Here is a 57,671-nt window from a genome sequence, read left to right on the forward strand (position 1 = left end):
GGGCCAAGGAGCCGTGTGGGGGCGGGCGGGTGGATAGAGAGGGATAGCGCTCTCTCTATCTCTCTCCTCACCTTCACGCTCGTTCATTTCCTTTCCCGACGCCGCTTTGGACGATCGGAATCGCCAGCCTCCGCCCCCCCCGGAAGACCTTCCTCGCCGAAAGGCTCGACTCCTTCCGCGTCCGGCTCAGCTCGATTCTCTCTCTCCTTCCCCTAGGGTAGCGAGAGAGAGAGAATCCTTCTTCCTGTCCCTGCCATACCCGTCCTCGTTTTCATCCTCTTCTCTTCCTTCTTGCGTCTTCCAGTCTTCCGTCTTCACCCCAGCCTCCGCCCCCCGGAAGAGCGTCCCCGCCGAAAGCCCTGACTCCTTTCGCGCCCGGTTTGTCCATTCTCTCTCTCTCCTTCCCCTAGGTAGCGAGAGAGAGAGAATCCCTCCTCTTCCTTCTCGCGTCTTCCAGTCTTCCGTCTCCTCACCACCCGACCACCGGCACGCGCTTGGCCAAGCCGCCTTGGGCGCCGCCGAGCACGAGACAGTAGGTGGCGGTGCGGCCATCGGGGGCGGTGAGGGAGAAGGGCTCGGTGGTGAGTTCCGGGTCCTCGTTTCCGGAATCGTAGGTGGCGAGCTGCCTGCCCATGACGGTGACGGTGCCGGGGTAGTCGAAGGATTCGCGTTTCACCGGGCGGGAGGTGCCGACGATATCAAGGGTGTCGGTGCCGTGCTTGTAACGGGCGATGTAGCTGCCGTCCTTCATGACGGTGTAGCGGGGTGCGCCCCAGGCGGAAGCGCGGAGAATGGGCACGCGAATGCCGGAGGTATCGGGCGCGGGCGGCTCGTTGTCGGCGCGGATGCCGGAGGTGAAACGCTGGGCGACCTCATCGGCCTCGGCGGGCACGGTGGGGGCGCAGTGGCTGAGGAAAAGCGGCAGGACGGCGAGCGGAAGCAGTCGTTTCATCGGGGAGGTTCCCCTATCTAACCGATTTCGGCGCGGAAACAACCGCGGGGCTGTGAATCGACTTGGCAGGAGCCGATGTCATGACAAAGTAAATTCCATGACCCTGAGTGCCGCGCGGAAACACGTGTTCTACATCGAACTTTCGAAGCTGCTCGCGGCGGGCTTCGACATCCGCAAGGCGGCGGCCACGATGTCGGCCAGCGGGGTGCCGGAGGACGAACGGGCGCTGCTCGAGCGGATGGAGAAAGGGCTGGCCGAGGGTCGCTCGATCACGGACGCGCTGACCGGAGACGCCGCGGGCATCAGCGGGCTGGAGCGCGGCATCATCGGGGCCGGGGAACGCTCGGGGCGGATGGCTCCGGCGTTCCAGCATCTGGCGGACTATTTCGGCATGGTCGCCTCGGTGCGGCGGACGGTGGTGCGCGGGATGATCTATCCGCTGGTGGTGCTGCACCTCGGGATCCTGGTGGGCACGGCGGCGGGGCCGCTGGTGCGCGGGGAAACTCCGGCCTCTATCCTGCTACCGCTGGTCCTGACGCTGCTGGGGTTCTATCTGGGAGCGTTCCTGCTGTTCCTGGCTGGAAAGGCGGTGCTGAAGGCGGCGGAGACGAATGCCTCGCTCGACGGGCTGGTGAACCGTCTGCCCTGGGTGGGGAAAGCGCGGCGGAACCTGGCGATGGCACGGTTCACGAAGGTCTACCACACCTGTCTGCTGGCCGGGCTGGGCATGCAGGAAACAGCGTCGACGGCAGCGGCGGCCTCACACGGCGGGCAGATCCGCGAAGCCGGGATGAAAGTGGCGGAGGCGGCCACACGGGGCGGCCCGCTGGGGCCGGAGTTCCTGCGCGGGGAGGTGTTTCCGAAGGCGTTCGCGCGGTCCTACGCCACGGCGGAAGAGGCCGGTTCGCTGGACAAGGATCTGGCGCGGTGGGCAGAAGTCTTCCAAGGTGAGGCCGAGCAAGCGACCACGGCGCTGGGCGCGGCGATCCCGAAAGTGCTCTACGCCTGCATCGTGGTGTTCGTGGGCTGGAAGATCGTCAGCTTCTACGGCGGCTATCTGAGCGGGCTGGAAAGCATCGGCACGGACTGAAATTGTTTGCAATAAATGCGAGAGCGAGGCGTATAGGAGGGATCATGCGTTTCCGATACTTGCTCGCATTGCTGCTGCCCTTTTCCGCGATGGCGGAGGAGATCGTGCTTTTCAATGGCAAAGACCTGACCGGCTGGACCAAGTCCAACGGCAAGCCGTTGGAAGAAGGCTGGAAGGTCGAGGACGGGGTGCTGCACCGCGTGAGCGGCGGCGGCGACCTGCTGACCGAAAAGGAATACGGCGACTTCGAACTGACCTGGGAGTGGAAGATCTCGGAGGCCGGAAACAGCGGCATCAAGTATCGTGTGCAGAGCTATCCCGGCAAGGGCATGCTCGGCTTCGAATACCAGATGCTGGATGACGTGAAGCATCCGGACGCGAAGAACGGCGCGATCCACCAGACCGGTGCGCTGTATGAATTTTATCCCCCGGCGGCGGACAAGAAGCTGAATCCCGCGGGGCAGTGGAACACCTCGAAGATCGTGCTGCGCGGGACCCACGTGGAGCATTGGCTCAACGGCTCCAAGGTGGTGGACGGGGAGCTGGCCGGGGACGTCTTCAAGGCGGCTCTGGCGAAGAGCAAGTTCAAGGCCCTGACCAGCTTCGGAGCCAATCCGAAGGGCAAGATCATGCTCCAGGACCACGGCAATGAAGTGTGGTTCAAGCAGATCGTGCTGAAGACGCTGTAAGCGCGAGGCTTGGCTTCGCGTGCTGAAGGAAGAGCCCACATGGCACGGGAGCATAAGACTTATAGGACCTATGGAGGAAGAGCGCCTGGCTCACGCTCTTCCTGGCGGCGCGCCGCTCCCGCTCACAAGCAGGAATGCTTGTGCTACTCTGGATCCTTTTCCTTCTTCGGCACGGCGGGGGCCTTCCAGATGAGGCGGACGGCGTCGATGCGCGGACGGGCGGAGGAGATGGCCTTGGCCAGTTCGGCCTTCCGGGACTCCAGGGCGGCGATTTCCTCGGGGCGGACGTGATCGTTCACGCCCGCGAGGTCCTTGAGGCGGGAGATTTCCGTGGAGAGCTCCAGGAACATGGTTTCCTGAGCGGCGCGGATGATCGGCTGGCTCTGCTCGATGGCGATCTCGCGGATCTTCGTGAGCATGGCGGGCAGCACCTTGCGCTTCACCGACTCGTTCTTGAGCAGGCCCTTCGACTCGCTGCGGCGGAGCTTGGCGGCGGCCACGGTGGCGTCATCGGTGAGAATGTTGCCGAGGTGGTCGACGAGGATGCGGACGGGTGTCTGCGGCAGGAAGCGTTCGACGTGGAGTTTCGCGGGAGCGATGGACTCGATGACGACCCAGGCTTCGAGCAGCATGCGCTTTTCGCCGCCGGTTTCCCAGAGGGCGAAGCAGGCATTGCCATCGCCGGTGCCGAGCATGAGGTCGAGCGCGCCGCGGACCATCGGGTGGTCCCAGGTCATGAAGGCCTCGTGTTCGTGCTCCAGCGCGCGACGGCGGTCGAAGGTGATGGTGATGCCCTCGTCCGGGAGCGCGGGGAAGGCATCGGACTTGAGGTTGCCGGGCTTCAGGAAATAGCGGCGCGGATCAAGCTCCTCGATCTCCACCCCGCTGTGTTCGAACAGGCGGATGACGAAGTCCTCGAACTCCGGGTCCTGGTCCCAACCCTGGATGCCTTCCACAAGGGCGGCGGACTTCGCGGGGCGGTGCGAGCTGCGCTCCAACAGGCGGTCCTGGCCGCGGGCGAGACGCTCGGTGACCTCGGCGCGGACCTCGGCGGTGCGGGCGAGGAGCTTCTTCACCGCGGCGGGCTTGCCGCCATCGAGCGCCTTGTCGAGTTCACCCTGGACCTCGCGCTGGATCTCGGGACCACCGGCCACGCTGTGCCGGAAGGCATCGAGGCCTTCATCGAGCCAGCGGACGAGCGCCTCCTCCATGCCCGCGATGTACGGAACGTGGATGCGGATGGTGCCCTTCTGGCCGATGCGGTCGAGGCGGCCGATGCGCTGTTCCAGCACGTCGATGTCCTCGGGCACATCGAAGAGCACGAGGTGGCGGGCGAATTGGAAATTGCGGCCTTCGCTGCCGATCTCGGAGCACACCAGGATGCGCGCGCCCTCCGGCTCGGCGAAGTAGGCGGCATTGCGGTCGCGCTGGATCAGGGTCAGCTCCTCGTGGAAGAGCGCGCCCTTCACGCCGGATTGCTCCTGGATGGCGTCTAGCACGGCGGTGGCGAGGTCGGAGGTATTCGCGATGATGAGCACCTTTTCGTCGCCGAGATCCTTGAGCAGCTTGCAGATCCAGGCGATGGCGGCGGTGAAGCCCTCCTTGCCCTTCAGCTTCGCCAGGTTCGGCTCGCGCCCGGGGAAACCGCCGAGGTGAGCGCGGGTATTGCGGAACATCACGCGGCCCATGCCGAAGCCATCGAGCAGGTCGGACACGAGCTTCTCCTTCGCGCCTGCCGCGCCGTCCTTGTAGCGGGCGAGCGATTGTTCAAGGCGCTTGCGGCCGGCGACGAGCGGATCGAGCGCGGTGCCGATGTCGTCACCGGCGTCGATGCGCTCGACCAGATCGGCGACTTCCTCGTAGTGCTGCGATTCCTGCTCGAAGCGCTCCAGGTCCGAGTAACGCTCGGGATCGAGAAGCTGGAGGCGGGCGAAGTGGCCTTCCGGTCCGAGCTGCTGCGGGGTCGCGGTGAGGAGCAGCAGACCCTCGGTTTCCGCGGCGAGCGAGCGCACCATTTCGTAGGCGGCACCGGGTTCCTCCGGCGACCATTCGAGGTGGTGGGCCTCATCGACGACGAGCACGTCCCAACCGGCATCACGGGCCTGCTCGGCACGGCGTTCGTCATTCGCGAGGAAGTCGATGGACGCGAGCGCCCACTGGCTGTCGAGGAACGGGTTGCCCTCCGGATCACCTTCCTCGATCGCCTCGCAGCGGCTTTCATCGAAGATCTCGAAGGTGAGCTGGAAGCGGCGGTGGAGCTCCACGAACCACTGGTGGACCAGCGGCTCCGGCAACAGGACCAGCACGCGCGCGGCGCGGCCGGTGAGGATCAGGCGGTGAAGGATCAGGCAGGCCTCGATGGTCTTGCCGAGGCCGACCTCGTCCGCGAGCAGGACGCGCGGCACCGGCCGGTTCGCCACCTCATCGGCGATGAAAAGCTGGTGCGGAATGAGGTCCATGCGCGCGCCAACGAGCCCGCGCACCGGCGAGCGGCGCATGGCGGCACGGCGGCGCAGGGCTTCGCCGCGGAGATCGAAGGCGGCGACGTCATCGAGCTTGCCGCCGAAGAGGCGTTCTTCCGGCTTGCTGAAGCTGATGGAGTCGCAGAGTTCGGCTTCCGGCACGTCCCCGGCCTCGGTCTCGTGGATGCGGAGGCCGTCTTCCTCGCGCACGCGCTCGACGGTCATCTCCTCGCCGGTGTGGGTCTTGATGCGGTCGCCCGGCAGGAAGCGGACACGGCGCAGCGGCGCGGAATCGAGGGCATAGCACCGCTGTTCACCCGCGGCGGGGAACACGATCTCCACCCGGCCATCGGCACCGCTGAGGATGATTCCGAGGCCCAGCTCGGGCTCACTGTCACTGACCCAGCGCTGTCCGCGCACCCATGCGTTCTCTACGGCTACCATGCGAATTTCGGGGCGCGCAACCTAGTCCCCCCACCCGCCACCGCAAGCGTGGTTTTCTGAAATCCGCGATTCCGTGGGCAAAGGGCTGCGGCTTGCTCCCGTGGCGGTTTTCTGTCGGGATATGCCAAGCAGATGAGATTGGTTCGTTTCCCCTTCCCCACCAGGCGCCTGTGGCTGGCCGGCATGGCCATCCTCGGATCGATCGGCTTATCCCGGGCCGAGGTTTCCCAAACGCCGCCACCGGAGTATGAGGAATCGCTGGCACCGCTGCTGACGCCCTTCGAAGAGATCACGAAGGCGAAGGACCCGTTCGCGGGCAAGGACGAGGGCGGGACGGTCCGGCTTTCCGAAAGCGCGACGCGGGTCCATGAGGATGGCAGCTACCTGCGGGCCCAGCACACGGTGATCCGCCCCTACACGGAGCAGGGCGCGAAGGAATCGTCCACCCGCCGGTTCCGGTTCCAGGCCCACCTCGAAACCGTGCACGTGGTGAAGGCCCGCACGGTGCTGGCGGACGGCACGGAAAAGGTCCTCGGTCCGAACGCGGCGTTCATTCAGAAAGGTGACCAGGGCAGCGACAGCATCTATGACGATGGCCAGGACCTGGTGCTGATTTTCCCCGATGTGAAGCCCGGCGTGCAGTGCGAGGCGATCGTGGTGTTCGAGCGGAAAGTGCCGACGGTGGCGGGCGGTTACAGCGAGTTCATGGATTGGACGGCCGGTTGGCCGATCGCTCTGAAACGGCGGGTGATCGATCTACCGGCCGCGTGGGAGTCCCGGGTGAAGGTCGAGACGGTGGGCAAGCGTCCGGTCGCGGCGACTGAAGCCGCGCCAATACCCGGACGATGGCGGCGGGTGTGGCAGCGGGAGAACATCGAAAGCACGCCCGACGAGCCCGAGGAAGCGCCGCCCCAACAGGTCGGACCGGGCACCTGGCTGACCACCTTCGGCTCCTGGGACGAACTGGCGGCGTGGTACGGTGGCCTGCTCGCGGAGCGGTCCGAGCTGGGTGACACGCTCAAGGCCAAGGTCGAAGAATGGACGAAGGAGGCGAAATCGCCGCGGGAAATCCTCGATGTGCTCCACGACCACGTGGCCAACGACGTGCGCTACGAAGGACTCGAGTTCGGCATTTCCGGACTCCAGCCGTATGCCTGCGAAACGGTGTGGAAGAACCAGTATGGTGATTGCAAGGACAAGGCGAACCTGCTGGTGGCGATGCTGCGCCACAAGGGCGTGGCCGCGAAGGTGGTGCTCGTGAACACCGAGCACGCGGGCCTGGTGGCACGCCACATCCCGGACTACCGGCATTTCAACCACGCCATCGCGGTGGCGGAACTGCCGGATGGCAAGGGTGGCGTCACGCGGGTGTTCTGCGATGCCACCATCACCAAGGGACGGCCCGGCCTGCTCTCACCGGGAGATGCGGACCGCGACGTGCTGGCGATCCACGGCAACAAGGCGGAGTGGCTGCGGACCCCGTCCGCGCGCTCGGGCGAAAGTCATTACACGCTGGATCTGGAAATGACCCAAGAGGGGCGGATCTCCGGCTGGATGACGGTGAAGGCCACCGGCTTCAACAGCGTGCAGATGGCGCGGGCGTTCGCGGGCGTGGACCGGGACACCGCCCGCCAGAAGCTGCACTCGTATGCCTCCAGCTTCTTCCCCGGAGCGGAGGTGATGGACTTCGTGCTGCCCGCGGAGAAACGGGAGGTGGAGGAGGCCGAGCTGAAGATCTACCTGACCACCCCGCCGCGCCAGATGGATAACGCGGGCCGCCTGAGCCTGCCGTTTCCGTGGGCCCGCTGGTTCTTCGGCGACTTCGGCGAGGGCAAGGACCGGCGCACGTCGTTCTTCCAAGCGATCGAACGCTTCCGGGTGACGGCCAAGATCCAGTTGCCGGAGGGATGGCAACCGGAGTCCCTGCCAAGCCCGCTGAAACTGGACACGCCACCGTTCCAAGCGTCCTCCCAATGGACGCACGCGGCAAACCGATGCGAGGCCACACTGGATCTCGACTACCGCGAGGCGGTGATCCCCGCCGACAAGGTGGCGGCTCCGGCCCAGGCCAACCGCGCGATGCTGGCGTGGCTGCAAACGCCGCTGGCCTTGAAGAAAGGCTCCGGCGCGGTCCAGGGCGGGGCCCCGAAGGCGCAGGTGGCGATGCCCCTGATGCCCACCGGCAAGGGCCAGATGAGCCTGGTGAACCGTTGGTTCCCGAGCACGGGCGATGCCTCGAAGCGCCAGGCCGCGCTCGAACAGGTGATCCGCTACTTCCCGAACGATCCGGAGACGGTGTTCTACGCCCGCACGGAGCTGGCCTGCCAGAAGTTCGATGCAAAGCAGTATGATGCCGCGCTCACCGCGCTGCGGGAACTGGTGGAGCGCAAGCCCGATGGCGTGAGCGCCGAATACTGGGGCTTCGCCCGCTATTTCGAAGGACTGACACTCCATGAGCTGAACAAGGATGAAGAAGCGCTGGCGGTGATGAAGGAGGTGGCCGCGAACGGCGAGATCAGCGACTACCGCCGGAACTGGTCGGCCCGGTTCGCAGGCGAGTGGCTGGCCAAACGCAACCCGGTGCCCGCGGAAGCGGTGACCCTGCTGAAACAGGCCGCCGCGGAGGAGGAGTGCCGCGCCTTCGCGCTGTCACAGCTCGTGCCCGCGATGGCCGCAGCCGGCCAAGGGGATGCGCTGGTGAGCGCCCTCGCCGATGGCAGCTTGTTCGAAGGCGAGGAGGACGGAGGCACCGCGGTGATCGAGGAGATCACCCGCGTGGCGAAAGCCGGCGACAAGGCGGCGATGGCGTCCCTGCTGCCGTGGCTGCAGAAGGCCCGCGATGCCGCCGGAACCGGGCCGACGGCCAAGCCGCTCGCGGCGGCCTGCGCCACCCTGGAAAGCTGGTCCACGCGCGGCGACACCTATGCCAAGCTGCGGAGCGAGGTGCTGGCGATCCTCGAACGGAAGCGCCCGGATGATTTCAAGAACACCTCGATCGACACCTGCGACAGCGTCGAGAAGGCGTTGGCGAAGATGGAGGAACTCGGCAAGAAGGACAGCCACGCGCTGCTCGGGATGTCCGCAGGCTATTTCCGCAAATACGAGGCTTCCGACGAGTTTCCGCACGCGCTGTGGCAATACCTCTCCCATCTGAAGGTGGTGGAACGCAGTGCCGGGACGACCGCAGACGCCGGTGCTTTCCAAGAGCTGGTCGAAGTCGGATGCAAGCTGCCCCACGACAACGACAACTACTGGGAATGCCTGTTCCTGAAGGCAGGCTGGCTGGATGACCAGGAGAAGCTCGACGAAGCCATCGCCCTTTACCGTGCGATGCCGGAGGATCCGCAGTTCATGCCGGCATTCGAAAAGTCGGTGTGGTTCCGGCTCGGCAAGGCCTACGAGGCGCGGGGCCTCTGGAAGGAAGCAATCGAGTGCTACCTGAAGTTCAAGGACCAGCGTCAGGAACACAAGGCAGTGGTGGAGCAACTGGTCCGCGCCGGCCTGCTGATGGCCCGCAGCGGGGATCGCGAGGAGGCGCTTGAGCTATGGGCGCTGCTGGCGGATGTGCCCGCCTCCGTCTACGAGTCTTCCGAGATTCTCCCGGAGATCCAGGATGTGATCGCGCTGGCCGCGAACCCGAAGGCCACGCTGCGGCAATGGGAAGAAAGCGAGGACTGGTGGAAGCACACCTACATTCCTTACCACCGCTCCCTGAAGGGGGATCTGCCGGTCCGGCAGCCCATCGTCCTGAGCGACGAGGGTGACGACACGATCCTGCGCTGCCGGAAGGCGGTGGCGGAAAAGGATCTGAAGCGGGTCCTCGAGGAAGTGGCATCCGTCGCCTTCACCAGCCGCTGGCTGCCCTGCCATGTCCTCTCGGTGCGGGGAATGCTCGATCAATACGTGAAGCCGCTCGCGCCCGATTCCTACCGGGGCGGCCAATTGTGCTTCGCCAAGCTGGCGGGCACGGTGCGCGCGGGCCAGCCCGCGACGGTGGAAATGTGCATCCGCCTCGATGCCGCGCTGCATTTCGACCTCGGTGACACGGAACACGCGCTGAAAGTGGCGGACGATCAGTGGCAGGAAGCTCCGGGACGCTCGGCGGAGCACCGCGAGCGCTGCGCCTGGTTGTTCGCCATGGCCGCGAACGCCACGGGCAAGAAGGTCAGCGAAGCGCTGGAGGCATCCACCTACTGGGTGGAACACAGCGGCGGCTTCCTGACGGTGGGCCAGTGGGCCCCGGTGCATGCCGACCTGCTGGCGAGGTCCGGCAAACGCGCGGAGGCCCTCACCTTCCTGAGGAGCAAGGTTGCCCAGGCGAAAGGAAAGCCCGCGCTGACGACGCCGATCCTGGAGAAGATCTCCCAATTGGAAGCGCAGGGAGAGGGCAAGGAAGGCTTGGCCGCGGCGGCGGAAGCCCTCCTCAAGAAATACAAGCCGGTGTGGTACGACCATGTAGGACCGAAGGCCCTCGACGACCCGCGGGTGGGAGATCCGACGAAAATCTCGGAAGCGGACCTGACCCGCTTCCACGCCGCCGAACGCTTCCGCCTGCGGATGCTGGTGGTCATGTCCCCGGACGTGGAGATCCGCGTCCGTGAGCGGGCACTGACGGACGCCACGATGGATCTGGGCAAACAACAAACCACCTGGAAGCAAGCCGTGGCCATCTGGCGGGAAGTACTCGACCAGCAGAAGGTCTCCACCCCGTGCCGTCTCCACATGCTGTGGAAGTTCGCGCTGGAACTCGCCTCCGCGGGCCAGGTGGACGCGCTCGCCGAACTCCGCAAGTCTCCCGTCTTCTCCGCCTATGCCCCGGCTTACACCGAACGTTATTTCCCGATGGTCGAGAAGATCGCCAAAGGCATGCGTGACGGCCCGGAAGACTTCAAGGAGGCCCTCGCCCTACTGAACGACCGCGAACTCGACGGCGAGGATCTCCCCCTCGCCACCCTGTGTCACACCGGCCTGCTGGGTGCCGGCGATGCGGAGGGAGCCGCCGCGGCGCGGGAAGCGCTCAAGAACTGGAAACTGAGCCCGGCCATCGCCGGCGAACGGAACACCACTCGCCTCAGTTGGATGCGAATGGCGAATCTCTCGAAGCCGGCTCTCGCGTTCCATGACGGGATGCTCGCCCTCTTCCGGGAACGCTTGGAGGCACTGGCGCAAAAGGCCCCGGCAGGCTGGCAGCAACGGGTGGACCTGGAAACCATGGGGGACCTCACGGAGGCAGACCGGCACGCAATCGACGCCGCCCGCCTGACCACCGGGAAGCGCATGGACAAGACCGGAGTGAAGGACTGGCTCATCACCCGCGATACCTGGCTCAACGCCACCGGCAAACGGGACCCCGCCATGATCGCGGAGGTCTTCAAGCTGGCGGAATCCCTCGGAGAACCCCTCACGGGCGCGACCGTGGCCACCATCCTGTATTCATTCGATCCGCCGGATGACCCGGCGCCGGCCTCGCTCTCCGGAGCTTTGAAGATTTTCAAGGACTCCCCTGCGAATGCGGTGGTTTCATTCTGGCAAGGCACCCGCGGTTACAAGCCCGGCATCCCGGTCGAGCTGGACAAGAACCTGGCGCTGGTGAGCCAGGTTCCGTCCTTCATGCGGCTCCCGATGAGGGGCAACCTGTTGGAAACGACATGGGTCAACGGCGACCAACGCCAAGTGAACCAGACACTCGATTCCATCAAACCGGACGAGGAAATGTCCGCGAACTTCTTCCAGATCTACCTGCCGGTTCTTCAGGAAATGAAGCGTCAGGAGGAACTGGAAATCGCGAACGAGGATGCTGTGAAAATCATTCGGGACGAAATGATCACGACATGGCGCGACCGCAACTCCAACTCCCTCCACCGCGCCTGCGACCTGGCTCTCCTCTGCGACCGCAAGGATTTGCTGCCCGATGCCTGGCGGGCCTCGGTACCCGGCCTGCTGGCCATGGATTACGAGAAGGCCTTCGCCCGCGCGCGACTCGCGCAGTTGAAGGGCGATTGGAAAACCATGAAGGCCGAACTCGAAGCAGCGAAGGAGATTCCCCCGCGCGAAAAAACCAACCAGACATGGTTCATGGCATGCGCCCTGGATGGACTGGGAGAAAAGGCCAGGGCGATCGAATACGCGCGCCAGTGCGTGGCATTGGGAAACGCGAACAACCGCTATTTCGTGGCTGCCATCCGCTACCTGCGCCACGCCGGAGCGGAGATTCCGAAACCGGGGAAGTGAGACCCAAGGAGCTACTTCACCACGTAGCTCCTGCCCCGCCACTCGACGCCGCCGCGGGTGGACTTCCACCACGAGCGGATGCCGATCAGGTGCATCATCGCGATGGCGAGCGGGTGCAGCAGCGCACCCGCCATGGAGGTGCGGTGACGCAGGGCGAGCAGCAGGCGGATGAGATAGATGAGCCCCACTTCCACCCAGGCGAGCGGCTGCCAGCGCCCCGGCACGCAGGCGGCGATGAAGGGCAGCAGGAACAGGGAGCCGACACTGATCGCCGACACCACCGGGGCGTAGCGAGGTTGGCCTCGGTAGAGGGAATGGGTGCTGCGGGTGAAGCCATTCCACACGGCACGGGTGGATTCATACATCCGGCAGGACACGAAGCGGTGGCCATCGGCATTGATGAGCCGCATCCCCTCGCCCATCCGTGCCGCGACAGCACGGGCGAAGCTGACGTCCTCCAGCAATTGGTCGCGGTGGGCGGCGTGGCCGCCGAGGCGATCGTAGCCGCTGCGGGAAAAAAGCATGAAGGGCCCGTTCGCGGTGCCGAGATGGGAAAGGCCGTAGGGAAACCAACGCGCGGCGAACTCGGGATGGTCCTGCGCGTGCATGAACAAGCACGGCGGCGAGAACACCACGGCGAAGAGATACATCAGCGGAACGAGCGCCTTTTCTCCCCAGGTGATGGTGACGTGGCGCGGCCAGGCGGTGAGCAGATCCGGACGGGTGGTGGCGCAGAGGGCCATCGCCGCGCTCACCGTGCCGGGGGCGTGGCGGGTATCGGCATCGATGAACAGCAGCCACCCGCCGGTGGCGGCATCGGCGAGCTGCTGGCAGGCCCAGGGTTTCCCGGCCCAGCCATCCGGCAGATCCTTTCCCGCGAGCACGCGGACGCGTTCATCGGCCATGGCGCGGGCGAGATCGCCGGTGCCATCGGTGGAATGATCGTCGAGGATCAGGATTTCCAGGTCCGGCCAATCCTGGGCCATGAGGGTGCCGAGGCAGGCCTCGATATTCGCCGCCTCGTTGCGCGCGGGCAGCAGGATGGACACCCGCGGGCCATGCGCGGGCGGCGGCACCTCCACCAGCACGGGAAAGCGGGCGAGGTGCCAGAGGGTGAGGGCGAGGGCCGCCACCAACCCGGCGAGAACGAGCAGCAGCAGGAGGGCGGGGATCATTTCATACACCGGGGAACTCGTCGAGCGGCCGGACGGCGGCGCGTTTGGCCTCGCGGCGTTCGAGATAGCGCAGCATGAGGGCGTAGCTGATCAGGCCGGTCGGCACCGCGACCAACAGCGACCCGGCGAGCAAGGGCGGGCCGATGTTGACCACCATCTTCCAGTGCAGCCAATCGGCCATCTTGAGATCGGCGACATGGCCTTCCCGGAGCGGGAAGTGATGGGGCCTGCTGATGAGCCAGAAGCCGACGCGGTATTCCCAGTAGAGCAGCCACGGGGCAATCGGGAACACGACGTCATGGAGCTGCACGGCAATGGCGGAGGCCACGACGTTTCCGCGGAACAGACGGGCGGTGCCCATGGCGAGCAGGGTTTTGAGCCCCAGAAAGGGGGTGAAGCCCCAGAACATGCCGAGCCCCACTCCCAGCGCGATGGAGTGCGGGCGGTCCTTGAGCAGGAAAAGGTGAGTCCACTTTTGGTGGATCCAGAGCCAAGCTTTGCGGAAAAGGGCCATGAATGCGTCGGGAGTACCGTGGCAACGATGCCACATGCACGCCTCCAAGGAACGAAAATCGCGCTTCCCGCAAGGCCCAAAGGCATCATTCTCGGTGGCGGACGATGTCACCGTGGACTTACCTGCTATTGTTCCTGGCTGGATTGACGGGTGGTTTCATCGACGCGATCGCGGGCGGCGGCGGCCTGATCACGGTCCCGGCGCTGTTGGCGGCGGGGTTGCCGCCACGGATCGCACTGGGCACGAACAAGTTCCAATCGACCTTCGGCACCGCGGTGGCCGTGAGCCGCTACCTGAAGGCGGGCCTACTGCGGACCGAGGGCATCCGGCTGGCGGTGGTGGCGGCCCTCGTCGCGAGCATGGTCGGAGCCTTCGCGGTGAGCGCGCTGGACAAGGATCTGCTGAAACGGGTGATCCCGTGGATGCTGGCAACGGTGGCGGTTTACACGGCGCTGAACCGGCGGTTCGGGCTGCAACGCGGGACCCGGAAGCTGGCCCCGGCGGTCTTCGCGGCAGTCTTCGGGATCGGACTGGGATTCTATGACGGCTTCTTCGGGCCGGGCACGGGCTCGTTCTGGACGGTGGCGCTGGTGACCCTGATGGGCTGCGACCTGCGCGAGGCCACGGGCTACACCAAGGCGGCGAACCTCGCCAGCAACGTGGGCGCGCTGGCGATCTTCCTCGCCGGAGGTTCGGTGCATTTCACGGTGGGTGCGGTGATGATCGCCGGGCAACTCCTCGGCGCACGGGCCGGAGCGGGACTCGCCATCCGCCGCGGCGCGGGCGTGATCCGGCCGGTATTCCTCACGGTGGTGTTCGCGATGACCGCGAAGCTGCTGTGGGACGCATGGGGCTGATCTTCGTAGCTGCACTGGTGACAGTGCAGGTGGGGTGGATTGCCCCACACCCTCGCATATCCAATTCTCCTACACGGCCGGAAGAAAGCCATCCCCTCTTCCATCTGCGGTTGAAATCACCACCTTGGGCCGCTCCCTCGCCAAACGCACCTCGTTTACGAAGTAGAATAGAGTTTATCGAATCCCCGATCTCCCCATCCTCCCGCCGATGAGACGATGGCTGGTTCTATTGCTGGGATTGACGGGATGCGCGGTGCAGGTTCCCCAAGCTGCTTCCCGCGGTGGTGCGATGACTTATCCGCGAACGGTGGTCCCGCTGGCGAGCGGCGGAGAGCTGGTTCATCACGCGGGCAAGGCCTGTTCCGCCGACGATGAATCGCGGCCGCTGGTGGGTGGCGGCGATGGTGCCAGAACGTGGTCGAAATGGTCGCTGGTTTCTTCTGCCGGCACCCCGCTCGCCGAAGCCCCGTCCTTCCTTTCCGATCCCTCCGGCGAGGGAGAGTTCGCGGAGAATTACCGCAAGAACGACCGCGGCCTGGTGTTCGAAAGTCCCACGGGCAAAACGATCGTGATCGTCGAAGACCGCTCGCCGACCTTCCCGCGACGAGCCTATTTGATGCTGCGGAACACCGGCACGCATTGGAGCTACCGGGAATTGAAGCTCAAGGCCGCGGCACCGCCCCAACCGACCGCCGATGGTCCGAATTACGAGGACTCCCCGAACATCCTGGACCTGACGGACACCGCGGTCCGCTATGGTCGTGCGAGCGATCCCCAACGCCTCGACTTGGGACGGGGCGAATGAACGTGCCTACGCGCCCTTCTCCCACACGGCGATGAACTCCTTCGCGGTGGAGGGATCGGTGAGAAGGGTGCGGCCGGGCTGCGGGCCATCGAAAGTCTTCTTGCGGAGGATGCGGAAGCGGCCATTGCCGCGGAAGGCCTTTCGCTTCTGAAGTTCCAGCGCCACACGGCCCATGGTCATGCGCACGTTCACCTCGACCACCGGCTTCAACGCGAGCGAGCCATCGGCACAACGGTGGATCATCGCATCGATGCCGACCGGCCCCGTGTAGCCGGGCAGCAACTCAGGCAGTGCGGCGGGAATACGATGCTCCACCCACTCCATCCCCTGCCCCGCGCCGAAGAAATAGGCGGCGGTTTCCGGATCGAGCATCGAGCCCCATTTCCACGCGACACGGGTGCCGGTGAAACGCCCGGCAGCATCGTTCTCCATCACGGTCATGCCGATGAGGCGGATGCCGCCACCCGGCTCGATCTCGTAGAGCGCGGAGAAATCGAGGACGCGCTGGAGCCATGGCTCGATGACAATGGCGCGGTGTTTGTCGAGCGCCTGGCGGAGCCACGCGCCGGCGGCGTCATCGAGCTTGCCGGGATCGATGCGGAAATGGCCGCGGCCCGCGCAGGAGTAGGCCGCCTTGGCGAGGGCGGATCGGCCTCCGGCATGGATGGCGCGGATGGCGCGGATGGCGGCTTCCGCGGATCCGACATCCGCCACCAGCGCGCCGCGGTCTTCCACGGGAATGGCGAGTGCGTCTTCCAATCGCACGCCGAGCTCCTTCGAAAAACAAATCGGCGGCAAGGCCTCGCGCCACGGCTGCGGCATGCCGGGAGCGATGTTGTCCGCGAGTTCCTTGAACAAGGTCGAAGCATCCGGCGACCATGCCCACGGCCGCAAGCCACCGAGTTTCCGCTCCGCGAGCGTGGCGAGATCGGCGCGGGAGACGATCTCCGGAATCTCCAGCCCCGCGGCCTGCAAGGACGCGAGGTGCGCGGCGGAGGGAGGACGGCGCAACACGGCGATGTCATCCTTCCGGCACCAGACGAGCGCGAGGATCTCCAGATCCTCATCGAGGGCGACGGCGTGCTTGTTCGGATCGTAGCGGGTGCCAGTGACCGCCGCCATCACGTGCGACTCGGCATCGGGATTGAACCACGTGACCACCGGCGTGCGGCCGCGGGATTGGCCGTAGATCTCCAGATGGCGGATGAAGTCCTCGTCGAGTCCGGCGAGGCGGCGGCCCTCGGCATTGAACGGAGCCACACCCTTCGCCCGGGCGGCGCTGAGTGGCAGTCGCTGGGCCTGGCAGAAGGCGTCCCAATCGGAAGTGCCGTGCTCCTTCCAGTGACGGAACCATTTCACGCCATGGCCGACGTGGCCGATCTCGTCCTGGTAGATTTTTTCCAGCACCGCGGCGGTGGCACTGTCCCCGGCCTCGCGGAAGAGCGCGGCGTAGTGCTTGGAGAAATCGAGGTTCGCCTGCTCGAAGGTGAGATTGAGCCGGGTCACGAACTCCAGCGGCGACTCCACCGGCGCCACCAGTTTCCAGAAAAAGTCGTTCAGCGGCAGTTCGCCGAAATGAATGCCGCATTCCTTCATCCGCCGCAGATACATGAGCGTGTGCATCTGCTCCTCGCGCATCGCCTCGTAGACGCCGGCGCGGTATTCCTTCGGGGCATCGGGAAACTTGAGCAGCACCAGCGCCATCAGCTCGGCGGCGAGCAGCTCGTGGTTCGCTAAGAAGTGCAGGAGCTTGCCGCGCTCGCGGTCGTCATCAAGGCGGTGGGTGCCGGGGAAATCCACCTTCACGCCCTTGCCGCCGAGGCGGAGTTCGGTAGGGCGGCCGGGGCCATCCGCGGGGACGAGGATCGCCTTGCCGGGCTGGTCATCACGCACGTGGGCGGGAGCGAGCTGGAGCTTCTCCTCGAGGGTCGATGCGAAAAGAATCCGCTCTGCCGCTTCACGCATCTGCATGGCGGCGCGATGATGCCCGCTCTTCAGCCGTTGGACATTCCGAAATCCAGACCGCCTGCATCACTACCAAGGGTGATGATGATGGTGGTAATAGTAATAGGGCCTCGGACCCCAGTACGGACGTCCGTAGTAGTAATACTTCGGCCGGTTGTTGTGGCCGATGGCATAGCCGGCGGCTCCGGCGATGGCGGCGGCGGCCAGCGGGTCGACGGACTGCTGGGGATAGCCGTAGGCATCGTAATAGGTGGTGCAGGAAGCGACCGTCAGACCGACGAGCGCCACGGCGACCGCTTTGATGAGGTTGCTTTTCATGGAATTGCTCCATCCCGACCATAGCCCATGCCACGGATTTTGCAGGGACGAGCCCACGAAAAAGCCGCCCGGAGGATTTCCGAACGGCTTTCGAGGATCACGCCACAGTGGGCTCAGCGCCAGTATCCGCGGTGGCGGAAGGCGTAGTAGCCACCCGGGCGCGCGACATAGCGCGGTCCCCAGTTGTTGCGGTAGTACGGGCGGTAATAGGGGCCGCCGTAGTAATACTTCGGCCGGTTGTTGTGCCCGATGGCGTAGCCGGCGACACCGGCGACGGCCGCGGCCGCGAGCGGGTCGACGGACTCACGGGGATTTCCGTACGCATCGTAGGTGGTGGTACAGGAAACCGCGGTGAAGCCGACGAGCACGGTCGCAACGACTTTGAGGAACATCGATTTCATGGATTTCCGGAGGTTGTTCTGACTCCTTGGTGAATCCAGTTGCAGTTGGCATTCCGCAGCACCAACCACCACGACAACACACTCTATATCAAATCAATACAGAGCATAATTCACGCCCACGCCCCGGATTTGGAACGTGGAGTTCCCGCAATTCGCATGGGCATTTCGCCCGGCCCGTGCAATTCGCCTCAAGCCTTCGTCCGCTCGAAGAACAGGGTGAACTCCTGGCGGTTGTAGGTCAGATGGGTGGTGGCGAAACGGTTCAGGCCGACCGCCTTCGCGTGGGCGGTGACGGATTGGTAGAGCTCGTTGACGGCCTCCACGGTGGTGGCGTCCGAGGTCTTCAGGGTGAAGACGACGAGGCCGCCCTTCCGCAGGTGGCTGGAGAGGCGGATGATGTAGCCGATGGAATCGCGGGCGCTGCCGTTGAGGTCGGAGAGGAAGGCGTCGTAGCTCTCGCCCGTGGGCGGCTGGAAGGTGGCGACATCGGCGCGCGAGAAGGTCAGGCCGCTGGCTTTGTCGAGGCGCGGGTCGAGCGGGGCGCGGTCGACGGCGGTGACACGGTGGCCGCGCTTCAGCAACTCGGACGTCATGCCGCCGGGGCTGGCCCCGAGTTCGAGCCAGTGGCTGCCCGCGGCAAGCGGCGGGCGGTGGAGACGGAGGTAGTGCAGGGCCTCAGCGATCTTCGCGCCGGCGCGGCTGATGGTTCCCGGCGCGTTCTGGCTGATGTAGCGGGTGCCGCCGGGGTGGAAGCCATTGGCGTCCCGCGGGCTCTGGACACCGCAGAACAGACCTTCCGGCCCGACCAGGCAGAACAGGGTCGGCGCGGCGGGATCCTGGTCCTCGACCTCGATTTTGCCGACGTTCGGGAAGAGTTGGAGGGTGCGGCCACGGAGGTTCGAGGCGAGGGTCTTGTAGTATTTGTTCGGCGAGCTGGGATCGAGCTGGCCGACGAGGATCGCCTGGAGCGGGAGCTGGCCGAATTTCCGGAACAGCGCCTGGGCGGCCTTTTCGATGAAGCTGTCCGTCTTCTGCGGATTGCACGGCCAACTATGGTGGACGGGCATGTTCCAGCGGATGAAGTGGCCGACGTCCGAGCCGCGAATCGCGGCGAGATCCGTGCCCTTCAGCAGGTGATACTCGCTGCCCAGCGGCGTGGAGGAGGTGGCGCCGGTGCGCCCGACGACGTCCGCGGTGAGGTCGCCGAAGACTTCGGAGACGCGGATCAACCAACCGGAAACAGGCGGAAATGCAGGGGACGGAGCGGACATGAGGCGGAGCGGGGCGCGACCGTGTCAGGAAACCGGCGCCCCGCCAAGAATCCATGCTCGTTTCCGGGAAGGTTCCCGCCTACAGTGCCGCTCCACCGCAATTCCATGATCATCCTGATCCGCAATCTCGACCGCGCGACCGACCGCATCCAGCTCCACGCCCTGCTCCGCAAGTTCGGCAAGGTGGTTTCCCTCGACCTCGTGATGGACGAGGAAACCGGCCGCTCGAAGGGGTTCGCGTTCGCCGAGTTCAAATCCACCAAGGAGGCGATGATGGCGATCCACGAGCTGAACGGCATGCAGGTGGGCGCGAACGAGCTACGGGTGAAAAAGGCCGCCGCGTCTTCGGTGAAGAAGGGCAAGGCCGCCAATCAACCCGAGGAAGGTGAAGAAGAACCCCAGCGCCCGACATTCCGCCCCCGCGGTGGCTCCCGGTCCGGCCCGCGATCGGGGCCGCGCCCCGGGCCGCGCAAGCGCCGCTGACCATGGTGCCGGATCATTCCAAGGCGGTGGCCTACCTGAAGAAGGCATGTCCGACGATGAAGGGACTCATCGGCCGGGTGGGGCCCTGCGCGATGGAATACGAGACGAAACGCACGCCGTTCCAAGCGCTGGTGAGCGCGGTGGCGCATCAGCAGCTCCACGGCAAGGCGGCGCAGACGATTTTAGGCCGCTACCGGAAGCTCTTTCCCGGCGGCCGCGAGCCCGGCCCGAAGGCGCTGGCCGGAGTGAGCGACGACGACCTGCGCGGCGTGGGATTCTCCCGGGCGAAGACGGCGGCGATCCGCGACCTCGCGGAAAAGGCGATCTCGGGCGTGGTGCCGGGACGGAAGGAAATCGAGACGCTTTCCGATGAGGAAATCATTGCCCGGCTGACGCAGGTGCGCGGCATCGGCAAATGGACGGTGGAGATGCTGCTGATCTTCACGCTCGGCCGCGGGAACGTGTGGCCGGTGGATGACTTCGGCGTCCGCAGCGGCTACCAATGGGCCTACGGGCTGGACGCGATGCCAAAGCCAAAGGAACTGGACGCGCTGGGCGAGAAATTCCGCCCGCACCGGTCGCACGCCGCGTGGTACCTGTGGCGGGCGACGGAGCTGGCGAAGGTGGGGTAGGCCTCACTGGGAGTGGCGGCTTTCGAGCCGCCATGTTCCAAATGACATCCATTGCTTCGTTACGATCGGGTCCCTCAAGATCCCGATCGCAGGAAAGCGAATGGACGTCGTTCGCCATCATGGCGGCTCGAAAGCCGCCACTCCTTGGGTCTTTACTTCCGCTTCTGGAGGAAGAGGTCGATGCCGTCCACGATGGCGATCCAGCTCGCCTCGATGATGTTCTCCGAAACGCCGATGGTGCCCCAGCTTTCGTGACCGTCGGTGGTTTCGATGAGCACGCGGGTCTTGGCGGCGGTGGCGTCGTGGCCATCGACGATGCGGACCTTGTAGTCCACCAGCGAGATGTTCGCGATCTCCGGGTAGAAGGGCAGCAGCGCCTTGCGCAGCGCGACGTCGAGGGCGTTCACCACGCCGTGACCTTCCGCCACGGTGTATTCCGGGGTGTTGTCGACGTAGAGCTTCACGGTGGCCTCGCAGACCGGGTCATGGCCGTCGCGGTACTTGCGGAAGCTGGTGTGGTATTCCTTCAGGTCGAAGGGCTTCGTGTAGGTGCCCTGCTCGCGGCGGATGAGGAGTTCCAGCGAACCACCGGCGGCCTCGAAGGAGTAGCCCTCATGCTCGAGCTCCTTCACCTTCTGGAGCACGGCCTTCGCGACCGGCGACCCCTTTTCGAGGCCCAAGCCGAGCTGCTCGGCCTTGATCAGGATGTTGTCCTGGCCGCTGAGTTCGGAGACGAGGATGTTCTGCGAATTGCCGACGGACGCCGGCACGATGTGCTCGTAGCTGCGGGCGAGCTTCTTCACCGCGTTGACATGCATGCCGCCCTTGTGGGCAAAGGCGGTGCGGCCGACGAAGGGCGCGCGGGCGAAGTGCGGGTTGTTCGACACATCATCCACGTAGTACGAAAGATCGAGAAGGTTCTCCAACGCCGGGACCACGGTGAGGCCCATCTTGAGCTGGAGGATCGGGATGACGGAGGTGAGGTTGCAATTTCCGGTGCGCTCGCCGTAGCCGTTGATGGTGCCCTGGATCTGGATCGCGCCGCCTTGGACGGAGGCGATGGCATTGGCGACGGCCAGCTCGCAATCGTTGTGGGTGTGGATGCCGACCGGGGTGCCGGGGATGCGGGCGCGGACGACCTCGCAGATTTCCTTCACCTCGTGGGGCAGCGTGCCGCCGTTGGTGTCGCAGAGCACGAGGCAATCGGCCCCGCCATCGGCGGCGGCCTGGAGGGTGGCGAGCGCGTGCTCGGCGGAGTCCTTGTAGCCGTCGAAGAAATGCTCGGCGTCGTAGATCACCTCGCGGCCGTGCTTCTTGAGGTGGGCCACGGTGTCGCGGATCATCGCGCGGTTTTCCTCCGGCGTGGTGCGGAGGACCTCGGTGACCTGGAGTTCCCAGCTCTTTCCGAAGATGGTGACGACCGGCGTTTCCGCCTCCAGCAGCAGGCGGACCTGGGCGTCGTCCTCGACCTTGGTGTCGGCACGGCGGGTGGAGCCGAAGGCCGCGAGCTTCGCGTGCTTGAGCTTGAGGGACTTCGCCGCTTGGAAAAACTCGACGTCCTTCGGATTCGAACCCGGCCAGCCGCCTTCAATATAATCGATGCCGAATGCGTCCAGACGCTCGGCAATTCGCAGCTTGTCGAGGCCTGAAAGTTGGAATCCTTCGCCCTGCGTGCCGTCACGCAGCGTCGTATCGTAGAGGAATACCGGTTTCATCGATGGGGCGCGGAGACTACCGGGCCGCCCCCGGTTCGGCAACCGGCAATCCATTCAAGATGAAGGAGGTCGCTTTTGGGGAATCAATCCACCATTTAAAGCACCACCATCCGGCACACGGAGAATCACATCCGGTCCCCCTGCCGGATTCGTTCAAGACTCACTGATGCCCCCCGAACCGTGATCTGGTCCTCCTCAAAACCAGAAGCTGTGAGGAAGGACTCGACCACCACGTCCGTGTAGCGCCGGTTCCGCAGGACCAGCCGCCTGGCAATCCAATCATCCGGGTCCGTGGCGGCATCTTCCGGGCTGCGCCAAGTCACCCGGTAACCGTGCCAAAACTGGAGGTCGGCGCACCACCCCAGGTAGTCGAGTTCCCCGATCACCTCTCCGTGCCTCTCGACAAACCAACCGAAACGGCGTCCGAAATCGGACTCCCTGGCGGCCCGGTGGCCACGCCGGAAGATGGTGGATAGCTTGAACATCTCTTGAGCGGAAGCCCGCCGCCACCAGAGCATTGACGTCCGCCCGATACAAGCAGCCGTCTAACGCCACGGAATCAAGGTGCCTTGGGGAGGCCATCCCACGAGAGGAACGCCCCATTGTAGCTGAAAGCTCCGCTTTCAGAATGTATCGGACGGCTCCAGTCGTCCGTCTTCGCGGGGTGGTGATCGTTTGGCCCAACCGGCCCCCGCCAACTGGAGCTGGCGGAGACAATCCGAAAGCTGGAGCTTCCGGCTACAATCACAGATGCGGCTTCGGCGGGGTGACCGGATCTTCCCAGGCCATCGCGCCGGTGAGCTTGGTTTCGCGTTTGAAGACCTTGTCACCGCAGGTGACGTAGAGGGTTTTCTTCTCCGGCCCGGCGAAGCAGAGGTTCGAGGGATAGCGCGCGCCGGGCACGGGCGGCAGGATGAGGTTCACGCGGCCGGGCTGGTCGAAGATCTGGATGCCGATGGCGGTGGCGGCGAGCAGCCAGCCGTCCTTGGTGACGCGGATGCCGTCCGCCTTGCTGCCCGGATCGGGATCGGCGGGCGGCAGGTGGAGGTGGTGGTAGGGCTGGACATTGGCCAGCGAACCATCGGCGAGACGGGTGGCGGACCAGATGTAGCGGCCGCCGGGATCGGCGACATCGAGGCGGCTCTGGTCGGGCGTGAGCGAAACGCCGTTCACGCCGCGGAAAGCATCGCTGCCGAGGGTCTTGTCCTGCCCGGGGCGGATGATCCAGACGGCGTGTTTGGCGGGCTCGGTGGCGTAGATGGTGCCATCGCGGGCCACGGTGAGGTCATTGCCCTTGATGTCGGTGGCGTGGACCTTCTCCTCCTTGGTGGCGATGTCCCAGGACACGATCTCGCCGCTGCCGGTGCGGCAACCGTAGAGGCGGCCATCCGGGCCGAAGGTCAGGCCATTGGTGCCGCGGGTGTTTTCAAGGAAGGCGGACACCTTCCCATCGGTGCCTACGCGGTGGATGACGTTTTTCGGGATGTCCGAGAAGAACACGGTGCCATCCGGTCCTGGCACGGGCCCTTCGGTGAACCCATGGCCCTCGCTGACCAGCTCCCAGTCCTTGCCGGGGATGAGCATGTCCTTGGCGCGGCCCTTGGAGGCATCGTAGTGGACTTCGACGGGCTTCGGGAAATCCTTCCACAGCCAGCGCATGGCGTCCGGCAGGATCGCGCCACCGTGCTGGTGGGAGTGCGGCCCCTCGCCCCAGGCGTGGTTCACCTCATAGCCGGCGAACTGGAGCGAACGCTCCATCTCCTGGTTCGCCATCCACCAGTCGCCGCAGTAGATGTTCTGGTCGTTCGAGCCGTCCTGAAGGAACACGCGCAGTGGCAACGGCTCGGTCTTGCGAACGAGGGTGGCCAGTTCATCGCCGCCACGCAGGCCGACGAAGGTGCCGATCATGGAGTACACGCGGCGGAACTGGTCCGGGCGTTTCCAAGCGGCGAAGAACGAGGCGCAACCGCCCGAGGACGCACCGCACAGGCCGCGGTGATCGGGGTTCGGGCTGAGGTTCCGTTCCTTCGCCACCTCCGGGATCAGTTCGTCGGTGAGGAACTTCGCGTAGTCGCCGCTGAAGGCATCGTATTCGTAGCTGCGGTTGTAGCGCGGCAGGGCCTTGGCATCGGCGGCCGGGGTGACGCCGGGATCGACGAAGAGCCCGATGGTGACGGGCATTTCCTTCGAGTGGATGAGGTTGTCGAAAACGATCGGCACCTTGTCCGCGCCCTTCTCGTTCACGTAGCCGCTTCCGTCCTGGAAGACCATCAGGCAAGCGGGCTTGGCGGGATCATACTGCGCCGGGGTGTAGACCCAGTAATCGCGGGTGGTGCCGGGGTAGACCTTGCTCGCGGCGAAGGTGTGCTTGGTGACGGTGCCGAAGGGCACGCCCTCGTGGCGCACGGACGCGGGATCGACCGGATAGGGGCCTTCCGCCGCGAGGGCGGGCAACACCAGAAGCGGGGCAAGGAGGAGGGCTTTCATGGGATCAAAGCAGGACGCCGCGGGGAGGCGCGATCTTTCGGGGAAGGAGGAAGGTTGGCAGCGCGCGGGGGATCTGTCATGCAGCCGGAACATGGCAGCGGAGCAGACGGGCAAGATCGCGGAGTGGGACCGAAGCAAGGGCTACGGCTACGTGAAGGCCGGGCCGAAACGCTACTTCCTCCACCGTCGAGATTTCGCCGAACACCACAAGGCTCCCGCCGTGGGGGACCGGATTCATTTTCAAGCCGGAGCTGACGACAAGGGCCGGCCGTGCGCGGTCAAGGCGGTGCACGTGAATGACGGTGGCCGTTTCGGCATCGGTCACAGCCTCCTCCTGGGCCTGCTGCTGGCGCTCCCCTTCGTGGCATGGTGCTGCGTCCACCCGCTGGTCCAGATAGGCATCGGAGCAGCCTACGGCATCTCCAGCCTGGCTGCGTGGTTCGCCTACGTGATCGACAAGCAGCGGGCGCGTGCCAACGGAGCAAGCGGCACCCAGCACCCGCGTGTGCCCGAGACCAGCTTGCACCTGATCGAGCTGCTCGGTGGCTGGCCCGCCGCGTTCATCGCCCAGCGGAAGCTGCGGCACAAATGCGCGAAGGCCCGCTATCAGGTCGTTTATTGGGCGATCGTGGGGGGCCACCAACTGCTGGCGCTCGATTTCCTTTGCGATTGGCGGCTCGCCCGCATGATTCTCGGCTGAGCCGATGCCCGCCCCATCCGAACACCCGCGCGACCCGCTCCACGGCCTGACCTTGGAGACCATCCTGACCACCCTGGTGGACCGGCACGGCTGGGAAATGCTCGCGACGCGGATCCGGATCCGCTGCTTCACCCACGATCCGAGCATCAAATCCAGCCTGACCTTCCTGCGGAAAACCCCGTGGGCGCGGCAGAAGGTGGAGGCGTGGTACCTCTATGATCTCCGCAGGGGGATCAAGTAGGCCACGCCCCAAGGACGGCAATACCCGCTCAGGCGGCGACGTAGCGGCTGGCGTGGCCGTGGATGTGGCGGCCCACCTTCGCCAGCGCGGCGTCCTCGTACTGCTCCTCTTCCATCGCGGCGCAGAGCATGTCCGCGGCGTCGTCATAGCCGAGCACGCGGGCACCATTGACCGCCCGGGCAAGGCGCTCGATCTCCTGATGCACGCCGCGGCGGACTGTGCGGAGGAGTTCGACGTCGTCACCGGTCGGATGCCACTCGGCGACGAGGCGCTCCATCGCGGCGCAGGTCCCATCGCCAGGCATTTCGTCCAGATCGGCGAGGATCCCCCGCAGCATTTCCGCATGGGCCTTCGCCCGCACCCGGTGGTGCAGAAGGAAGGTGCGCACCTCCTCGCGTTCGGCCGACCGGGCCATCGCGGGGAGGATTTTTGCAAACTGGCACTCCAGGCTATGGAGGCTCTTCAGTTGCTCGATCCAGAGATCCGTGAGGCGTTCAGTCATGGCCATGGCGTGCACTAGTTGGAGGTTGATCTTGTGAAAAAGGCAGCCCACTCGGCTGCCCGGATTTTCGCAAATCCATCGCAGGCCGCGTGCCAAACCGGCGGATGCTTCCACATCCGCTAGAAAATCAACAGACCATCCTTTGTAATCACAACACTGGGCCGAAAATGCATCCTCTTTCCGGCCCCGGAGATGAGGCATCACGCACCCCGGTCCTGCATTTTGCGAAGCGCCCGATGCCTTGTCGCACTAGGGATTTCACGTAGGTGGCGGAACTGGCGATGCCGCCGCCTCCGCACCTCGGACCCCGGGTTCCCATAAGTGAAAAAAATGGGTAACCCGGACCTTTGAAAATTTGGTCGACCGAAGCAATTTTCACCCCGCGCCCGCGATCCCTTGCGGTTACTTGAAAAGGATCGGAATGATCAAAATCGCGAGGATGTTCACCACCTTGATCATCGGGTTCACGGCTGGTCCGGCGGTGTCCTTGTAGGGATCGCCGACGGTGTCGCCGGTGACGGCGGCCTTGTGGGTGTCGCTGCCTTTGCCACCGTGGTTGCCGTCCTCGACGTACTTCTTTGCATTGTCCCACGCCCCGCCCGCGGAGGTCATCGAAATCCCGACGAACAGGCCGGTGACGATGGTCCCGACGAGCAGGCCGCCGAGGGCTTCCTTGCCGAGGCCCGGAATGGCGGCCACGGCCACGACGAAGACGAGTGGCAGCAACGCGGGCAGGATCATCTGGCGCAGCGCGGCCTTGGTGACGATGTCCACGCACTGGCCGTAATCCGGGGTTTCGGTGCCATCCAGGATGCCGGGCTTGAGGCCGAGCTGGCGGCGCACCTCGTGGACCACCGCGCCCGCGGCGCTGCCCACGGCGTCCATCGCGAAGGCGGTGAACAGGAACGGCAGCATGCCGCCGACAAAGAGGCCGATCATGATCTTCGGATCGGTCAGTTCGAAATGGAAGGTCTGGCCGACGAGGTGGGCCTTCAGCTCCTCGACGTAGGAACCGAAGAGGACCATCGCGGCGAGTCCGGCCGAGGCGATGGCGTAACCCTTGGTGACGGCCTTCATGGTGTTGCCCACGGCGTCGAGTTCGTCGGTGATCTTGCGGACACCCGGTTCCAGGCCGCTCATCACGGCGATGCCGCCGGCGTTGTCGGTGATCGGGCCGAAGGCATCGAGCGAGATGATGATGCCGGAGAGGCTGAGCATCGAAACGACCGCCACGGCGATGCCATAGAGGCCCGCCCACTCGTGGCAGCACCAGATCGCGGCGCAGATCAGCAGCACCGGCAGGACGGTGGCGTGGTTCCCCACCGAGAGACCGGCGATGACGTTGGTGCCGTGGCCGGTTTCCGAGGCGGCGGCAATGCGGCGCACCGGCCTGTATTCAGTGGAGGTGTAGTAATTCGTGATCCACACCGAGGCAAAGGTCAGGACGATGCCCGCCAGGATGCAGCCGTAGAGGGCATTCGAGCCAACATGCGCGCCGGAAAGCGTGATGCCATCCGGAAACATCGCGCGGGTGGCGGGATAGAGCAGCATGGCGGAGAACAGGCCGCTGGTGGCCACGCCACCGAGCAGCGCCCGGGTCGGGCTTTGCTTCAGCAGGTTCACGTAAAGCACGCCGAGGATCGCTCCGACAATCGAGATGCCGCAGACCACGAAGGGATAGGACAGGGCCGCCAGGTTGTCCGGGCTCACGAGATGGCCGACCAACACGCCGCCGATCAGTGAAACGGCATAGGTTTCGAACACGTCCGCCGCCATGCCCGCGCAGTCGCCGACGTTGTCGCCCACGTTGTCCGCCACGGTGGCGGGGTTCCGCGGATCGTCCTCCTGGAGGTTCTGTTCGACCTTGCCGACGAGGTCGGCGCCGACGTCCGCGGCCTTCGTGTAGATGCCGCCGCCAAGACGGGCGAAGACACTGACCAGCGAGCTGCCGAGCGCGAGGCCGATGAGCGAATCGATCGCCACCTTCGCGCTGCCGGAAACCTGGAGCACGGTGAGATAGAAGCCGCCGACCGAGAGCAATCCGAGCGCCACCACCAGCAGGCCGGTGACCGCGCCCCCACTGAACGCCACCTTCAAAGCCGGATGCGATCCCACCGAGGCCGCTTGGGCGGTGCGAACGTTCGCACGCACCGCGATGGTCATCCCGATGTAGCCCGCGATCAGCGAGCAGACCGCGCCCACCACGAACCCGCCGGCGGTGGTCCAATCCCGCAACAGGCCGATCGCGATGAACATCACGATGGCGATGGCGCTGACCGCGCCCAACTGGCGGTTGAGGTAGGCCTTGGCACCGGACTGGATCGCGCCGGCGATGGAACGCATCGCCTCATTGCCGTCCGACGCCGCCAGCACCGATCGGATCAGGACGATCGCCGCGCCCAAACCGAGGGCTCCAAAACCAAGCGAGAGGGGGATTCCATGACGGATGAGAAAGTCGGACATGCGAGTGAACAGGATGGGATTTCGGTTATCCGTTAGCGTGCTCCAACAATGTGTGGTGACAAGATCAAAGCGTTCCCCGGCCCTTGATCTTTGGCGGTTAAATCAGTTGACGGAGGGCGGTTATCGGGCCGCCAGTTTTCCCAACAGCGCGACCGCATCCAGCGTGCGCTCGCCAAACGCGAACCCGCAGCTCAGGCGGAAACAATTCCGCAATCCACCGGACGCCGAGAACACCGGTCCGGGCACCAGGCTCACGTTCTCCGCCATCGCGCGCACCGCGAAATCCTCGGCATCGAACGCGGCGGGCATCTCGATCCACAACACGAAGCCGCCGAGCGGCTGGTTCACCCGGCAGGTGTCCGGGAACGAGCTGACGACGGCCTGGCGCATGCGCGCGCACTGCACGGCATACAATTGCCGGATGCGCCGCAGGTGGCGGTCATAGCCACCGGCTTCCAGGAACTCGGCGACCATGAGCTCGGAGAGCGTGGCGTTCCACGGACACTGGATGCTCTTGAGGCGCTTGATTTCGGCGAAATGGGGGCCCGGCACGATCCAGCCGACGCGCAGCCCCGGTGCGAGGGTCTTCGAGATCGCACCGATGTGGATCACGTGGCCGCCGTAGAGCGAGATCGAGGGATGGCGGATGCCATCGTGCCCGAGTTCGCCGTAGACGTCGTCCTCGACGATGGCGAAGCCGTGGCGCTCGGAGAGCGCGGCGAGCCGTTGCTTCGCCTCCACCGGCATGAGGCCGCCGATGGGGTTGTGGAAATTCGGCTGCACCACGCAGGCGGCCACGCGGTGCTTTTTCAACGCGGTCTCCAAGGCCTCCACCACGAACCCGGCGTGAGGACTCACCGGAATCTCGATCGCCCGCAGGCCGAGATCGCGCAGCAGATGCAGGATGCCGAAATAGGTCGGCGCTTCCACCGCGACCAGATCGCCGCGCTTGGTGGTCGCGCGCAGGGCCAGCAGCAGCGCCTCGGTGGCTCCATGGGTGGTGAGGATTTCATCGGGCGAGGCCTTGATCCCGGCTCCGAGCAGGCGCTTCGACACGGCCACGCGCAGCTCGCGGCGGCCGGGTGGCAGGGTGTAGCGCAGGGCCGCGCCGCCGTGTTTGCGGAACAAGGCGTTCGAGATCGAGGCGAGCTTCGCCTTCGGAATGATCGAGTCATCCGGTGCCGCGGCAGCGAAAGGCACCACCCGCGGATCGGCGACGGTATCCATGACCGCCTCGAACAACGACGCGCGCTCGATGTGGATCGGCTTCCGCGCATGGGCGGCGGTGGTGGGAATGCGGGCCTCGGACAGCACCGGGGCCTTCACGTAGTAGCCGGAGCGCGGCCGGGCCTCGATCAGGCCGGTGTCCTCCAACCGACGGTAGGCTTCCATCACCGTGGAGATGCTCACGCGGTGTTCATGGCTGCTCTGGCGCACCGACGGCATGCGGTCGCCGGGCGCGAAGGTGCCGCCGCGGATCAATTCCGCCAGGCGGTTTGCCAGCATTTCATAGCGCGTGGATTCCATGGATTGGAACAAGGATCAACCGGTGAAACTGTACCGCAATACAATTTGATCCGCTGTATCTGTGCCGTTCCTCGGAACCGGACCAGAATGTCTACGTCAACCGACACACGCCATGATTGTCCTGCTGAAAACCGCCATCGTGCTCTTCCTCTTCGCCTGGATGTATCTCGGTGGCTGGCTGGTGGTCCGCTACAATGTGCTCTTCGGCCCGCACCGCGATGACCCGGCGGAAACACCCGGCGCGCGTTCCTTCGGCGTGGCCCACATCGGCGCCGTGTGGATCGGCGCGTTCGCATTGGCCATTTACTTCCTGTTCCGCTGACGGATGGTACCCGGAACGGGGGTGGAGTCCATTCACACGGGTCCACCGGTCATCCGGGACGCTCCGGGGGGAGACACTCCCGGGTGTTCGTGAAGCCCGCGGGATTCCACTCCCACCTCACCGCTTCAATTTGAGCAGCCGCTCGCCCGCGGCGTGGAGCGTGTCCTCGTTCTTCGCGAAGTGGAACCGGATCAGGTGGTTCACCGGCTCGCGGAAGAAACTCGATCCCGCCACCCCGGCCACTCCGATCTCCTTGATGAGCCATTCCGAGGCCTCGCTGTCGTGCTCGAATCCGAGCGGCGAGATGTCGACGAGCGTGAAATACGCGCCCTGCGGCTCGGTGAACGGCAGGCCGATCTGGCGGAGGTAATCGAGGAAGACATCGCGCTTCCGCGTGTAGAGGTCCCGCAGGCCGGCGTAGTAGCTGTCCGGCAGTTCCAAGCCCGCGACCGCGGCTTCCTGCAAGGGCGCGGCCGCCCCCACGGTGAGGAAGTCATGCACCTTCCGCGCCTGCGCGATCACCTCCGGAGCGGCGTGGACGTAGCCCAACCGCCAGCCGGTGATGGAGTAGGTTTTCGAGAGAGAATTGCAGGTGATGGTCCGCGCCGCGGCTCCCGGCAGGGCGGAGAAGTAAACGTGCTCGTGCGGAGCGAAGACGACGTGCTCATAGGGCTCGTCGGTGATGACGAAGGCGTCGTGCTCCTCGGCGAGGTTCAGGATCGTCATCAGCTCCTCGCGGGTGAAGACCTTCCCGGTGGGATTCGACGGATTACAGACCACGATGGCCTTCGGTTTCAGCGCGAAGGCGCGGGCGAGCTCCTCGGGATCGAAATGGAAATCCGGCAGCCGCAGCGGGACGTAGATCGGCTCCGCGCCGCACAAGATCGCATCGGCCGCGTAGTTCTCGTAGAAGGGCGAGAACACGATCACGCGGTCGCCCGGATTGCAGGCGGTCATCATGGCCACCATCATCGCCTCGGTGCTGCCGCAGGTGACCACCAGATGGCGGTCCGGATCGACCTCCAGGCCGGTGAAGCGCGAGATCTTCCGCGCCAGCGCATCACGGAACCGCGGTGCACCCCAGGTCATCGCATACTGGTGATGCGGGCCGCGGGTGGCCTTTTCCAAACCGGCGAGCAGGGCCTCCGGTGGATCGAAGTCCGGAAAGCCCTGGGACAGGTTGATCGCGCCGTGTTGGTTCGCCAGACGGGTGGTCCCCCGGATGACGGATTCGGTGAAAACGTTCAGGCGGGTCGCGGTGGCAGGCATGCAGGTGGTAAACTGCGCGGAACCATGAGAAGATGACCGGTGGTTGTCGAGACGGTCCGCATGACTCCAATGCCCGCATTTGACCGATTTTGAAATGTTTCGCACGATTCCCGCGTCTATAAAGTTGCATTCAACATAATTGCTTCCATGCCCCTCCCCTCCTTCCGTCTTCTCGCGGCGTTCCTGCTGATGGCCTCCGCGGCCCTGGCCCAATCCCCTCCCGTCCAGATGACGGAGGACGCCCGCTCCTACACGCTGGCCAATGGCATCGTCACCGCCACGCTCGACAAGGCCAAGTCACAGGTGGTGTCGCTGAAACTCGCCGGAGTGGACTACGTGGACCCGGCCAAGGGGGTTTACTACAGCATGGGCGGCGGCACCGACTACCGCCAGCCGACCGGGGCCGTGGCCACGGTGACGAAGAACGATCCGGAGCTGGTGGACATCGGCTTCCGCCAGAAATGGGCCGGCAAGTCCCCCTCCCAGGCCGTGGACATCGAGGTCCACTACGTGCTGAAGCGCGGTGAATCCGGCGTCCACACCTACGCCATCCTCGATCACCCGGCGTCCTATCCCGCCACCGGCGTCGGCGAGTGGCGGATGGTCTGGGGCATGCCGAAGAAGGACAAGCAGGAGTGGCTGATGGAGAAGATCCGCGTCGATGCCCTCCGCAACTGGGAGATGCCCTCCCCCGCCGACCTCGCGGTGGCGAAGCCGACCGGCATCAAGGAGATCGTGCAGGTGACCCAGGGCGTCCGCGCCGGGCAGTTCGACTGCAAGTATGACTTCAATCTCGAATACTACTCCACCGGCTGCTGGGGCCACGCCAGCGACAAGAACCAGGTGGGGGCGTTCCTCGTGCTGGGCAGCCACGAGTTCTTCAACGACGGGCCGCTGAAGCAGGACCTGTCCTCCGCCTCCGCGCTGATCCACATCCACTTCGGCCGCAACCACTACGATGGGTCCAGTACCAAGCTCGCGGCGGGGGAGGCGTGGAGCAAGCTCTACGGCCCCTACCTGCTCTACGTGAACAAAGGCGGGAACGCCGACGCGCTTTGGGCGGACGCCCGCGCCAAGGCCGCCAGCGAGCGCAAGGCCTGGCCGCACGCCTGGCTGAACCACCCGCTCTACCCCCAGGACAGCGCCCGCGGCACGCTGGCGGGCAAGTTCACGCTGCACGACAAGCTGAAGCCCGCGCTGACCTCCGGCGGCGCGTGGATCGGCCTGTCCCAGCCGGAGCCAGGCGGAAACTGGCAGTTCGAATCGAAACGCTTCCAATACTGGGCCAAGGTGGATGCCGCGGGCCATTTCGAGATCCCGCACGTGCGGCCGGGCAGCTACGTGCTCTCCGCCTTCAACGACGGCGCGGTGGGCGAGTTCGAAAAGAAGGACGTGATGGTGAAGGCGGGAGCCAACAACGCCGGGGAACTCGTCTGGGAGGTGCCGCACGCGGGCAGCTCGATCGCGTGGGAAATCGGCAAGCCGGACCGCCGCGCCACCGAGTTCCGCAAGGGCCAGGATTACTTCCACGGCTACGTGTGGACGAACTTTTCGAAAGAGCTGCCGAACCCGCTGGTCTACACGGTCGGCAAGTCCGATCCGGCGAAGGACTGGAACTTCGCGCAAGGAGCCTACATGAAGGACGGCAACGCGGTGGCTTGGCCGTGGGAAGTGCGTTTCGATCTCAAGGACGTGCCCGCCACCGGCACCGCGCAACTGGTGATCGCGTGGGCGGGCTCGGACTCGGGCCGCATCCAGATGACGGTCAACGGCGACAAGTCGATCCCGACCTTTTATCCGCCGGTGGAAGGGGGCAACGCGCTGCTGCGCGAATCGATCCACGCGAAATACAGCGTCTCACGCGTGGAGATCCCGGTGAAGTTGCTGAAAAAGGGACCGAACGTGCTGACGCTGACCCAGACCAAAAACGCCGGGCCGATCCCGCATGTGATGTACGATTACCTCGCGCTGGAGATGCCGTGAGCGACTTCTTTTTTGGAGTGCGGCGAGCAATCGCCGCTTTGGGACCGGGAGAGAATCGACGGGAAGATAACCTCGTTGGAGCGAAGAGAGATTGAGCCAAGGAGGAGACGCTTATGGAACGTGGGAGTGGCTTTGCAGACGCAAGCTTTCGTCCCGGCGATGACTCGCCTCCGCTCAAAGCGGCGATTGCTCGCCGCAATCCAAAAGGAGAACTCCTGCCGCCCCCTCACGCCCCCACCTGCCGTAGCCACTCCTCGAGGTTGTAGTACATCGTCACCCGCGCGACCTTCCCGTCCCGGATGCTGAAGAACGCGCCCGCGGGGAGCACGTAGGTCTGGCCATTCGCCTCGGGCAAACCGTCATCGGTGGCGAGGTAAGAACCATGCACGGTGAACTCCGCGGCGGCGCGGCGGCCATCCTCACTGGCGAAGAGCACCAGATCCTCCAACCGCTCGCGATAGCAACGGTCCATCCGCGCCATGAACACGCGGAACGCCTCCACGCCGGTTTCGCTGCCGCCTTGGTTCAAGTCGTGGACGATGTCGTCCGCCAGCAGCGAGTAGAAAGTCTCCCGGTCACCCGAGTTGAAGGCGGCGTAGTAGCGGGATAGCAGATCGAGGGCGGCGGCGTGCGGCATGCCCCATCACTGGCCGCGCGGAGCCGGAAAGGGAATCCCGGAATCCGCGCGCGACCGCTCACTTCCGCTTCCTTTTCTGACCGTGTTTCTTCCCGCCGCTCTGCGCCTTGGGAAACGGCTTCTTGGCGGGCACGGCTTCCTCGCCCCCCCCGCGTTTGCCTTTCGGCTGTGGCTTCCCGGGCTTGGGCGGACGGGCGTCCTTTTGGGGTGGCTTCGGTCTCCGCGGAGGCATCGCCGGCTGGTTGAACTTCTCGTGCTTTCCCGCGGCGCCCTCGGTCCCGACGGCGATACGGAAGTCCACGAAACGCCGCACGCGGTCGACTCCGGTCACCTCCAGCGGCAGGCGCATGCCCAGCACGATCGACATCCCCTCCCAACTCGTCCACGCACCGCGATGGCCTTCGAAACGCCAGCGCCCGCCAGGCAGGTCCTCGCGCTTCACCGCGCCGCGGATGCCAATGTCCGGCACCTCGACCAACAGGCCCATCGGCCGCACGTCGGTCACCAGGCCATCGAACACGATCGGGTCCTCCAGGTCCGCCACGCGGCCGAGGAATTCCATCATCTTGAGCTGCTTGGTCTCGCTCTCCGCGTCCGCGGACACGCGCTCGGTGTCCGAGATGTGGCGGGAAATCTCGCGCAGTTCGCCCTGCGGCGGCGTGCGGTCGGGGTTCTTCGGCGAGTTGTCCAGGAACGGCTGCAACGCGCGGTGCACGATCAGGTCGGCATAGCGGCGGATCGGGCTGGTGAAGTGGCAGTAGTCCGCCTTCGCGAGGCCGTAGTGGCCGATCGCGTCCGGCGAATAAGCGGCGCGCTTCAGGCTCTTGAGCAGACCCAGCTTGATCGCGTGTTCCTCGGGTGAGCCCTTGGATTCATCGAGCAGCTTCTGGATGTGCTCACGGTTACTGAGGTCGCCGGGCTTGTAGCCGTGGAGCTTGGCGGTTTCGCCGAATTCGAAGAGCCGCGAGAAATCCGGGTCCTCGTGGATGCGGTGGACCGCCGGTTTCTGGTTCACCTTCAGCACCCGCGCCACCGCCTCGTTCGCGGCGAGCATGCACTCCTCGATGAGCTGGTGGCTGGCGGTGTGCACCACCGGTAACACGCCACAGGCCCGGCCCTTGTCATCCAGCTTGATGCGGATCTCCGGCATCTCCAGGTCGAGCGCGCCATTGGCGAAGCGGCGGCGGCGTAGCGCGGAGGCCATTTTCCATGCCTCCTTCACCATTTCCTCCAGCCCCGCTTCGGAGCCTTCCGGCGCGGGCTTGCCATCGAGGATCGCCTGCGCCTGTTCGTAGGAAAGTTTCGCCCGGCTGTGGATCACCGCGTCGATGAAGCGGGCCTTCTTGATCTCGCCCTTCGGGCTGATATCCATCAGCGCGCACTTCGTGAGGCGGTCGACATCCGGCTTCAGCGAACAGATGCCGTTGCTGAGTTCCGGCGGCAGCATCGGCAGCACCCGGTCCACGAGGTAGGTCGAGTTGCCGCGTTCGGTGGCCTCCTTGTCCAGCGCGGTGCCCGGCTTCACGTAATGGGACACGTCCGCGATGTGGACGGCCAGCGTCCACCCCTTGTCGGTCTTCTCCAGCCAGATCGCGTCGTCGTGGTCCTTCGCATCGGCGGGGTCGATCGTGATGACCAGCTTGGGCCGCCAATCGGCGCGGCGCTTGATCTCCTCCGGAGTCGGATCCTCCGGCGTGTTCCGCGTTTCATCGAGCACCGCCTCCGGGAACGAGGTCCGCAGGCCGTGGCGGTGGATCACCGAGACAATGTCGACGCCCGGTTCGCCCGGCCAGCCAAGCACCTCGATGATGCGGCCGCGCGGAGCCTGGTCACGCTTGTCCCACTGCTCCAGCTCCACCACGACGGTCTGCCCCGGTTGAGCGGTGGTGTCGCCGTGGAGCTCCACGGGGCCGTCGAGCGAGGTGTCCGAGCACTCGACCCACGAGTGCTTCCCCTTCTGGCGGAAAATGCCGACGAGGCGACCCGAGCGGCGCTCGAGGATCTGCTCGACATGGCCCTTGGCCTCGTCCTCCGGCATCTCGCCCAGACGGCGGTCGCCCTTCTGGAATCTCCCCTCGCGCTTCGGCGAAGGCATCCGCACCGAGATCCGCACCTTGTCACCATCCAACGCCGTGCCGGCCTCGCGGCGCGAGACGTAGATGCGCGAGTGCTTTTTCAGGTCGATGCCGGTGGCGACGTTCTGCTCATCGGCGGCATTCGGGTAGAAGAACGCGTGGCCTTTCGGATGGAACCGCAGGGTGCCCGTGAGCTGGTCGCCCTTCTTGCCTCGTAGCTCGTAACGCGCCTTTTTCCCCTCCACCACCTCGCCCGCGTGCACCAGTTCGTGCAGCACGTCCCGCAGGTCGCTCCGCGCCGCCGAGGGGATTTCCAATTTGCGAGCCAGCTCCGATCGGGTCATCGGGCGGTATTTCGGCGAACGCATCCATTCCAGGACCTGCGTCCGCATCGATTCCTCTGCCATGCCCCAGAGTGTCGCCTCAAACGGAAGTCCGCAAATGCAAAGCAACTTGGCAGAAAAGAAAGATTGCCGGACGTGGAAGTGGGTTTACGTATTTACCATGTCACTTCCCTGAAAGGGTCGTTGTCAGTCGGAGAGAAATGCGCTTGGTTCGCGGTTTCAAATCCATATTCAGTCATCCCACCGATTCATGAAAACCCACCCGTCCCGCCGCAAGGGCTTCACACTCGTTGAGCTTTTGGTCGTCATTGCGATCATCATCGTGCTCGCGGCCGCTGGCTTCGCCGCCGCCCAAGCCGCCATCAAAAAAGCCAAGCAGACCGCCGCCAAGCAGGGCTGCACCTCACTCCAGGAAGCCGTCAACGCCTTCTACAACGAATACGGCCGCCTGCCGGAGCCTTCGGACAGCGGCGCGACGGCGGACAACGATCCCTACGACACGTCCACCGGCGAAGGCCTGAAGCTCGTCACCATCCTGCTCGGCAAGGAAACCGGCACCAACCTGCAGAATCCGAAGCAGATCACCTTCCTCAACGTGCCCACCGGCAAGTCCAATAAAAACGGCCTGATCTACAGCGGCAGCGAGATCAAGGGCCTCTACGACCCCTTCGGCAGCGGCTACAAGATCGTGCTCGACTACGACTACAACGAGGAGATCAAGCCGCCGACCGAAAGCGGCTCCAGCACCAACAGCGACAACCTGCTGCGCGGCAAACGCTGCATCGTCTACTCGCTCGGAGTCGACAAGAAGGGTGGCGCCGAGGCCGTGAAGGTCTTCTGATCCTCCCCTTCCGGATTTCCCGATCCATTTCCAAGCCCCGCCCGGTCCCACCGGCGCGGGGTTTTTCGTATCCGCAAGGCACCCCCATTTGCAAAATCCGGACACCTTCGTGAAATGAACGGCGGGAACACACCGTCTCCTTCGTCTCAGATCATGGCGAAAACCCCACCACCCGCCGCACGCCTGCCCGCGCTCGACGCCTTCTTCGCCAGCGTGGCGCTGCCGGATCTGCTGCGCCCCTTCGACTCGGTACCGGGCCTCCTCTACATCGTGAAGGATCACCTCAGCCGGGTCATGGCCATCAGCCCGGAATCCGTCGCGCGCATGGGCTACCGCCACGAGGACGAGGTGCTGGGCAAACTCCCCCACGAGTATCTCCCGCCCGAGCTGGCGCGGAAATTCTGCGCCGACGACCAGTGGGTGATCCGCCACGGCGAACCGCGCCTCAACCTCGTCGAGATGTGGTTCAGCCCGGCGGGCAAGCGCGATTGGATCGTGACCGACAAGTATCCGCTCCGCGACCGCGACGGACAGGTGGTGGGAGTGATCGGCATCCACCAGAACCTCGACCTGCGGCGGAAGCGCCTCGCCCACCTCGGCCCCGCCGGAGAGGCCGCGGACTACATCCGGAAACGCCTTGGCGAGCCGCTGATGGTCGGCGAGATCGCCCGCCACGTCGGATTTTCCGAACGCCAGCTCCAGCGCGTGTTCCGGCAGGTCTTCGGCCAGACGATCCAGCAATACATCATCGAGAACCGCCTGCACGCGGCGACCGACGCGCTGGTCAACTCCGGCCAGGAGATCAGCGCGATCGCGCTGGCGCTCGGATTCCACGACCAGAGCGCCTTCGCCAACCGCTTCAAGCGCTTCACCGGCCGCTCGCCGCGGGCCTACCGGATGGAGGCCCTGCGGCAATAAGCCGTCTTACTGCCACTCCAGCACCAGCAGCGACACCGCCTGGCGGGGGAGCTTGAAATCGAGCGTGGCCTCGCCGCCCGCGATCTTCACGGTCGCCGGGCCCTCGATCTTCGCCAGCTTTCCGGCTTCCTCCAGCGAGGCATACTGCTCCTTGGTCGGCTGCTGCGGGGAGCCGAGCGCCTTCCACAGGGTGTAGGCATTGCTGTGGGTTTCATCGATGCGGTAGTGGCTGAGCTTCGCCTCCGCCGCCTTCACCGGCAGCCCGGGAAGCGTGAGGTTCACCGCGGCATCGGGACCGGAGACGTCGTCATCGTGGTAGTGCCAGACCATCACCGCCAGCCGGTGCTTGTCCATGCTGGCCAGAGCCGAAACATCCGCCTTCCCGCGCACGCCGTTCTTCATGATGTCATCCAGCGGGATCGCCGAGTCGCTGGCCACCGGCAGGTTCTCGCCGGTCATCTTGCTGAACATGCGGAAGACATTGAGCACCGGGTGGTCGATTCCATTGCTGGCGAGCACGCGGAAGCCCGCGAAGTACGGCTGGTCCTCGAACTCGAACGCCCACGTCAGGGCACCTTCCAGGTTCACGCCATGGCGCGCGGCCAGCTCGTGTTTCCGCGCGAAGCTGGCGGCGGTGTAGCTCGAATACATCGTGCCGTTGCGGTAGCCGTTCTGCGGCCCTTGGCAGGCAGCACAGCCTTCCGGGTCCGACTCACCGATGACGATCGGCGTGCTCTTGTATTCGGGGAATTTCGCGATCACCGAGAAGGCTCCGTTGATGTCGCGAAGCTGGTTGGCGATGCCCATCTGGACGTGGCCGTTCACGAACTTCGGCTGGCCCTTGGCGTGGAAGGAAATCAGGTCCAGCGGCGTGCCCTTCTGGCCGGTCACCGTGTTCGAGCCCTCCTGGCAGTGCTTCAGGAACTTCTCCAGCGTGCCGCCTCCCGGGCCACCCGCGGTTTCCGGCCCACCGATGCGGGCGTTCGGAAGCGCGCGCCGGACCCCGGCCACCGAGTGGTCGTAGAGCTTGTAGAACTCATCCTGCGTGCCGCGCCAGTAGCCGATGTTCGGCTCGTTCCACAACTGCCACCACCACGTGTCCACCTCTGCCTTGCCGTATTTCTCCAGGCAATGCTTCGCCCACTGGTAGCACAGCTCCTCCCACTTCGCGTAATCCTTCGGCGGGTAGGTCCAGCCAAGGTAGATGGTGTCGTATTTCGCCTCCGGCGTCCAATGGTGGCGGTAGGGCTCCGGCTTCGTCGACAGGGCCTGCGGCATGAACCCGAGCTGGACATACGGACGCACGCCGCGCTCCAGGTAGGCGTCGAAGATCTTGTCGGTGATCGTCCAATCGTAAACCGGGTTGCCCGCGGCATCCTCGGTGTAGGCATTGGTGCTGCCCCATTTCAGGGCCGGGGTGCCGTCGCCAGTGGTGAGCATGTTGTGGGCGCGGAAATAGACCTGCTTCGGGGCCATCTCGCCAAGTTCACCGAGCAGCTTCTTGCCATCCTTCATGTAGGCGTAGTTCGGCTCGTCCGCACCGAAGTAACGCCAGATCGGCTTCAGCGGTCCGGCCGGTTTCGACGCGTCCACGCGGATCTTCACCGGAAACGCCTCCGGTTGCTGGGCGGAACAAACGGCGGTCAGCAGGCCGAGTCCGGCCAAGGTCCGGAAGGCGCGCGAGAAGGAGGCAGGGCGGTTCATCTTATCCCACCGTAGAGCAAACCCTCCCCGGCGTCTTGTAAGCGGACGACATATCCTTGGAAAATCCGGACGGGGGGTGGGGCCATCGTAGCTGAAAGCTCTGCTTTCAGAATGTAGGGGGAAGCTCCCGCTTTCCCTCTTCGGGAGAGGAGATCGTTCGGCCCAACCGCCGCCGCCAACGGAGCTGGCGGAGACGATTCGAAAGCAGAGTTTTCGACTACATTGCACAAAAAAGCCGCCCCGGTCTCCCGGGACGGCTTCTTGATTCGTTTGGCTGGCAGTTCGAAAACCGCCGGACGACTTAGAAGTCGCCCATGCCGTGGTCGTGGCCGTGGCCACCGGCGGCGGCTTCCTTCTTCTCCGGCTTCTCGGTGATGAGAGCCTCGGTGGTCAGGAGCAGGCCGGCGATCGAGGCGGCGTTCTGCAGGGCGGAACGGGTCACCTTGGTCGGGTCGACCACGCCGGAAGCGATGAGGTCTTCGTAGGTGTCGGTGGCGACGTTGTAGCCTTCGGCACCCGACTTCACGCGGGAGACGATGAGGGCACCTTCGCGACCGGCGTTGGCGGCGAGCTGGCGGAGCGGAGCTTCCACGGCGCGGGCAATGATGCCGGCACCGGTGGCTTCGTCACCGACGAGGCCGAGGTCGCCGACGGCGGCCTGGGCGCGGATCAGCGCGGTGCCACCGCCCGGGACGATGCCTTCCTCAACCGCCGCACGGGTGGCGTGGAGGGCGTCTTCGACGCGGGCCTTCTTCTCCTTCATCTCGGTCTCGGTGGCGGCACCGACGTTGATGACGGCCACACCGCCGGCGAGCTTGGCGAGGCGCTCCTGGAGCTTCTCGCGGTCGTAATCGCTGGTGGTGTCTTCGATCTGGCGGCGGATCTGGTTCACGCGGCCGGTGATGCTGTCGCTGGAACCGGCGCCTTCGACGATCACCGTGCTCTCCTTGGAGATGGTGATGCGCTTGGCGGAGCCGAGGTCGGACAGTTCGACGGACTCCAGCTTGATGCCGAGGTCGTCGGTGATGACCTTGCCACCGGTGAGGACGGCGATGTCTTCGAGCATGGCCTTGCGACGGTCACCGAAGCCCGGAGCCTTCACGGCGGCGACGTTGAGGATGCCGCGGAGCTTGTTCACCACGAGGGCGGCAAGGGCTTCGCCCTCGACGTCTTCGGCGATGATGAGGAACGGGCGGCCGGTCTTGGCGACCTTCTCAAGCAGCGGGAGGAAATCCTTCAGCGAGGAGATCTTCTTCTCGTTGATGAGGATGTACGGGCTGTCGAGCACGGCTTCCATGCTCTCCGCGTCGGTCACGAAGTACGGGGACAGGTAGCCCTTGTCGAACTGCATGCCTTCCACCACGTCGAGCGTGGTTTCGATGCCCTTGGCTTCTTCCACGGTGATCGTGCCGTCCTTGCCGACCTTGTCCATCGCCTCGGCGATGATGTTGCCGATCTCGGAGTCCCAGTTGGCGGACACGGTGGCGACCTGGGCGATCTCCTTGGTGTCGGACACCGTCTTGGAGATGTTCTTGAGCTGGGCGACGATGGCCTCGGTGGCCTTCAGGATGCCGCGCTGGAGCGAGATCGGGTTGGCACCGGCGGTCACGTTGCGGAGGCCTTCCTTGTAGATGGCTTCAGCGAGCACGGTCGCGGTGGTGGTGCCGTCGCCGGCGATGTCGGAGGTCTTCGAGGAGACTTCGCGGATGAGCTGGGCACCCATGTTCTCATAGGGATCCTCGAGCTCGATTTCCTTGGCGACGGAAACGCCGTCCTTGGTGATGGTCGGGGAGCCGAACTTCTTGTCGAGGATGACATTGCGGCCGGCCGGTCCGAGGGTGGCCTTCACGGCCTTGGCGAGTTTCTCAACGCCGCGCAGGAGGGCCTGGCGGGCGGCTTCGTCGAATTGGAGTTGTTTAGCCATTTTGGTTACTGGTTAAAAGTTGTAGGTGATACGTAATAAGATGGAGGGCATTCGGCGAAGGTTGGTGGTCAGGGACTCTTCCCAATAACCTCCAACCTTTAACGAATAGCCCGTCGGCTTCAGCCAACGATGCCGAGGATGTCGCTCTCGTTGATGATGAGCACTTCCTGGCCGTCGATTTTCACTTCGGTGCCGCCGTACTTGGAGATGAGGACCTTGTCGCCCACCTTCACGGTGAACTCGATGTCCTTGCCATCGGAGTCCTTGCCGCCGGTGCCCAGGGAGAGCACTTCGGCTTCCTGCGGCTTTTCCTTGGCGGTATCAGGAAGGACGATGCCACCGGCGCTGATCGCGTCGGCTTCGATGCGCTTCACGAGGACACGCTGACCGAGAGGTTTGATGCTAGCCATGTTTGCTGTGTGTTGTGGGGTTGGTTTTCGTTGAGAATGCCGCTCCGCAGCCATGGGGGCCGCGGAGCGGAAAGATTTCAGGATTCAGGGATCAATCAACAACTTCGGCGTCGACGACCTTGCCCTTGGCCGGCTTCGGCTCATTGGACTCCGGAGCGGCCTCGGCCTGCGGGGCGGCCTGGCCACCGGCGGCGGCTTGGGCAGCCTGCGCGGCCTGATAAAGCTCGGCGAGCGAGCTTTCGAGCGCCTCGGTGGCGGACTTGATCGCCTCGAGATCGTCGTTCTTCAGCGCGTCCTTCACGGCGTCGACCTTGCCCTGGATGCCGTCCTTGAGTTCGGCGGGGGCTTCGGCAGGCAGTTCGGAGAGTTGCTTCTCGACCTGGTAAACGAGGTTCTCGGCCTTGTTCTTGGTGTCGACGGCCTCCATGCGCTTCTTGTCTTCCTCGGCGTGGGCCTCGGCTTCCTGCTTGGCGCGCTCGATCTCGTCCTTGGAGAGACCGGAGGAACCCTGGATCGAGATCTTCTGCTCCTTGCCGGACTGCTTGTCCTTCGCGGAGACGTGGAGGATGCCGTTGGCGTCGATGTCGAAGGTCACTTCGATCTGCGGCTCGCCGCGGCGGGCCGGGTTGATGCCGTCCAGCTTGAAGTTCCCGAGCAGCTTGTTGTCGATGAACATCGGGCGCTCGCCCTGGCAGATGCGGATGTCCACGGCCGGCTGGTTGTCGGACGCGGTGGAGAACACCTGCGACTTCTTGGCCGGGATGGTGGTGTTGCGCTCGATCATCGGCGTGGCGCGGGAGCCTTCGGTTTCGATCGAAAGCGTCAGCGGGGTCACGTCGAGCAGGAGCACATCCTTCACGTCTCCCTTGAGCACGCCGCCCTGGATGGCCGCGCCGATGGCGACGACTTCATCCGGGTTCACGCCCTGGTGCGGGGTCTGGCCGGCGAGCTGCTTGGCGGTTTCCACCACCTTCGGCATGCGGGTCATACCGCCGACGAGCACGAGCTCATCGATCTTCGAGGCATCGAGGCCGGCGGCCGCGAGGCAATCGCGCACCGGCTTCTTGGTGCGCTCGAACAGGCTGTCGGTGAGCTGCTCCAGCTTGGCGCGGGAAAGCGTGAGCTGGATGTGCTTCGGACCGGTCTGGTCCGCGGTGATGAAGGGAAGATTGATGTCGTAGGACTGCGAGGAGCTCAGCGCGATCTTCGCCTTTTCCGCCTCTTCCTTGATGCGCTGGAGCGCGTCCGGCTGACCGGAGAGATCGATGCCCTGGTCCTTCTTGAACTCGCCGACGATCCACTGGATCAGCGTGTTGTCCCAGTCGTCACCGCCGAGCTGGGTGTCACCGTCGGTGGCGAGCACTTCGAAGACGCCGTCGCCGATCTCCAGCACGGAGATGTCGAAGGTGCCGCCGCCGAGGTCATACACGGCGATCTTTTCGTCGGCCTTCTTGTCGAGGCCATAGGCGAGTGCCGCGGCGGTCGGCTCGTTGATGATGCGCAGCACTTCCAGACCGGCGATTTCACCGGCGGCCTTGGTGGCGTTGCGCTGGGAGTCGTTGAAATACGCGGGGACCGTGATGACGGCCTGCTTGATCGTTTCGCCGAGCTTGGCTTCGGCATCGGCCTTCAGCTTGCCGAGGACCATCGCGGCGATTTCCTGCGGCGAGTAGGTCTTCTTCTCACCGGCCACTTCCACCTGAATGTGGGCGTCACCGTTGGCACCGGCGACGATGGTGTAGGGCATGTGCTTGTCCGCCTCGGTGAGTTCCGAATACTTGCGGCCGATCAGGCGCTTGGCGGAGAAAATCGTGTTGCGCGGGTTCGTCACGGCCTGGCGCTTGGCGGCCTGGCCGACGAGGCGTTCGCCGCTCTTCGAGAAGGCGACGACGGAAGGCGTGGTGCGAGCGCCTTCGGAGTTTTCGAGGACCACAGCCTCCCCGCCGTCCATCACGGACATACAGGAGTTGGTAGTGCCGAGGTCGATACCGAGAATCTTTGACATGGTGTGGGGTTCCTTTCGTGGGGTGATCCGCCCTCGCAGGCGGGATTTGATGCCCACCCTTTCGCAAGCGATGTGCCAGCCGGACACACCCGCCCCACAAGCACCTGAAAACGAGACCATTGCATTTTTCGTCAACCTCCAGCCACACCTTCAGCTCGTAAAAACCACCCGCAGATCGCGCCACTTTGACGCACACTCGGCGGACAAGGTGTCGCGGTGTGACACATGGTGCGCGCACCGCTCGGAAGCCTCCGGTTAGACCCCGCGTGAAAAAGAGCAGCGGAAATACGAAAAACGGATTGCCAACCGGGAAGCGTCCCCATAGCGTCCGCGCTCCCAGACCAAGGGCAGGTGTCAGAGTGGTCGAATGAGCACGCTTGGAAAGCGTGTGTGCTAGAAATAGTACCGAGGGTTCGAATCCCTCCCTGTCCGCCATGGGAAGTTTTCCCTTTCATCAAACGCGTTCCAGCAGTGGAACGCGTTTTTTGTTTTCGAACGAAGGGAGGGAGGGACGAATGCGACGGGAGTGCTAACGACCTTTATTCCTAGGCGAAGCCCATATTGGCATGGCCGAAGGCAAAACCCTTGCCGAAGCGTAGCGGAGGCCGGGGTTTGACTGCGGCAGGAGCTTCGCGACTTCCTCCTCGTCCGGCGCAGCCGGGAAACTGGCAGGGCCAGAGCGCAGCGGCGGCAATCCCTCCCTAGCGCCCATCCAGCGTCACTCCCCGCCACCGCGGACCCGGGCGAAGAATTTTCCGGCGGATACCTGGCTGCGGGGGATGCGGATTTCGATGGCATCGTTGGAAGAGCCGCTGGACGCGGGGGTGATGTTGACCTGGATGCCGCGGGGATCAGGGCCTGAAGACGTGGGGCCGAGCGAGACCGAGTTCCAGGTGGCGAACTCGGTGGCCCATTCCAGGGCGAGCGTGTGACCGGGCTCCGTCGCGGCTTCGTGGGCCCGGGTCAGGTGGATGACGAGGTCGGCACCTTCCGTGGTGACGGCCAGCGGCGGCGCGGTGGCCGGGGCCAAGGGCTCAGCACCGAACATCCACTCGAGCAAATTGACGATGCCATCGTGGTCCGGGTCCGCCAGGTCGGCGGCGCTGCCGGTGGCGTGGTAACTGCCGAAGTTCGCGATGCGCCAGTTTTGCCGGGCGGTGAAACGGGACACCACCGGCACGGCATCCGCCCACACGTCCACGTAACGCGTGTCGGTGACGCGGGCGGCGATCTGGCAATCCCCCGCCGCATCGGGCGACCAATCGCATTGATAGGGCACGCTGGAGTCGGTGCCGACCAAGGCGTCGTTCACGAAGAAATCGACCCTCGCGATGGGATAGGTGCCGGCGATGACGGAGGCCGCAAGCGACACGGCCGAACCCGGCGTGACCTGCGACGCCGAGGTGGGAAAGGCGATCGTGATCTGTGGCGGGATGACGAGTTCGAAGGCCACCGTGCCGGAGTCGGCCCATTGGCCGTTCACGTCATAGGCACGCGCGATGAGTTCGTGGTAGCCGGTGTTCGGACCCACGGTCCACACCATCTCATAGGGCGCAGTGGCCACGGAACCGACGGACACGTGGTCCAACAGGAATTCGACGCGCTGGATCGCCACACCTCCAGTGTGCAGTGCATTCGCGGCGAAGCGGACCGCCGAAAAGGACGCGGCGATCTGCGGCCCCTCGTAACGCGGCGCGGTGATCACCGCGGCCGGCGCATTCATCGCGCCAACATGGATCGTCACCGCGGGCGAATACCCCTCGGTGCCGGTGGAGGAGGTGGCCACGGCGTAAATGCGGTGATCGCCCAAGGACAGCGAGGGAGCGGTGATGCTGAAGGGCGCGGCGGTGTCCTCCCCCAGCAAAACATCGCCTTCGTAGAAGCGCACGCGGGCGATCGTGGCATGATCCACGCTGGCGGTCGCGGAAATGACCGGCGCGGCCGGCTGGGTGAGAATCGAGCCATCCCCCGGTGCAGCGAGGGTCACGGTGGGAATCGCGGGCCCGGTCACGTTCACGTTGCGCCTCACCTCGCGCGTGCGCCCGTAGCCATCCGTCACCCGCGCGAGTAGCTCCCATTGCCCGAGATTGGCGGGAGTGAAGGAAGCGGTGAAAGGCGCCTCCGTGTCGGAACCGATGAATTGATTGTTCGCGTAGAAATCCATCCGCGCCACCGAACTGAGCGGCGCGCTCGCGGTGGCTTCCATGGTGATTTCCGCCGGGAAGGGAAACACCGCCCAGTCGGCGGGCGATGCGAAGGCCACGCTCATGTCCGGGAGGAAGGAGACCTGGATCGCGGCGGAGTCCGAGGCCGTGCCGCCATTCGTCTCGGTGGCTTCGGCGGTGATCTCGTGGGCACCTGCGGCCCAGCGCGAAGAGACAGTCCAATCAAAGACAAAGGGCGGCGAGGCGACCTCGCCGATCGGTTCACCGTCCGCATAGAAGACTACCTGGGTGATGGTGCTGCCGGGCGCGGCGGCATTCGCGGCAAGGTGGAGCACCCCTCCGCCCACCGTGGGCGTGTCCGGCAGCGGCGAGGTGAGGGTGATCGACGGCGGCGTGGGCGTTTCCACGCGCACCGTGATCGTCTGGACGGTGTAGCCACCGTTGTTGTCCCATGCCCATACCTCGTAGTCGTGATCGCCGTCCAGCAAGCCGGTGAAGGTGTGGGCATACGGCGGCGCGGTGAGTTCCTCCACGAGCTGGTAATTCCGCGTGAAACGCACGCGGGAAATGCTGCTGCCCGCCTGAGGGGTGGCAGTAGCGGTGACTGTCACGGCGGCGGGCGCGGTGAAGACGGCCCCATTGGCCGGGCTGGTGATGGTCAGCTCCGGATGCGTGGGCGAACGCATGTCCAGCGGCACGGCTTCGGAATTCCCCGTCACCCCGAGCGCGGTGATCGCCTTCGCAGTGAGCACGTGCCCGGGCAGCGCGGCGATCACATGATTCCAATGCAGCGTGTACGGCGGAGTGGTGTCCTCGCCGATTTTTTCCGCGCCATCGTAGAACTCCACCTTGGCAATGGTGCTGTTCGGCGAGCTAGCGGTGGCTTCGATGAAGATGTCCGCAGGCGCGGTGAAGGTCTGCGAAGCCGTGGGAGAGGTGATGGCCACCACCGGCGGCGGAGAGATCGTGTCGATCACCTGCATCACCCACGAAAGGCTGGCGGACGGGCGGTTTTCCCATGCGAACTTCCGAGGAGGAATACTGCGGTAGGCGGTGAGGCCGAGCGGTGGAGCCGCAGGCCGGATCCAGTGGTTCACGCCAATGTCGAAGGAAAGGTAAAGCTCGCGCGCCGTGGCTTCCATCGCCGGATCCGGAACGCCGTGCAGCAGGTGCTGGAAATAGCAGCCCCAGCCGATGGTGGTGGTGACCTCCTTCGCATGCTCGATGGCGGAGCCGTCGTAGCCATCGAGCGGATCGGCCGCGCCGTCGTAGCGCGCCAGGTAGAAGGGGTAGCGCAGCGCCCCGGAGTATTCGTAGATGCTGTCGCCATCGAAATGGGTCGTCACCGCCTGGAACTTCGCGCCGCGGCGGATGAAGTCCGCCACCGCCGCATCCTCGGACACCCCATAGGCACGGATCATCGCATCCATCGTCAGCGCCATCATCCACGGCGATGCGATGAGCTCGGTGAACACGCCGTCGCCATGCTGCGCGCCGTAGTGGTAGAGTCCGCCATCGAGCCGGTCGGCGGGGATCAGCCCGTCCGCGCCATTCTGGTGGCGGAGGTAGTCCGCGATCTGGCCAAGCACCTTCTGGCGAAACCCGGTTTCCCCCGTCAGTTCGAAGGCGACCAGATCAGCGAGCGTGCGGAAGGCGGTGTGGCGCTCCGTCCACTCGCCCAGTTGCGGCGTCCAGCGGGAGGGCTCGGTGAGCGCGTCGTGCGTGGCGGCCACCCAACGCACCGGCTCGAGATCGAGGGGATTTCCGGTGAACCAGTGATCGTAAGCGAAACACTCCGCATAGGAATACATCGTCGTGTTTCCTCCCGCACCGAGACTCGAATCATCCGGTGCCTTCAATCGGAAAATGCCGCGGTAGGGATCGGCCTTGGCGTTTCCGTATAGCTGCGAACGATAGAACTGCGTGGCGCGCACCGCCTCCCGCAGCGGCCGCAGGAAGCCGGTCTTCACATGGAGCTGGAAGAACGTGGAGGCACGGTCGTAGAGCCACGGCTCGGACTCGTGCTTGCAGTCCACCAGCTGGCCGCTCTCGTAGCCGCTCACCAGCGGATCATCCTCGTTGATGTTGGTGTAGAAGTTGTTCTTGAACGACCGGTCCGCCTCCTCGTAGCCGGGCCAGTGCTCGATGGCGTCCATCGCCTCCGGAGCATCGCGTGTTTCCGGAATGGAGTCCTTGAACGGCTCCGTGCGGCGCAATCCGAGCACGCCCTGGGAGAGCACCGCCTTCGGCAACAGCGCGTAGACATCCGGCTCCATCACGCCATCGGCGGCCACGAAAGTGCCGCTGGTGACCAGGTGCCAGCCGCCCTGCGGATCGGCCAGCGCGGCCACGTTCTGCGTCCGCGCCGCGCCGCCCCATTCCACGGTGATCGTTTCGCCCGCCGGATACGCGGCGGCGAAGCTGTGGTGGATCTGCACCCGCGCGACGCGCACCGACTGGCCGTCGATGGCGGAGTTGGTGAGATGCCGCCAGGGTGTGAGCTGCTCGACGAAGGCCGGGATCTCCACGCCGTTGCGCAGCACGCGCAGCGTGCTCAACTGCGCGGCGGTGATCGACCCGCGGGGAAACGGCACGCCGAAGGTCACCAGCCGCGACGTTCCTGGCATGACGTTTTCCATCGGACGCAGCGTGACCTCCATCGAGCCCGTGGCCTGTGCCGGAGCGTGGAACGGCGGCAACTGGCCGCGGCCAACGGCCGCCAGCAGGAGGAATACGATCAACGCTCGCAGGGTCATGGAAATCGAAGTTTCCCGAAATATCGCCCATCCAGCCAACGGGTGGCAATCCGGGAGATCCATCTTCCCCGTGCATCATGCACGGACCACGGCCCCGCGGGAAAAGCACAAAGGCCGCCTCTCCTCAGGGAAAGGCGGCCTTTGGAAAGCGATTGAACGCCCTTGATTAGCCCTGGAGCTGCTTGAGCACCTTCGCCACCGCGTTCTCGGCGGTGAGGCCGTGGAGTTCGCGCAGGGTGTCCGGCTTGCCGTGTTCGACGAACTCGTCCGGCCAGGCGATGCGCTCGACCGGAGTCTTGATCCCGGCGTCGTGGAGCAACTCGATCACCGCCGCACCGAAGCCGTTGTGGGCGACGTGGTCCTCGAAGGTGCACACCACCTTGCACTTGGCGGCGTATTCCTCGATCACCGTGGCATCGAGCGGCTTGATGAAGCGCGGGTTGATCAGGGCCACGGACAGGCCCTTTTCCTCCAGCATCGCCTTCGCGCGGCGCGCCATTTCGAACATGGTGCCGAGGCCGATCAGGGCGACGTCGGAACCATCCGCCACCACCTCGGCCTTGCCGATTTCCAGGATCTTGGCGGTCGCCGGGATCGGGGTACCATCGATGGTGCCGCGCGGATAGCGGATCGCGGACGGGCCGTCCTCGAACTGGGCCATGGTGTGGAGCATGTCCACGAACTCGGCCTCGTCCTTCGGCTGCATGAAAATCAGGTTCGGCACATGGCGCAGGTAGCCGATGTCGAACAGGCCGTGGTGGGTCGGGCCGTCGTCGCCCGACAGGCCGCCGCGGTCCATGCACAGGCGGACCGGCAGGCCCTGCAGCGCCATGTCATGGATGATCATGTCATAGGCGCGCTGCATGAAGGTGGAGTAGATCGCCAGGAACGGCTTGAAGCCGCGGGTGGCGAGGCCGCAGGCGAAAAGCGCGGCGTGTTCCTCGGCGATGCCCACGTCGTAGTAACGCTGCGGCAGCTCCTTCTTGAAAATCTCCAGCTTGGTGCCGCCGGGCATGGCGGCGGTGATCGCGACGATCTTCTCGTCCTCCTTCGCCAGGTCCGTCACCGTGCGACCGAAGATGTCCGAACAGGTCGGAGTGGCGGTGGTGTCCGTCGAGCCGTCCTCGATCTTGTAGGCACCGAGGCCGTGGAACTTGCCCGGGTTGTCGAGCGCCGGCTGGTAGCCGCGGCCCTTTTCCGTGATGATGTGGAGCACCACCGGCTCGTTGAGCGTTTTGAGGTGCTCGAAGGTTTTGACCAGCAGCGGCAGGTTGTGGCCGTCGATCGGGCCGTAGTAGCGCAGGCCGAATTTCTCGAACAGCACGTTCGGGAACAACAGGTTCTTCGCGCCTTCCTCGACCTTGTGGGCGAGGTTGCGGACGGCCTTGCCAGCGACCTTTTCGACGAACTCGGCGGCCTTGGTGCGGACGGCGGAGTAGGTCGAGTGGGTCTGGAGGGCGTTGAAGTAACGGGCGATGGCGCCGACGTTCTTGTCGATCGACCACTCGTTGTCGTTCAGCACCACGATGAAACGCTTGGTCGTTTCCGCGATGTTGTTCAGCGCCTCGAGGGTCGGTCCGCAGGTGAAGGCGGCGTCCCCGGCGACGGCGACGACGTGGCTGTCATCCCCCGCGAGGTCGCGGGCGGCGGCCATGCCGAGCGCGGCGGACAGGGCGGTGCCGGCGTGGCCCGCGCCGTAGCAATCGTGCTCGGACTCGCTGCGCAGCAGGAAGCCGTTGAGGCCCTTGTAGGTGCGGATCGTGTGGATCTGGTCGGCGCGGCCGGTGAGCATCTTGTGGACGTAGCCCTGGTGGGCCACGTCGAAGACGAAATTGTCCTTCGGGGTCGAGAACACGCGGTGCATCGCGATCGACAGCTCCACCACGCCGAGGTTCGGCCCGAGGTGGCCGCCGGTCTTGGAAAGGGACGTGATCAGCGAGTGGCGGATCTCCGCCGCGAGCGCGGGCAGATCGGCGTCGGACAACCGCTTGACGTCCTCGGGGGACTTGATGCTGGAAAGGAGCGGCCCGAGGGCTGGGGGCTCAGAAGAGGCGGATGTCGTCATCGTCGTCAGGGTCGTCCTCCGGCGTTTCGGGCGGAGGCGGGCCACCGTGGGTGGTGGAGGCGGCGGAATCCAGAGCGTTTTCTGCCTGATTCCGCAAGGTGATCAATTCAAGGCGCTCGCGGGCGGATTTCAGGACCGTCTCGCAGCGTTTCAACAGGGCGGAGCCCTTTTCGTAATGGGCCACCAGCTCCTCCAACGGAAGCTGCTCCTCTTCCATGGCCTCCACGACTGCCTCCAGCTCGGCAAGCGCCTCCTCGAAGCCGGGACCGGCTTCGGATTCAGAGAGGGTGGGTTTGCGGCGGGCGGCCATTACTGGGCGGAGTTGGAATCGGTGGTACGCAGCGGGCGGTCGCTGTAATAGACCATATCGTAAATGCCGAACAAATTCGCGCGGTACGGGTAGCGTTTGTAGATGGTCTGGAGCTTCGGATCCTTGTCGAAGGTGGTGAATCCGGGCGGATAGGTCGCGGAGAACACGTGGCCATCGATCACCAGCGCGGTGAAATCGCCGTATTCCTTCTCCACCTCGCTCATGTTGCCGGAGCCGTGGGAACTCGGGGAAATCACGATCCCCACCGTCTGGGTACCCAGGGTGCCGGCGGCGCTTTCCAGCTTCTCGAAGCCCTTTTTCGTGTTCGGCAGCCAGATGCTCATCCGGTCCGCATACCAAGCGACGGCCCACGGCTGGTCGGAGAAGCAGATCTGGTTCGGTTTCACCCAGTTCTTCAGCCCGAGATTCAGGGCTGGCGCGAAATACGGCGGCCACCACGGCACGCCACCCGAATCGCGGCGGTCGAGACCGAGCTTCACCTTCGGCCACATCCCCAGCACCAGCGGGGCGGCGCAGATCATCACCACGGCGATGTGGTGGACGTTCTTGAACAACGGATTGGCAGCCACGAACTCCAGGCGGCTCCACAGGATCGAGAGGAACGCCAAGCCGTAGGCGGTCATGATCGGCGCGAACACGAGGTGGATCTGGTTCGGGTCGAGATCCTTCGTGGACACCCCGAAGATCGACATGCCAACGGCCGCGAACACCCACATCGAGAGGATGGCGAAGCGGAACCGGGCGATGGAGGGCCGCTTGAACGGATGGAACAAGGCGATGAAGAAGATCGGGGCGACCACGATCCCGGCGAGGAACGGGACAATGTCGGTCGCCTGGAGGATGGTGGTGCGGAGAACCTTGAGCAAAATGCCGTCGAGCGAGAGCGGCTTGCTGCCGAGATCGTCCGTGCGCATGATCGAGGCCTCGTTCAGGCTGTCACCGAGGCCCTTGTAGACCGTCAGGAAACTGGTGCCGAAGGGGGAATCGCACACGCCCGACAACCGGATCACCGGGTAGAGCGCCGCCAGGAACAGGATCGCGAGGATCGAAATCGCCACGATGCCGCGCGGTCGGAACGCGAAGGCCGCGAACACCACGTAGCCCAGCACGATCCAGATCGCCAGCCAATGGGTCAACGCCATCAGCGAGAAAAACACCCCCGCCACGATCGCCGGCGTCAGGGCGATGCGTCCCTCCGTGGAGGCCTCCACCGCGCGGTAGGTGAAATACGCGCCGCAGGAGAACAGCAGCAGCAGCAGCAGCAGCATCTGCGGCAGCCCGCTGAGCGAGAAGTTCCAGAACGTCTCGCAGAACAACATCAGGATCGCGCAGACCCCGGCGATCTTCGCATCGAAGATCCTCGAAACCAGCAGGTAGGTCACCCCGATCGACATCAGGAAGAACAGGGTGCAGACCGCCGCGATGATCCGGTCCAGCGGGAACACCATCTGGCGCTGGCTCATGTTCCAATCGTCGGCGGAATCCGCCCCCACCAGTTTCAGCACCGCGGCGTTGATCAGCGGGTTCAGCGGCGCGTGATAGGTATCCGGAAAGCCAGCGAAGGAGGCGGAACCGTTGACCTTCTGGACCTGATGGTAGGCCACCGGACGGATCACCTTGGTGGTGAATCCATTGCCGCGTGCGATTTCCCGGGCGATCTGGGCCTGGTCCATGGCCTGCGGGGCGTTCAGCCCACGGAAGACGGTGAAGAGGTTGACCAAGGTCAGGGTGACCAGCAGCAGGATGAAAAGAATCCGGCGGATGATCACCCCGGCGTCGAGGGATGGAGACTGGGCGGCGCTCATGGAAAATCGGGGTGGATCCGGGCGGCTCAGAGGCCCAGTTCCTTCAGCTTGCGTTGGAGGGTGCGGCGGCTCACGCCGAGCAGGTCCGCGGCCCGGGTTCGATTGCTCCCTGCTTGGTCGAGGGCTGCCCGGATGGCGCGCGTTTCGAGCGCATGCAAGTTGAATTCCACGGGACCGGCAAGGTCCATTTTGTTGGAGATCCCGGGACCCGCGGGAGCGATTGGGCCTTGATCCGCAAGGAACGACGGCAGGTGGCGGACGTCTATGACGGAATCGTTACTCATCACCACCCCGTGCTCGATGGCCGTCCGCAGCTCGCGGACGTTGCCCGGCCAATGGTAGCCCCGCAGCAATTCCAGCGCCTGATCCGTCAGCGGCTTGACCGGTCGACCGTTGTCCTTGGCGAACTCCTTCAGGAAACTCCCGGTCAGCAGCACGATGTCCTCGCGGCGGGTGCGCAGCGGCGGCATCTCGATTTTCACCACGTTCAGGCGGAAATACAGGTCCTCGCGGAACTTCCCTTGGTCCACCAGCTCGCGGAGGTTCTTGTTGGTGGCCGCGACCACCCGGACGTCGATCTTCACGGGCGTGTTCGACCCGACCCGCTCGATCGTGCGCTCGGAGAGCGCGCGCAGCAGCTTCACCTGGGTGGCGGCATCGATCTCGCCGATCTCGTCCAGAAACAGGGTTCCGCCATCCGCCTGCTCGAAGCGGCCGATCCGCCGCTGGGCGGCTCCCGTGAACGCCCCCTTCTCGTGGCCGAACAGCTCGCTTTCCAACAACTGGGGGGAAAGGGCCGCGCAGTGGACGATCACCATCTTCGACTCGGGGCGGCCGGACAGGTGGTGGATCGCATGGGCCACCACCTCCTTGCCGGTGCCGCTCTCGCCCTCGATCAGGACGGTCGCACGGGTCGGAGCCACCTGCTGGATCAGATCGAACACCCGCGTCATCGCCGGGGACTTGCCGATCAGCTTGTCGAGCTTGTGGCGCTCGGACGACTGCTGCTTGAGCTCGCGGACCTCCGTTTCCAGACGGCGGTTTTTCAGCGCCCGTTTCAGGAGCATCTCGACCTCGTCCAGATTCAGGGGTTTGGTGACGAAATGCCAGGCTCCGCGCCGCATGGCCTCCACGGCCGTGTCCACCGAACCGTAGGCGGTCATCATGATCGCCACCGGTGGATTGGGGCGCGCCAGCGCCTTTTCCAACAGATCCATGCCGGAATCCCCGCCCATCCGGAGGTCCGTGAGCATCAGGTCGATCGGCTCGCTCTTGAGAATCGCAAGCGCCTCGGCGGTGCCGCTGGCGGTGTAGACGTCGAACTCCTCCTCCAGGGCCGCACGGAGACCCTCGCGGGTGGCGCGTTCATCATCAACGATCAGGAGCGTGGGCTGTTGCATATGAAAGATTCAAGAATCCAGAGACCAGAACCCAGAGAAGAGGAGGAGGTCATCCGACGTCGATGACGGTGTCGTCCGCCTGTCCGAGCAAACGGACGGTGCGTTCGCCGCGGGGGAGGAAAATGGCGATGCGGGTGCCGTGGCCCTCCTCGCTGTTGATTTCGATCTCGCCGCCGTGTTCGCGCACGATGCGGCGCACGATCAGCAGGCCGAGGCCGCTGCCCGAAGCCTTGGTGGTACGGTAGGGTTCGAAAATCGCCCCCATGTGCTCGGGTGAAATCCCGGTGCCGTTGTCCTCGATGGCGATCCGGTATTCGTAGTCGTTCGCGCGGGTGCGGATGGTGATCCGCCCGTCCCCCTCGCGCAGCGCCTGGTAGGCATTCCGGAGCAGGTTGTAGAACACCTGCTGGAACTGGCCGCCATCGATCTCCGCGGGCGGCAGACTCTCGGCCAGATCAAGTTCCACCGCAATGCGGCGGGACGCCAGCTCCGGCTCCAGCAGCCGCAGGGTTTCATGCAGCACCTCGTTCAGGTCGGTGCGCTCGCGGCGCAGGGTGGTGGGCCGAACCGCTGAAAGGAACTGTTTAAGAATCGCATCCAGCCTCTGGATCTCGCCACGGGCGGTGGCGAGGTTTTCCTCCAAGGGGGCGCGGTCGCCGGGAGGCAGTTTCCGCAGCTTGCGGTCGAGGAGCTGGAGATGGATGTCCAGCGAGTTCAGGGGATTCCCGATCTCATGGGCCACCCCGGCGGCCAGCAGCGTCAGGGCATTGAGGCGTTCGCTCTCCAGCGTTTCCTCGGCCTCGGCGCGGGTACGGGTCAGGTCGCGGACCAGCATCACATAGCCGGGCGGGGCGGCTTCCGGTCCCTCGTCCGCACTGATCGGAGCGAGATAGAAATTAAGGTAGCGGTTCTCCGGATAGAAGACCTCCAGGTCCCGGCTGACGGTTCGACCGGGCTTCGCCAGCGACTTCCACTCCAGCCCCCGGACCTGCCGCGAGAGCGGCTCGCCGATCGCCTGCTCGGGATCGAGCCCGAAGAACCCGCACGCCGCGCGGTTCACGAAGGCGATCGTGCCTTCCGGATCGAGGAGGATCACCCCCTCCAACAAGGCCTCGAAAACCTGCTCGAGAAAGCCCTTTTCCCGGATCAGCCGGGCGACGATCTGCTGGACCTCCCCGGGCTCCACCTTGTCCAGACGGGAGACGAGTTTTTCAAGGAAGCCGGATTTCACGGAAAAGGTTGCCAGTGTTCAGGTTTCTGTCTTCAGGAGAGGGTCATGAGCGAAAGCGGCGAGCTCCGGATAGTCCTCTGCACCTTCCCCGATCGCGAGCAGGCGCGACAGATTGGCACGGCCCTGGTGGAAAAGCAACTGGCGGCCTGCGTGAACCTCCTGCCCGGAGTGGAGTCGATTTACCCATGGGATGGGAAACTGGAAACCGCCTCCGAGGTGCTGGCCGTCTTCAAGACCACCCGCGCGGCCTACCCGGCCTTTGCCGAGAAGCTCTCGGAACTCCACCCCTACGAAGTGCCTGAAATCCTGGCGCTGGCACCGGCCGCCGCCGCGAAAGCCTACGCGGCGTGGGTGCGCGCCAGCACCGGTCAATAACGAGGCACTTCCGGATCGACCGAGCGCGACCACGCGTCGATCCCGCCCGCCATCGAAAAGACGTTTGCGACCCCGTTCGCCCGCAGGAACGAGGTGGCCCGCAACGAGCGCATGCCGTGGTGGCAATACACCACCAATCCCTTGTCCGCCCCCTGCCTCAAGGCATCGACTTTCTCGGGAAACGTGCCGAGGGGCACCAGGTCGGCCCCCTCCAGACGGCAAATGTCCCATTCCTCCGGCTCCCGGCAGTCCACCAGCCACGGACGTTCGTCCGCGGGCATCGAGATCCAACCGGCCACCTCGGAGCAGGTGACTTCCAGCGTCTCCGCCGGATCGGGGAGCGGGCTCATTCGACGATGACCGGGGTGCCGACCTCGACGTTTTCGAAGAAATGACGGGCCATGTGGTCCGGCATGCGGATGCAGCCGTGGGATGCGGCGTAGCCCGGCAGGAAGCCGGTGTGCATGCCGATGCCATCCGCGAAGCGCATGAAATACGGCATTGGCGCGGCGTAGTAGATCTGGCCGGGCAGCACCGGGGTGCGGATGTCGGCGTTGTCATTCACCATCATGCCGGTGGCCTTGTCCTTGATGCAGCCGTAAGTGGAGGATTTGTGGTCCAGGTCCTTCTGGCTGATCTTGTAGCGGCCCGCGGGCGTGCCGTGATCCTCCTTGCCGGAGGAAATCTTGGAAATGGCGACGAGCTGGCCGCCCTTGTAGAAATAGGCCTTCTGTTGGGCACGGTTGATCTTGATCAGCGGCGCACCGGTCGCGCCTTCGCCGTCCCAGTAGGAAATGTCGTCCGGGATCGCCGGGGCGGAGTGGTGCTCACCCTTGCCGGTGGGGCCGTTGTTGCGGTTGTAGCCGAGGAGGTAATCCGACTTCTGCGGACCGCTGGGGGCGCAGGAGGCGGCGAGGACGGCAACAAGGGCGAAAATCGAGCTACGGAGGGCGGCTTTCATGGGAATCGCGGGGCGCGCGACTCTCCCCCGGGATGGGCTTCGGGTCAAGCCGCCAAGGCCGCCCGGACTCTAACGGGTGCCGCCCCGGGGCCGATGGGGGTTGCTTCCCGCGGTGGGCATGGTATGGAGGCGCCCCACCATGCCAAACTACGATTACGAATGCCAGGCCTGCGGGCACCGCTTCGAAGTGTTCCAGAGCATGAATGACGCGAAGCTCACCGATTGC

The 57,671-nt window shown here is 64.9% G+C and carries 44 protein-coding genes and 1 tRNA gene (1 of these 45 only partly in view); 16 read left to right on the forward strand and 29 right to left on the reverse strand.

Annotation, left to right across the window (positions count from 1 at the left end; genetic code table 11):
• Positions 1-469 precede the first annotated feature (469 nt).
• Positions 470-952, reverse strand: a complete 483-nt coding sequence (locus llg_RS02860; RefSeq protein WP_338288044.1) for a hypothetical protein — start codon at positions 950-952, stop codon at positions 470-472.
• A gap of 97 nt (positions 953-1,049) precedes the next feature.
• On the opposite strand from llg_RS02860, the gene llg_RS02865 reads away from it, so the two are divergent.
• The gene (locus llg_RS02865; protein ID WP_338288046.1) at positions 1,050-2,042 is read left to right on the forward strand and encodes a type II secretion system F family protein; all 993 of its coding nucleotides are present in this window, start codon (positions 1,050-1,052) and stop codon (positions 2,040-2,042) included.
• 44 nt (positions 2,043-2,086) lie between these two features.
• A complete protein-coding gene (locus tag llg_RS02870; RefSeq protein ID WP_338288047.1) occupies positions 2,087-2,731 on the forward strand; it encodes a DUF1080 domain-containing protein in 645 nt (214 codons plus the stop codon).
• Positions 2,732-2,874: 143 nt separating this feature from the next.
• Here the strand turns inward: llg_RS02870 and llg_RS02875 are convergent, their stop codons facing one another.
• A complete protein-coding gene (locus tag llg_RS02875) occupies positions 2,875-5,637 on the reverse strand; it encodes a helicase-related protein (protein WP_338288048.1) in 2,763 nt (920 codons plus the stop codon).
• A gap of 183 nt (positions 5,638-5,820) precedes the next feature.
• On the opposite strand from llg_RS02875, the gene llg_RS02880 reads away from it, so the two are divergent.
• Complete coding sequence (locus llg_RS02880; RefSeq protein ID WP_338288049.1) at positions 5,821-11,868, forward strand: DUF3857 domain-containing protein; 6,048 nt, start codon at positions 5,821-5,823, stop codon at positions 11,866-11,868.
• Positions 11,869-11,879: 11 nt separating this feature from the next.
• On the opposite strand, the gene llg_RS02885 is transcribed toward llg_RS02880, so the two are convergent.
• On the reverse strand, positions 11,880-13,043 hold the full coding sequence (locus tag llg_RS02885) for a glycosyltransferase (protein WP_338288050.1): 1,164 nt from the start codon (positions 13,041-13,043) through the stop codon (positions 11,880-11,882).
• A 1-nt stretch (position 13,044) separates the two neighbouring features.
• Positions 13,045-13,557: a DUF2062 domain-containing protein gene (locus llg_RS02890; RefSeq protein WP_338288051.1), complete on the reverse strand. Its 513-nt coding sequence runs from the start codon at positions 13,555-13,557 to the stop codon at positions 13,045-13,047.
• A 104-nt stretch (positions 13,558-13,661) separates the two neighbouring features.
• Between llg_RS02890 and llg_RS02895 the strand changes: the two genes are divergently transcribed.
• The gene (locus tag llg_RS02895; protein WP_338288053.1) at positions 13,662-14,414 is read left to right on the forward strand and encodes a TSUP family transporter; all 753 of its coding nucleotides are present in this window, start codon (positions 13,662-13,664) and stop codon (positions 14,412-14,414) included.
• A gap of 289 nt (positions 14,415-14,703) precedes the next feature.
• Positions 14,704-15,219, forward strand: a complete 516-nt coding sequence (locus tag llg_RS02900; protein ID WP_338288055.1) for a hypothetical protein — start codon at positions 14,704-14,706, stop codon at positions 15,217-15,219.
• Positions 15,220-15,225: 6 nt separating this feature from the next.
• On the opposite strand, the gene llg_RS02905 is transcribed toward llg_RS02900, so the two are convergent.
• The 4 genes from llg_RS02905 to llg_RS02920 form a co-directional block, all read right to left on the reverse strand.
• The gene (locus llg_RS02905) at positions 15,226-17,190 is read right to left on the reverse strand and encodes a DUF455 family protein (protein WP_338288056.1); all 1,965 of its coding nucleotides are present in this window, start codon (positions 17,188-17,190) and stop codon (positions 15,226-15,228) included.
• Between the two features lie 63 nt (positions 17,191-17,253).
• Positions 17,254-17,502, reverse strand: coding sequence for a hypothetical protein (locus llg_RS02910; RefSeq protein ID WP_338288057.1), 249 nt, complete (start codon positions 17,500-17,502; stop codon positions 17,254-17,256).
• Between the two features lie 113 nt (positions 17,503-17,615).
• Positions 17,616-17,903 carry a hypothetical protein gene (locus llg_RS02915; protein WP_338288058.1) on the reverse strand — a complete coding sequence of 96 codons (288 nt, stop codon included), beginning with the start codon at positions 17,901-17,903 and terminating at the stop codon, positions 17,616-17,618.
• Between the two features lie 188 nt (positions 17,904-18,091).
• Positions 18,092-19,174: an SAM-dependent methyltransferase gene (locus llg_RS02920; protein ID WP_338288059.1), complete on the reverse strand. Its 1,083-nt coding sequence runs from the start codon at positions 19,172-19,174 to the stop codon at positions 18,092-18,094.
• A 105-nt stretch (positions 19,175-19,279) separates the two neighbouring features.
• On the opposite strand from llg_RS02920, the gene llg_RS02925 reads away from it, so the two are divergent.
• The gene (locus tag llg_RS02925; protein WP_338288061.1) at positions 19,280-19,657 is read left to right on the forward strand and encodes an RNA-binding protein; all 378 of its coding nucleotides are present in this window, start codon (positions 19,280-19,282) and stop codon (positions 19,655-19,657) included.
• Between the two features lie 2 nt (positions 19,658-19,659).
• Positions 19,660-20,289, forward strand: coding sequence for a hypothetical protein (locus tag llg_RS02930; protein ID WP_338288063.1), 630 nt, complete (start codon positions 19,660-19,662; stop codon positions 20,287-20,289).
• 152 nt (positions 20,290-20,441) lie between these two features.
• Here the strand turns inward: llg_RS02930 and cimA are convergent, their stop codons facing one another.
• From cimA to llg_RS02945, 3 genes are all read right to left on the reverse strand, one after another.
• A complete protein-coding gene (gene cimA, locus llg_RS02935) occupies positions 20,442-22,004 on the reverse strand; it encodes a citramalate synthase (RefSeq protein ID WP_338288064.1) in 1,563 nt (520 codons plus the stop codon).
• Between the two features lie 125 nt (positions 22,005-22,129).
• Entirely contained in the window at positions 22,130-22,489 is a 360-nt protein-coding gene (locus llg_RS02940) for a hypothetical protein (RefSeq protein WP_338288065.1), read from the reverse strand.
• 259 nt (positions 22,490-22,748) lie between these two features.
• Positions 22,749-24,491 (reverse strand): SMP-30/gluconolactonase/LRE family protein, encoded by a 1,743-nt coding sequence (locus llg_RS02945; protein ID WP_338288066.1) that lies wholly within the window; start codon positions 24,489-24,491, stop codon positions 22,749-22,751.
• Positions 24,492-24,582: 91 nt separating this feature from the next.
• Here llg_RS02945 and llg_RS02950 point away from each other — a divergent pair, with 91 nt between their 5' ends.
• Together llg_RS02950 and llg_RS02955 are read left to right on the forward strand one after the other, a co-directional pair.
• A complete protein-coding gene (locus tag llg_RS02950) occupies positions 24,583-25,191 on the forward strand; it encodes a DUF1294 domain-containing protein (RefSeq protein WP_338288067.1) in 609 nt (202 codons plus the stop codon).
• Positions 25,192-25,195: 4 nt separating this feature from the next.
• On the forward strand, positions 25,196-25,432 hold the full coding sequence (locus llg_RS02955; RefSeq protein WP_338288068.1) for a VF530 family protein: 237 nt from the start codon (positions 25,196-25,198) through the stop codon (positions 25,430-25,432).
• A gap of 28 nt (positions 25,433-25,460) precedes the next feature.
• Here llg_RS02955 and llg_RS02960 read toward each other — a convergent pair whose 3' ends face one another.
• From llg_RS02960 to llg_RS02970, 3 genes are all read right to left on the reverse strand, one after another.
• Positions 25,461-25,934 carry a DUF892 family protein gene (locus llg_RS02960; protein ID WP_338288069.1) on the reverse strand — a complete coding sequence of 158 codons (474 nt, stop codon included), beginning with the start codon at positions 25,932-25,934 and terminating at the stop codon, positions 25,461-25,463.
• A 402-nt stretch (positions 25,935-26,336) separates the two neighbouring features.
• The gene (locus tag llg_RS02965; protein WP_338288070.1) at positions 26,337-28,397 is read right to left on the reverse strand and encodes a sodium-translocating pyrophosphatase; all 2,061 of its coding nucleotides are present in this window, start codon (positions 28,395-28,397) and stop codon (positions 26,337-26,339) included.
• Positions 28,398-28,517: 120 nt separating this feature from the next.
• Positions 28,518-29,924: a PLP-dependent aminotransferase family protein gene (locus tag llg_RS02970; protein ID WP_338288071.1), complete on the reverse strand. Its 1,407-nt coding sequence runs from the start codon at positions 29,922-29,924 to the stop codon at positions 28,518-28,520.
• A 112-nt stretch (positions 29,925-30,036) separates the two neighbouring features.
• On the opposite strand from llg_RS02970, the gene llg_RS02975 reads away from it, so the two are divergent.
• Positions 30,037-30,246, forward strand: coding sequence for a hypothetical protein (locus llg_RS02975; protein ID WP_338288072.1), 210 nt, complete (start codon positions 30,037-30,039; stop codon positions 30,244-30,246).
• Positions 30,247-30,363: 117 nt separating this feature from the next.
• On the opposite strand, the gene llg_RS02980 is transcribed toward llg_RS02975, so the two are convergent.
• The gene (locus llg_RS02980) at positions 30,364-31,515 is read right to left on the reverse strand and encodes an aminotransferase class I/II-fold pyridoxal phosphate-dependent enzyme (RefSeq protein WP_338288073.1); all 1,152 of its coding nucleotides are present in this window, start codon (positions 31,513-31,515) and stop codon (positions 30,364-30,366) included.
• A gap of 147 nt (positions 31,516-31,662) precedes the next feature.
• On the opposite strand from llg_RS02980, the gene llg_RS02985 reads away from it, so the two are divergent.
• Positions 31,663-33,498, forward strand: coding sequence for a polysaccharide lyase family protein (locus llg_RS02985; protein WP_338288074.1), 1,836 nt, complete (start codon positions 31,663-31,665; stop codon positions 33,496-33,498).
• A gap of 226 nt (positions 33,499-33,724) precedes the next feature.
• Here the strand turns inward: llg_RS02985 and llg_RS02990 are convergent, their stop codons facing one another.
• Both llg_RS02990 and rnr read right to left on the reverse strand, forming a co-directional pair.
• Positions 33,725-34,135 carry a ketosteroid isomerase-related protein gene (locus llg_RS02990; RefSeq protein WP_338288075.1) on the reverse strand — a complete coding sequence of 137 codons (411 nt, stop codon included), beginning with the start codon at positions 34,133-34,135 and terminating at the stop codon, positions 33,725-33,727.
• A 58-nt stretch (positions 34,136-34,193) separates the two neighbouring features.
• Positions 34,194-36,617: a ribonuclease R gene (rnr, locus tag llg_RS02995; protein ID WP_338288076.1), complete on the reverse strand. Its 2,424-nt coding sequence runs from the start codon at positions 36,615-36,617 to the stop codon at positions 34,194-34,196.
• A gap of 187 nt (positions 36,618-36,804) precedes the next feature.
• Here rnr and llg_RS03000 point away from each other — a divergent pair, with 187 nt between their 5' ends.
• Together llg_RS03000 and llg_RS03005 are read left to right on the forward strand one after the other, a co-directional pair.
• Positions 36,805-37,395: a prepilin-type N-terminal cleavage/methylation domain-containing protein gene (locus tag llg_RS03000; protein WP_338288077.1), complete on the forward strand. Its 591-nt coding sequence runs from the start codon at positions 36,805-36,807 to the stop codon at positions 37,393-37,395.
• A gap of 153 nt (positions 37,396-37,548) precedes the next feature.
• The gene (locus tag llg_RS03005; RefSeq protein WP_338288078.1) at positions 37,549-38,313 is read left to right on the forward strand and encodes an AraC family transcriptional regulator; all 765 of its coding nucleotides are present in this window, start codon (positions 37,549-37,551) and stop codon (positions 38,311-38,313) included.
• Positions 38,314-38,319: 6 nt separating this feature from the next.
• Here the strand turns inward: llg_RS03005 and llg_RS03010 are convergent, their stop codons facing one another.
• The 4 genes from llg_RS03010 to dnaK form a co-directional block, all read right to left on the reverse strand.
• Positions 38,320-40,017, reverse strand: a complete 1,698-nt coding sequence (locus tag llg_RS03010; RefSeq protein ID WP_338288079.1) for a hypothetical protein — start codon at positions 40,015-40,017, stop codon at positions 38,320-38,322.
• A gap of 301 nt (positions 40,018-40,318) precedes the next feature.
• A complete protein-coding gene (gene groL / locus llg_RS03015) occupies positions 40,319-41,941 on the reverse strand; it encodes a chaperonin GroEL (protein ID WP_338288080.1) in 1,623 nt (540 codons plus the stop codon).
• 119 nt (positions 41,942-42,060) lie between these two features.
• On the reverse strand, positions 42,061-42,351 hold the full coding sequence (locus llg_RS03020; protein WP_338288081.1) for a co-chaperone GroES: 291 nt from the start codon (positions 42,349-42,351) through the stop codon (positions 42,061-42,063).
• 91 nt (positions 42,352-42,442) lie between these two features.
• On the reverse strand, positions 42,443-44,356 hold the full coding sequence (gene dnaK / locus llg_RS03025; RefSeq protein ID WP_338288082.1) for a molecular chaperone DnaK: 1,914 nt from the start codon (positions 44,354-44,356) through the stop codon (positions 42,443-42,445).
• Between the two features lie 345 nt (positions 44,357-44,701).
• Between dnaK and llg_RS03030 the strand changes: the two genes are divergently transcribed.
• Positions 44,702-44,791 (forward strand) — tRNA-Ser (locus tag llg_RS03030).
• Between the two features lie 283 nt (positions 44,792-45,074).
• Here the strand turns inward: llg_RS03030 and llg_RS03035 are convergent.
• From llg_RS03035 to llg_RS03060, 6 genes are all read right to left on the reverse strand, one after another.
• On the reverse strand, positions 45,075-49,277 hold the full coding sequence (locus llg_RS03035) for an Ig-like domain-containing protein (RefSeq protein WP_338288083.1): 4,203 nt from the start codon (positions 49,275-49,277) through the stop codon (positions 45,075-45,077).
• Positions 49,278-49,443: 166 nt separating this feature from the next.
• Complete coding sequence (dxs, locus tag llg_RS03040) at positions 49,444-51,342, reverse strand: 1-deoxy-D-xylulose-5-phosphate synthase (RefSeq protein ID WP_338288084.1); 1,899 nt, start codon at positions 51,340-51,342, stop codon at positions 49,444-49,446.
• The gene (gene xseB, locus llg_RS03045; RefSeq protein ID WP_338288085.1) at positions 51,320-51,652 is read right to left on the reverse strand and encodes an exodeoxyribonuclease VII small subunit; all 333 of its coding nucleotides are present in this window, start codon (positions 51,650-51,652) and stop codon (positions 51,320-51,322) included. The genes dxs and xseB overlap by 23 nt, the downstream gene beginning before the upstream one ends.
• The gene (locus llg_RS03050) at positions 51,652-53,478 is read right to left on the reverse strand and encodes a hypothetical protein (RefSeq protein ID WP_338288086.1); all 1,827 of its coding nucleotides are present in this window, start codon (positions 53,476-53,478) and stop codon (positions 51,652-51,654) included. The genes xseB and llg_RS03050 overlap by 1 nt, the downstream gene beginning before the upstream one ends.
• Before the next feature lie 26 nt (positions 53,479-53,504).
• Positions 53,505-54,878 carry a sigma-54 dependent transcriptional regulator gene (locus llg_RS03055; RefSeq protein ID WP_338288088.1) on the reverse strand — a complete coding sequence of 458 codons (1,374 nt, stop codon included), beginning with the start codon at positions 54,876-54,878 and terminating at the stop codon, positions 53,505-53,507.
• A gap of 49 nt (positions 54,879-54,927) precedes the next feature.
• Positions 54,928-56,109 carry an ATP-binding protein gene (locus llg_RS03060; protein ID WP_338288089.1) on the reverse strand — a complete coding sequence of 394 codons (1,182 nt, stop codon included), beginning with the start codon at positions 56,107-56,109 and terminating at the stop codon, positions 54,928-54,930.
• Between the two features lie 45 nt (positions 56,110-56,154).
• Here llg_RS03060 and cutA point away from each other — a divergent pair, with 45 nt between their 5' ends.
• Positions 56,155-56,484 (forward strand): divalent-cation tolerance protein CutA, encoded by a 330-nt coding sequence (cutA, locus tag llg_RS03065; protein WP_338288090.1) that lies wholly within the window; start codon positions 56,155-56,157, stop codon positions 56,482-56,484.
• Here cutA and llg_RS03070 read toward each other — a convergent pair.
• Both llg_RS03070 and llg_RS03075 read right to left on the reverse strand, forming a co-directional pair.
• Positions 56,478-56,834 (reverse strand): rhodanese-like domain-containing protein, encoded by a 357-nt coding sequence (locus tag llg_RS03070; protein WP_338288091.1) that lies wholly within the window; start codon positions 56,832-56,834, stop codon positions 56,478-56,480. The two genes, cutA and llg_RS03070, sit on opposite strands and share 7 nt — an antisense overlap.
• A complete protein-coding gene (locus llg_RS03075) occupies positions 56,831-57,445 on the reverse strand; it encodes a L,D-transpeptidase family protein (RefSeq protein ID WP_338288092.1) in 615 nt (204 codons plus the stop codon). The genes llg_RS03070 and llg_RS03075 overlap by 4 nt, the downstream gene beginning before the upstream one ends.
• A 139-nt stretch (positions 57,446-57,584) precedes the next feature.
• Between llg_RS03075 and llg_RS03080 the strand changes: the two genes are divergently transcribed.
• A protein-coding gene (locus llg_RS03080; RefSeq protein ID WP_338288093.1) for an FmdB family zinc ribbon protein crosses the window boundary here: on the forward strand, positions 57,585-57,671 show its start. 195 nt of this gene lie beyond the right edge of the window; 87 of the gene's 282 nt are visible here — the first part of the coding sequence; its start codon is at positions 57,585-57,587; its stop codon lies beyond the right edge, outside the window.

This window comes from Luteolibacter sp. LG18 (genome assembly GCF_036322585.1).
Taxonomy (GTDB): Bacteria; Verrucomicrobiota; Verrucomicrobiia; order Verrucomicrobiales; family Akkermansiaceae; genus Luteolibacter.

Bases quoted from the DNA above. Each gene is read 5' to 3' on its own strand.
- llg_RS02860 (WP_338288044.1), bottom strand. From the start codon at position 952: ATGAAACGACTGCTTCCGCTCGCCGTCCTGCCGCTTTTCCTCAGCCAC.
- llg_RS02865 (WP_338288046.1), top strand. From the start codon at position 1,050: ATGACCCTGAGTGCCGCGCGGAAACACGTGTTCTACATCGAACTTTCG.
- llg_RS02870 (WP_338288047.1), top strand. From the start codon at position 2,087: ATGCGTTTCCGATACTTGCTCGCATTGCTGCTGCCCTTTTCCGCGATG.
- llg_RS02875 (WP_338288048.1), bottom strand. From the start codon at position 5,637: ATGGTAGCCGTAGAGAACGCATGGGTGCGCGGACAGCGCTGGGTCAGT.
- llg_RS02880 (WP_338288049.1), top strand. From the start codon at position 5,821: ATGGCCATCCTCGGATCGATCGGCTTATCCCGGGCCGAGGTTTCCCAA.
- llg_RS02885 (WP_338288050.1), bottom strand. From the start codon at position 13,043: ATGATCCCCGCCCTCCTGCTGCTGCTCGTTCTCGCCGGGTTGGTGGCG.
- llg_RS02890 (WP_338288051.1), bottom strand. From the start codon at position 13,557: ATGGCCCTTTTCCGCAAAGCTTGGCTCTGGATCCACCAAAAGTGGACT.
- llg_RS02895 (WP_338288053.1), top strand. From the start codon at position 13,662: ATGTCACCGTGGACTTACCTGCTATTGTTCCTGGCTGGATTGACGGGT.
- llg_RS02900 (WP_338288055.1), top strand. From the start codon at position 14,704: ATGACTTATCCGCGAACGGTGGTCCCGCTGGCGAGCGGCGGAGAGCTG.
- llg_RS02905 (WP_338288056.1), bottom strand. From the start codon at position 17,190: ATGCAGATGCGTGAAGCGGCAGAGCGGATTCTTTTCGCATCGACCCTC.
- llg_RS02910 (WP_338288057.1), bottom strand. From the start codon at position 17,502: ATGAAAAGCAACCTCATCAAAGCGGTCGCCGTGGCGCTCGTCGGTCTG.
- llg_RS02915 (WP_338288058.1), bottom strand. From the start codon at position 17,903: ATGAAATCGATGTTCCTCAAAGTCGTTGCGACCGTGCTCGTCGGCTTC.
- llg_RS02920 (WP_338288059.1), bottom strand. From the start codon at position 19,174: ATGTCCGCTCCGTCCCCTGCATTTCCGCCTGTTTCCGGTTGGTTGATC.
- llg_RS02925 (WP_338288061.1), top strand. From the start codon at position 19,280: ATGATCATCCTGATCCGCAATCTCGACCGCGCGACCGACCGCATCCAG.
- llg_RS02930 (WP_338288063.1), top strand. From the start codon at position 19,660: ATGGTGCCGGATCATTCCAAGGCGGTGGCCTACCTGAAGAAGGCATGT.
- cimA (WP_338288064.1), bottom strand. From the start codon at position 22,004: ATGAAACCGGTATTCCTCTACGATACGACGCTGCGTGACGGCACGCAG.
- llg_RS02940 (WP_338288065.1), bottom strand. From the start codon at position 22,489: ATGTTCAAGCTATCCACCATCTTCCGGCGTGGCCACCGGGCCGCCAGG.
- llg_RS02945 (WP_338288066.1), bottom strand. From the start codon at position 24,491: ATGAAAGCCCTCCTCCTTGCCCCGCTTCTGGTGTTGCCCGCCCTCGCG.
- llg_RS02950 (WP_338288067.1), top strand. From the start codon at position 24,583: ATGGCAGCGGAGCAGACGGGCAAGATCGCGGAGTGGGACCGAAGCAAG.
- llg_RS02955 (WP_338288068.1), top strand. From the start codon at position 25,196: ATGCCCGCCCCATCCGAACACCCGCGCGACCCGCTCCACGGCCTGACC.
- llg_RS02960 (WP_338288069.1), bottom strand. From the start codon at position 25,934: ATGACTGAACGCCTCACGGATCTCTGGATCGAGCAACTGAAGAGCCTC.
- llg_RS02965 (WP_338288070.1), bottom strand. From the start codon at position 28,397: ATGTCCGACTTTCTCATCCGTCATGGAATCCCCCTCTCGCTTGGTTTT.
- llg_RS02970 (WP_338288071.1), bottom strand. From the start codon at position 29,924: ATGGAATCCACGCGCTATGAAATGCTGGCAAACCGCCTGGCGGAATTG.
- llg_RS02975 (WP_338288072.1), top strand. From the start codon at position 30,037: ATGATTGTCCTGCTGAAAACCGCCATCGTGCTCTTCCTCTTCGCCTGG.
- llg_RS02980 (WP_338288073.1), bottom strand. From the start codon at position 31,515: ATGCCTGCCACCGCGACCCGCCTGAACGTTTTCACCGAATCCGTCATC.
- llg_RS02985 (WP_338288074.1), top strand. From the start codon at position 31,663: ATGCCCCTCCCCTCCTTCCGTCTTCTCGCGGCGTTCCTGCTGATGGCC.
- llg_RS02990 (WP_338288075.1), bottom strand. From the start codon at position 34,135: ATGCCGCACGCCGCCGCCCTCGATCTGCTATCCCGCTACTACGCCGCC.
- rnr (WP_338288076.1), bottom strand. From the start codon at position 36,617: ATGGCAGAGGAATCGATGCGGACGCAGGTCCTGGAATGGATGCGTTCG.
- llg_RS03000 (WP_338288077.1), top strand. From the start codon at position 36,805: ATGAAAACCCACCCGTCCCGCCGCAAGGGCTTCACACTCGTTGAGCTT.
- llg_RS03005 (WP_338288078.1), top strand. From the start codon at position 37,549: ATGGCGAAAACCCCACCACCCGCCGCACGCCTGCCCGCGCTCGACGCC.
- llg_RS03010 (WP_338288079.1), bottom strand. From the start codon at position 40,017: ATGAACCGCCCTGCCTCCTTCTCGCGCGCCTTCCGGACCTTGGCCGGA.
- groL (WP_338288080.1), bottom strand. From the start codon at position 41,941: ATGGCTAAACAACTCCAATTCGACGAAGCCGCCCGCCAGGCCCTCCTG.
- llg_RS03020 (WP_338288081.1), bottom strand. From the start codon at position 42,351: ATGGCTAGCATCAAACCTCTCGGTCAGCGTGTCCTCGTGAAGCGCATC.
- dnaK (WP_338288082.1), bottom strand. From the start codon at position 44,356: ATGTCAAAGATTCTCGGTATCGACCTCGGCACTACCAACTCCTGTATG.
- llg_RS03035 (WP_338288083.1), bottom strand. From the start codon at position 49,277: ATGACCCTGCGAGCGTTGATCGTATTCCTCCTGCTGGCGGCCGTTGGC.
- dxs (WP_338288084.1), bottom strand. From the start codon at position 51,342: ATGACGACATCCGCCTCTTCTGAGCCCCCAGCCCTCGGGCCGCTCCTT.
- xseB (WP_338288085.1), bottom strand. From the start codon at position 51,652: ATGGCCGCCCGCCGCAAACCCACCCTCTCTGAATCCGAAGCCGGTCCC.
- llg_RS03050 (WP_338288086.1), bottom strand. From the start codon at position 53,478: ATGAGCGCCGCCCAGTCTCCATCCCTCGACGCCGGGGTGATCATCCGC.
- llg_RS03055 (WP_338288088.1), bottom strand. From the start codon at position 54,878: ATGCAACAGCCCACGCTCCTGATCGTTGATGATGAACGCGCCACCCGC.
- cutA (WP_338288090.1), top strand. From the start codon at position 56,155: ATGAGCGAAAGCGGCGAGCTCCGGATAGTCCTCTGCACCTTCCCCGAT.
- llg_RS03070 (WP_338288091.1), bottom strand. From the start codon at position 56,834: ATGAGCCCGCTCCCCGATCCGGCGGAGACGCTGGAAGTCACCTGCTCC.
- llg_RS03075 (WP_338288092.1), bottom strand. From the start codon at position 57,445: ATGAAAGCCGCCCTCCGTAGCTCGATTTTCGCCCTTGTTGCCGTCCTC.